Source organism: Paenibacillus sp. GCM10012306 (assembly GCF_042649265.1).
Taxonomy (GTDB): Bacteria; Bacillota; Bacilli; order Paenibacillales; family Paenibacillaceae; genus Paenibacillus_AQ.
Genome location: NZ_JBHRYW010000016.1, coordinates 1 through 56,129, shown reverse-complemented (window position 1 = coordinate 56,129; position 56,129 = coordinate 1). Strand labels below are relative to the sequence as shown.

Annotated in this window: 61 protein-coding genes and 1 riboswitch (1 of these 62 running past the window's edge); of the genes, 49 read left to right on the top strand and 12 right to left on the bottom strand. The window is 50.2% G+C overall.

Annotated elements, in window-relative coordinates; genetic code table 11:
- Window positions 1-317, bottom strand: partial view of a hypothetical protein gene (locus ACFORK_RS25980; protein ID WP_379204597.1) — the beginning only. It extends 319 nt beyond the left edge of the window; the window shows 317 of its 636 coding nt (coding positions 1-317); it begins with the start codon at window positions 315-317; its stop codon lies off the left edge, out of view.
- A gap of 249 nt (window positions 318-566) precedes the next feature.
- Here ACFORK_RS25980 and ACFORK_RS25975 point away from each other — a divergent pair, with 249 nt between their 5' ends.
- Both ACFORK_RS25975 and ACFORK_RS25970 read left to right on the top strand, forming a co-directional pair.
- Complete coding sequence (locus ACFORK_RS25975; protein ID WP_379204595.1) at window positions 567-3,647, top strand: DEAD/DEAH box helicase; 3,081 nt, start codon at window positions 567-569, stop codon at window positions 3,645-3,647.
- A 27-nt stretch (window positions 3,648-3,674) separates the two neighbouring features.
- On the top strand, window positions 3,675-4,394 hold the full coding sequence (locus tag ACFORK_RS25970) for a hypothetical protein (RefSeq protein WP_379204593.1): 720 nt from the start codon (window positions 3,675-3,677) through the stop codon (window positions 4,392-4,394).
- Window positions 4,395-5,387: 993 nt separating this feature from the next.
- Here ACFORK_RS25970 and ACFORK_RS25965 read toward each other — a convergent pair.
- Both ACFORK_RS25965 and ACFORK_RS25960 read right to left on the bottom strand, forming a co-directional pair.
- A complete protein-coding gene (locus ACFORK_RS25965; RefSeq protein WP_379204674.1) occupies window positions 5,388-6,083 on the bottom strand; it encodes a GTP pyrophosphokinase in 696 nt (231 codons plus the stop codon).
- A gap of 236 nt (window positions 6,084-6,319) precedes the next feature.
- Window positions 6,320-6,688, bottom strand: a complete 369-nt coding sequence (locus tag ACFORK_RS25960; protein WP_379204591.1) for a hypothetical protein — start codon at window positions 6,686-6,688, stop codon at window positions 6,320-6,322.
- A gap of 137 nt (window positions 6,689-6,825) precedes the next feature.
- Here ACFORK_RS25960 and ACFORK_RS25955 point away from each other — a divergent pair, with 137 nt between their 5' ends.
- The 4 genes from ACFORK_RS25955 to ACFORK_RS25940 are packed head-to-tail and all read left to right on the top strand — an operon-like array spanning window position 6,826 to window position 9,432.
- A complete protein-coding gene (locus ACFORK_RS25955) occupies window positions 6,826-7,608 on the top strand; it encodes a zinc ribbon domain-containing protein (RefSeq protein WP_379204589.1) in 783 nt (260 codons plus the stop codon).
- Between the two features lie 29 nt (window positions 7,609-7,637).
- Window positions 7,638-8,438 carry a TrmB family transcriptional regulator gene (locus ACFORK_RS25950; protein WP_379204587.1) on the top strand — a complete coding sequence of 267 codons (801 nt, stop codon included), beginning with the start codon at window positions 7,638-7,640 and terminating at the stop codon, window positions 8,436-8,438.
- Between the two features lie 40 nt (window positions 8,439-8,478).
- Entirely contained in the window at window positions 8,479-8,790 is a 312-nt protein-coding gene (locus tag ACFORK_RS25945; protein WP_379204585.1) for a hypothetical protein, read from the top strand.
- 48 nt (window positions 8,791-8,838) lie between these two features.
- On the top strand, window positions 8,839-9,432 hold the full coding sequence (locus tag ACFORK_RS25940) for a xanthine phosphoribosyltransferase (RefSeq protein ID WP_379204583.1): 594 nt from the start codon (window positions 8,839-8,841) through the stop codon (window positions 9,430-9,432).
- Window positions 9,433-9,602: 170 nt separating this feature from the next.
- Here the strand turns inward: ACFORK_RS25940 and ACFORK_RS25935 are convergent, their stop codons facing one another.
- Genes ACFORK_RS25935 through ACFORK_RS25925 form a run of 3 tightly spaced genes read right to left on the bottom strand, consistent with a single transcriptional unit; the run spans window position 9,603 to window position 12,053 of the window.
- A complete protein-coding gene (locus ACFORK_RS25935; RefSeq protein WP_379204581.1) occupies window positions 9,603-10,586 on the bottom strand; it encodes a diacylglycerol/lipid kinase family protein in 984 nt (327 codons plus the stop codon).
- 52 nt (window positions 10,587-10,638) lie between these two features.
- Window positions 10,639-10,977: a DUF4870 domain-containing protein gene (locus tag ACFORK_RS25930; RefSeq protein ID WP_379204579.1), complete on the bottom strand. Its 339-nt coding sequence runs from the start codon at window positions 10,975-10,977 to the stop codon at window positions 10,639-10,641.
- 59 nt (window positions 10,978-11,036) lie between these two features.
- Window positions 11,037-12,053 carry a serine hydrolase domain-containing protein gene (locus tag ACFORK_RS25925; protein WP_379204577.1) on the bottom strand — a complete coding sequence of 339 codons (1,017 nt, stop codon included), beginning with the start codon at window positions 12,051-12,053 and terminating at the stop codon, window positions 11,037-11,039.
- 463 nt (window positions 12,054-12,516) lie between these two features.
- Between ACFORK_RS25925 and ACFORK_RS25920 the strand changes: the two genes are divergently transcribed.
- The 7 genes from ACFORK_RS25920 to ACFORK_RS25890 all read left to right on the top strand — a co-directional run bounded on the left by ACFORK_RS25920 (window position 12,517) and on the right by ACFORK_RS25890 (window position 18,661).
- A complete protein-coding gene (locus ACFORK_RS25920; protein WP_042123803.1) occupies window positions 12,517-12,705 on the top strand; it encodes a hypothetical protein in 189 nt (62 codons plus the stop codon).
- Window positions 12,706-13,164: 459 nt separating this feature from the next.
- Complete coding sequence (coxB, locus tag ACFORK_RS25915) at window positions 13,165-14,214, top strand: cytochrome c oxidase subunit II (protein WP_379204574.1); 1,050 nt, start codon at window positions 13,165-13,167, stop codon at window positions 14,212-14,214.
- A 128-nt stretch (window positions 14,215-14,342) separates the two neighbouring features.
- Window positions 14,343-16,181 (top strand): cytochrome c oxidase subunit I, encoded by a 1,839-nt coding sequence (gene ctaD, locus ACFORK_RS25910; RefSeq protein ID WP_379204672.1) that lies wholly within the window; start codon window positions 14,343-14,345, stop codon window positions 16,179-16,181.
- A gap of 7 nt (window positions 16,182-16,188) precedes the next feature.
- The gene (locus ACFORK_RS25905; RefSeq protein ID WP_379204572.1) at window positions 16,189-16,815 is read left to right on the top strand and encodes a cytochrome c oxidase subunit 3; all 627 of its coding nucleotides are present in this window, start codon (window positions 16,189-16,191) and stop codon (window positions 16,813-16,815) included.
- 3 nt (window positions 16,816-16,818) lie between these two features.
- Window positions 16,819-17,142 (top strand): cytochrome C oxidase subunit IV family protein, encoded by a 324-nt coding sequence (locus ACFORK_RS25900; protein WP_379204570.1) that lies wholly within the window; start codon window positions 16,819-16,821, stop codon window positions 17,140-17,142.
- Between the two features lie 110 nt (window positions 17,143-17,252).
- On the top strand, window positions 17,253-18,161 hold the full coding sequence (ctaG, locus tag ACFORK_RS25895; RefSeq protein WP_379204568.1) for a cytochrome c oxidase assembly factor CtaG: 909 nt from the start codon (window positions 17,253-17,255) through the stop codon (window positions 18,159-18,161).
- A gap of 35 nt (window positions 18,162-18,196) precedes the next feature.
- The gene (locus ACFORK_RS25890) at window positions 18,197-18,661 is read left to right on the top strand and encodes a DUF420 domain-containing protein (RefSeq protein ID WP_379204566.1); all 465 of its coding nucleotides are present in this window, start codon (window positions 18,197-18,199) and stop codon (window positions 18,659-18,661) included.
- 130 nt (window positions 18,662-18,791) lie between these two features.
- On the opposite strand, the gene ACFORK_RS25885 is transcribed toward ACFORK_RS25890, so the two are convergent.
- Window positions 18,792-19,403 carry an HD-GYP domain-containing protein gene (locus ACFORK_RS25885; protein WP_379204564.1) on the bottom strand — a complete coding sequence of 204 codons (612 nt, stop codon included), beginning with the start codon at window positions 19,401-19,403 and terminating at the stop codon, window positions 18,792-18,794.
- Window positions 19,404-19,901: 498 nt separating this feature from the next.
- Between ACFORK_RS25885 and ACFORK_RS25880 the strand changes: the two genes are divergently transcribed.
- The 17 genes from ACFORK_RS25880 (at window position 19,902) to ACFORK_RS25800 (ending at window position 37,114) form a co-directional block, all read left to right on the top strand.
- Window positions 19,902-20,630 (top strand): ABC-2 transporter permease, encoded by a 729-nt coding sequence (locus ACFORK_RS25880; RefSeq protein ID WP_379204562.1) that lies wholly within the window; start codon window positions 19,902-19,904, stop codon window positions 20,628-20,630.
- Between the two features lie 60 nt (window positions 20,631-20,690).
- Window positions 20,691-21,086, top strand: coding sequence for a GntR family transcriptional regulator (locus tag ACFORK_RS25875; RefSeq protein ID WP_379204560.1), 396 nt, complete (start codon window positions 20,691-20,693; stop codon window positions 21,084-21,086).
- A 17-nt stretch (window positions 21,087-21,103) separates the two neighbouring features.
- Window positions 21,104-22,033: an ATP-binding cassette domain-containing protein gene (locus ACFORK_RS25870; protein WP_379204558.1), complete on the top strand. Its 930-nt coding sequence runs from the start codon at window positions 21,104-21,106 to the stop codon at window positions 22,031-22,033.
- Between the two features lie 2 nt (window positions 22,034-22,035).
- Window positions 22,036-22,938: an ABC transporter ATP-binding protein gene (locus ACFORK_RS25865; RefSeq protein WP_379204556.1), complete on the top strand. Its 903-nt coding sequence runs from the start codon at window positions 22,036-22,038 to the stop codon at window positions 22,936-22,938.
- The gene (locus ACFORK_RS25860; protein WP_379204554.1) at window positions 22,931-24,220 is read left to right on the top strand and encodes an ABC transporter permease; all 1,290 of its coding nucleotides are present in this window, start codon (window positions 22,931-22,933) and stop codon (window positions 24,218-24,220) included. Before ACFORK_RS25865 ends, ACFORK_RS25860 begins: the two co-directional genes overlap by 8 nt.
- Window positions 24,221-24,257: 37 nt before the next feature.
- Entirely contained in the window at window positions 24,258-24,476 is a 219-nt protein-coding gene (locus ACFORK_RS25855) for a hypothetical protein (protein ID WP_379204552.1), read from the top strand.
- A gap of 175 nt (window positions 24,477-24,651) precedes the next feature.
- Window positions 24,652-26,154, top strand: a complete 1,503-nt coding sequence (locus ACFORK_RS25850; RefSeq protein WP_379204550.1) for a spore germination protein — start codon at window positions 24,652-24,654, stop codon at window positions 26,152-26,154.
- 23 nt (window positions 26,155-26,177) lie between these two features.
- Window positions 26,178-27,377, top strand: a complete 1,200-nt coding sequence (locus ACFORK_RS25845) for a Ger(x)C family spore germination protein (RefSeq protein WP_379204547.1) — start codon at window positions 26,178-26,180, stop codon at window positions 27,375-27,377.
- A gap of 2 nt (window positions 27,378-27,379) precedes the next feature.
- Window positions 27,380-27,628, top strand: coding sequence for a hypothetical protein (locus ACFORK_RS25840; RefSeq protein WP_379204545.1), 249 nt, complete (start codon window positions 27,380-27,382; stop codon window positions 27,626-27,628).
- A gap of 3 nt (window positions 27,629-27,631) precedes the next feature.
- Complete coding sequence (locus ACFORK_RS25835; RefSeq protein WP_379204543.1) at window positions 27,632-28,726, top strand: GerAB/ArcD/ProY family transporter; 1,095 nt, start codon at window positions 27,632-27,634, stop codon at window positions 28,724-28,726.
- 210 nt (window positions 28,727-28,936) lie between these two features.
- Window positions 28,937-29,236, top strand: a complete 300-nt coding sequence (locus ACFORK_RS25830) for a hypothetical protein (protein ID WP_379204540.1) — start codon at window positions 28,937-28,939, stop codon at window positions 29,234-29,236.
- Window positions 29,233-29,421: riboswitch (cyclic di-AMP (ydaO/yuaA leader) on the top strand. Its footprint overlaps the gene before it by 4 nt.
- A 205-nt stretch (window positions 29,422-29,626) precedes the next feature.
- A complete protein-coding gene (locus tag ACFORK_RS25825; RefSeq protein WP_379204538.1) occupies window positions 29,627-30,046 on the top strand; it encodes a hypothetical protein in 420 nt (139 codons plus the stop codon).
- Window positions 30,047-30,171: 125 nt separating this feature from the next.
- Complete coding sequence (kdpF, locus tag ACFORK_RS25820) at window positions 30,172-30,249, top strand: K(+)-transporting ATPase subunit F (protein ID WP_379204670.1); 78 nt, start codon at window positions 30,172-30,174, stop codon at window positions 30,247-30,249.
- Window positions 30,250-30,307: 58 nt separating this feature from the next.
- Window positions 30,308-31,984, top strand: a complete 1,677-nt coding sequence (gene kdpA, locus ACFORK_RS25815; protein ID WP_379204536.1) for a potassium-transporting ATPase subunit KdpA — start codon at window positions 30,308-30,310, stop codon at window positions 31,982-31,984.
- Between the two features lie 59 nt (window positions 31,985-32,043).
- Entirely contained in the window at window positions 32,044-34,077 is a 2,034-nt protein-coding gene (kdpB, locus tag ACFORK_RS25810) for a potassium-transporting ATPase subunit KdpB (protein ID WP_379204534.1), read from the top strand.
- 34 nt (window positions 34,078-34,111) lie between these two features.
- Entirely contained in the window at window positions 34,112-34,696 is a 585-nt protein-coding gene (gene kdpC / locus ACFORK_RS25805; protein WP_379204531.1) for a potassium-transporting ATPase subunit KdpC, read from the top strand.
- 78 nt (window positions 34,697-34,774) lie between these two features.
- Window positions 34,775-37,114 (top strand): universal stress protein, encoded by a 2,340-nt coding sequence (locus tag ACFORK_RS25800; protein WP_379204529.1) that lies wholly within the window; start codon window positions 34,775-34,777, stop codon window positions 37,112-37,114.
- A gap of 77 nt (window positions 37,115-37,191) precedes the next feature.
- Here the strand turns inward: ACFORK_RS25800 and ACFORK_RS25795 are convergent, their stop codons facing one another.
- Both ACFORK_RS25795 and ytxJ read right to left on the bottom strand, forming a co-directional pair.
- Entirely contained in the window at window positions 37,192-37,434 is a 243-nt protein-coding gene (locus ACFORK_RS25795) for a glutaredoxin family protein (protein WP_379204527.1), read from the bottom strand.
- Window positions 37,431-37,757, bottom strand: a complete 327-nt coding sequence (gene ytxJ / locus ACFORK_RS25790) for a bacillithiol system redox-active protein YtxJ (protein WP_379204524.1) — start codon at window positions 37,755-37,757, stop codon at window positions 37,431-37,433. Before ytxJ ends, ACFORK_RS25795 begins: the two co-directional genes overlap by 4 nt.
- Window positions 37,758-37,988: 231 nt before the next feature.
- Between ytxJ and ACFORK_RS25785 the strand changes: the two genes are divergently transcribed.
- The 7 genes from ACFORK_RS25785 to ACFORK_RS25755 all read left to right on the top strand — a co-directional run bounded on the left by ACFORK_RS25785 (window position 37,989) and on the right by ACFORK_RS25755 (window position 44,465).
- Window positions 37,989-38,711: an SDR family NAD(P)-dependent oxidoreductase gene (locus ACFORK_RS25785; RefSeq protein WP_379204522.1), complete on the top strand. Its 723-nt coding sequence runs from the start codon at window positions 37,989-37,991 to the stop codon at window positions 38,709-38,711.
- 44 nt (window positions 38,712-38,755) lie between these two features.
- Window positions 38,756-39,391, top strand: coding sequence for a ThuA domain-containing protein (locus ACFORK_RS25780; RefSeq protein WP_379204520.1), 636 nt, complete (start codon window positions 38,756-38,758; stop codon window positions 39,389-39,391).
- Between the two features lie 146 nt (window positions 39,392-39,537).
- Window positions 39,538-41,310 (top strand): spore germination protein, encoded by a 1,773-nt coding sequence (locus tag ACFORK_RS25775; protein ID WP_379204518.1) that lies wholly within the window; start codon window positions 39,538-39,540, stop codon window positions 41,308-41,310.
- A gap of 39 nt (window positions 41,311-41,349) precedes the next feature.
- Window positions 41,350-42,432: a GerAB/ArcD/ProY family transporter gene (locus ACFORK_RS25770; protein ID WP_379204516.1), complete on the top strand. Its 1,083-nt coding sequence runs from the start codon at window positions 41,350-41,352 to the stop codon at window positions 42,430-42,432.
- Window positions 42,432-43,637: a Ger(x)C family spore germination protein gene (locus ACFORK_RS25765; RefSeq protein ID WP_379204514.1), complete on the top strand. Its 1,206-nt coding sequence runs from the start codon at window positions 42,432-42,434 to the stop codon at window positions 43,635-43,637. The genes ACFORK_RS25770 and ACFORK_RS25765 overlap by 1 nt, the downstream gene beginning before the upstream one ends.
- A 94-nt stretch (window positions 43,638-43,731) precedes the next feature.
- Entirely contained in the window at window positions 43,732-44,124 is a 393-nt protein-coding gene (locus ACFORK_RS25760; protein WP_379204512.1) for a MerR family transcriptional regulator, read from the top strand.
- Window positions 44,125-44,126: 2 nt separating this feature from the next.
- Window positions 44,127-44,465: a thioredoxin family protein gene (locus ACFORK_RS25755; protein WP_379204510.1), complete on the top strand. Its 339-nt coding sequence runs from the start codon at window positions 44,127-44,129 to the stop codon at window positions 44,463-44,465.
- Between the two features lie 75 nt (window positions 44,466-44,540).
- Here the strand turns inward: ACFORK_RS25755 and ACFORK_RS25750 are convergent, their stop codons facing one another.
- Window positions 44,541-45,425, bottom strand: a complete 885-nt coding sequence (locus ACFORK_RS25750) for a CHAD domain-containing protein (RefSeq protein ID WP_379204508.1) — start codon at window positions 45,423-45,425, stop codon at window positions 44,541-44,543.
- Between the two features lie 180 nt (window positions 45,426-45,605).
- Between ACFORK_RS25750 and ACFORK_RS25745 the strand changes: the two genes are divergently transcribed.
- The gene (locus ACFORK_RS25745; RefSeq protein WP_379204506.1) at window positions 45,606-46,526 is read left to right on the top strand and encodes a lipoate--protein ligase family protein; all 921 of its coding nucleotides are present in this window, start codon (window positions 45,606-45,608) and stop codon (window positions 46,524-46,526) included.
- A 103-nt stretch (window positions 46,527-46,629) separates the two neighbouring features.
- Here the strand turns inward: ACFORK_RS25745 and ACFORK_RS25740 are convergent, their stop codons facing one another.
- Window positions 46,630-47,418 (bottom strand): carbon-nitrogen family hydrolase, encoded by a 789-nt coding sequence (locus tag ACFORK_RS25740; RefSeq protein WP_379204667.1) that lies wholly within the window; start codon window positions 47,416-47,418, stop codon window positions 46,630-46,632.
- A gap of 142 nt (window positions 47,419-47,560) precedes the next feature.
- On the opposite strand from ACFORK_RS25740, the gene ACFORK_RS25735 reads away from it, so the two are divergent.
- The 7 genes from ACFORK_RS25735 (at window position 47,561) to ACFORK_RS25705 (ending at window position 52,674) form a co-directional block, all read left to right on the top strand.
- Window positions 47,561-48,004 (top strand): MarR family winged helix-turn-helix transcriptional regulator, encoded by a 444-nt coding sequence (locus tag ACFORK_RS25735; RefSeq protein WP_379204504.1) that lies wholly within the window; start codon window positions 47,561-47,563, stop codon window positions 48,002-48,004.
- Between the two features lie 36 nt (window positions 48,005-48,040).
- Entirely contained in the window at window positions 48,041-48,679 is a 639-nt protein-coding gene (locus tag ACFORK_RS25730; RefSeq protein WP_379204502.1) for a nitroreductase family protein, read from the top strand.
- A gap of 20 nt (window positions 48,680-48,699) precedes the next feature.
- Window positions 48,700-48,993, top strand: a complete 294-nt coding sequence (locus ACFORK_RS25725; RefSeq protein WP_379204500.1) for a putative quinol monooxygenase — start codon at window positions 48,700-48,702, stop codon at window positions 48,991-48,993.
- Between the two features lie 131 nt (window positions 48,994-49,124).
- Complete coding sequence (locus tag ACFORK_RS25720; protein WP_379204498.1) at window positions 49,125-49,502, top strand: hypothetical protein; 378 nt, start codon at window positions 49,125-49,127, stop codon at window positions 49,500-49,502.
- A gap of 114 nt (window positions 49,503-49,616) precedes the next feature.
- Window positions 49,617-49,943: an ArsR/SmtB family transcription factor gene (locus ACFORK_RS25715; protein WP_175372188.1), complete on the top strand. Its 327-nt coding sequence runs from the start codon at window positions 49,617-49,619 to the stop codon at window positions 49,941-49,943.
- A gap of 112 nt (window positions 49,944-50,055) precedes the next feature.
- The gene (locus ACFORK_RS25710; RefSeq protein WP_379204495.1) at window positions 50,056-51,819 is read left to right on the top strand and encodes a SulP family inorganic anion transporter; all 1,764 of its coding nucleotides are present in this window, start codon (window positions 50,056-50,058) and stop codon (window positions 51,817-51,819) included.
- Window positions 51,820-51,975: 156 nt separating this feature from the next.
- Window positions 51,976-52,674, top strand: coding sequence for a DUF1361 domain-containing protein (locus ACFORK_RS25705; RefSeq protein WP_379204493.1), 699 nt, complete (start codon window positions 51,976-51,978; stop codon window positions 52,672-52,674).
- Here the strand turns inward: ACFORK_RS25705 and ACFORK_RS25700 are convergent.
- Window positions 52,671-52,991 carry an MGMT family protein gene (locus ACFORK_RS25700; protein WP_379204491.1) on the bottom strand — a complete coding sequence of 107 codons (321 nt, stop codon included), beginning with the start codon at window positions 52,989-52,991 and terminating at the stop codon, window positions 52,671-52,673. The two genes, ACFORK_RS25705 and ACFORK_RS25700, sit on opposite strands and share 4 nt — an antisense overlap.
- A 230-nt stretch (window positions 52,992-53,221) precedes the next feature.
- On the opposite strand from ACFORK_RS25700, the gene ACFORK_RS25695 reads away from it, so the two are divergent.
- Genes ACFORK_RS25695 through ACFORK_RS25680 form a run of 4 tightly spaced genes read left to right on the top strand, consistent with a single transcriptional unit; the run spans window position 53,222 to window position 55,852 of the window.
- A complete protein-coding gene (locus ACFORK_RS25695) occupies window positions 53,222-53,767 on the top strand; it encodes a DJ-1/PfpI family protein (protein WP_379204489.1) in 546 nt (181 codons plus the stop codon).
- A gap of 31 nt (window positions 53,768-53,798) precedes the next feature.
- A complete protein-coding gene (locus ACFORK_RS25690; RefSeq protein ID WP_379204487.1) occupies window positions 53,799-54,425 on the top strand; it encodes a hypothetical protein in 627 nt (208 codons plus the stop codon).
- A 43-nt stretch (window positions 54,426-54,468) separates the two neighbouring features.
- Window positions 54,469-55,281 (top strand): phosphotransferase family protein, encoded by an 813-nt coding sequence (locus tag ACFORK_RS25685; protein WP_379204484.1) that lies wholly within the window; start codon window positions 54,469-54,471, stop codon window positions 55,279-55,281.
- A 28-nt stretch (window positions 55,282-55,309) separates the two neighbouring features.
- Window positions 55,310-55,852 carry a DUF1697 domain-containing protein gene (locus ACFORK_RS25680; RefSeq protein ID WP_379204482.1) on the top strand — a complete coding sequence of 181 codons (543 nt, stop codon included), beginning with the start codon at window positions 55,310-55,312 and terminating at the stop codon, window positions 55,850-55,852.
- The last annotated feature ends 277 nt before the right edge of the window (window positions 55,853-56,129 follow it).

Here is a 56,129-nt window from a genome sequence, read left to right as displayed (position 1 = left end):
AGTTCGAGTGCGTACACACCTGAAGCGAACAAGCGCTGGTAGCTGCTGACCAGCCCGTCTGGCACTTTCGTTAGTAATATCATGAAGACTATGAAGAGAAGTAGCCGATGACGTGACAGAGACATGTTGAAAAAGGCAATTGAGGCTAGAAGCAAAATTAGTGATACTATACCGGAATAGTGCAGGCCGGTCCGGGTTGCTGGTGAGCTGTATAGCGGAATCCCGAAGGTATTCAGCAGGATATCCATCCAGGAATCTGTTCCGGGATAACGGATGCTAAGCACACTAAGTGCAATGAATAAAATCAGACCCGTCATGAATTGTCGTCGATTTAGGATTAAAGGGACTCGCGAATTGATCCATACCACCTCCTGTTAAATAATCTCAATTATAGCATACGGGCGGAATTGTCTACGGTTGCAGGGGAGGTTCCTTGGAAATCTGCAGAAAAAAAGCAGAAAGGTTTTTAAATCGACGCTTTTTCGTATATGATGAAGAGATGAAGTTCTTTACTTCAAGGATATCTGATCCTTTATATATTTGAATTATTTATTAGGAGATCATCAATGAATAAGCATCTGTATGCAATATGGTTAGGAGACGTTTTATTTTGCTTCTCCGGCGAGACATCTGAGCCGAAGGTAGATGCGTGGACCCGGGTGGTCAAGCGTCTGGAGCTGCAGGGAGGACTGCGTCCTTTTGCGAGTGCAGCGCTGCGCTTGGCGGAAGTGAAATATCCAGTCTTGCCTGTGGAAGGGAAGCCGGTTCGCCGTGCGCTGCCGGGTCGTACCTTTGAGGGGCTGGCCTTGGCGCCCAAAGATGCTTTTGAATTGCTGCTCGCGTGGGACGCGGAGCAGTGTCTGAGCCAGGGCGTAGAGTCTGGAGGCGAGCTGCGCTACTGGGCAGCCGCGGCCCGGTTCGCCCTGGAGCTAATGGGCACGGGCGGGTTCGTTCCCGGTGCTCAGCCGCTGCGCCCGGTTGGCTCACGCCGCCGGGGCGGCGAACAGGCAGCTGCGGCCTGCTGGTCGCCTGCTTTTCGCAAACCGGAGGATAGAGAGTATTTTCTTCAGCTCGCAGCTTCAATGCCGGTATTGGCACTCGGAACGCACACAGCTGAAGCGAGTGAGATAACGTCCCGCGAGGATGCCGGGGCGTACGTGCTGTATTCTTTTTTGCAGGCGATCATGACAACCGAGATCAAGCGGATTATCGCCGGGATGGAGGGGGAATTGTCTCCCTTCAAAGCTAATTATCGGCGCGGCACCTCTCCACTGACGGAACTGTGGTGGAACAGTCTACTGACTGGCAGCCGTGACATTCCGGTGCAGGGGACCCAGGCTGAGGTTGATGAGTTGCTGGTCGGTGTGAATGAAACTGCGGGAAGCGGAGTCCCACATACCAAGGCAGAAGAGGAGCAGAGCGGGCAGATTGGCCTGGGTCTGCGTCTGGAGCCGCCCGGTGAAGACGCGGAAGTTTGGCGATTGTCTTTTTGGGCAGAGAATCGGGAAGAAGGGGAGTTCTGGCTTCCTGCTGGGGTCATCTGGGGTAGCAATGAACAGGAATTTACGCTGTGGGGCAGGCGCTACCGCAACATCCAGCAGCAGTTTCTGGCGGCGTTAGGAAGTGCGGGTAAGGTATCGCCAGATATTCAGGCTGGACTTAATCATCCAGCTCCTGAAGGCGTAGATTTGGAGCCGCATCGTCTGCATTTCTTCCTGAAGGAGACGGTGCAGCAACTGACGGCCCGGGGAATAACGGTGCAGATGCCTTCGCGCTGGAGCCGTGAGGGGCGTCGGCGTGTCGGCATGAAGATGAAGATGCAGCCGCCGGGAGGATTAGATGGTCCACCAGCCGTTGCGCTTGGCATGGAGGAGCTGATCTCCTTCCGCATTGAGGCATCGCTAGGCGAGACCTCGATCACAGAAGAGGAATTGCAGGCACTTGTAGAGGCAGGGGTTCCTTTTGTCCGTTTCCGGGGTGAGTGGGTCGAGGTGGACCCGAAGGAAATTCGCCAAGTCCTCAGATATATGAAGCGTCATGAGAGCGGTGAAATGACTGCTGCGGACTGGATGAGGCTGGAGGCAGAGGATGGCGAAGAGCGGCTCTGGAAAGGGATGTCCGTTACGGGCATGGAAACTTCCGGTCTGCTGGCTTCGATCATGCACGGTGATGTGCTGCGGGGTGAGAACCATCCTGTCCCGCACGACCTTCACGGCACGCTGCGGCCTTATCAAGAGCGGGGCTATCAATGGCTGGCTGCACTGGGCAATCTCGGTTTTGGAGTCTGTCTGGCCGACGATATGGGTCTTGGAAAGACGGTGCAGGTGATTACCTGCCTACTGGACCGCGCACTCACAATTCCTCAGGGAGAAAAGAAGGGGCCGGTACTGATTCTGTGCCCGACCTCGCTTCTGGGCAACTGGCAGCGTGAACTGCAGCGGTTTGCACCTTCTCTGTCGCTACACATCCATCATGGCAGTCGGCGGGTCCGCGGCGAGGGCTTTTTGGAGCTGGCGGTCAGCCACGATATTGTGCTGACAACATATCACCTGGCGGGCCGTGACAGTGAGGATCTTGCAGGCGTGCAGTGGTCAACGGTTGTACTTGATGAAGCGCAGTATATCAAGAACCACCGCACCAAACAGGCGCAGAGTGTCATGAAGCTCTCGGCACCGCATCGGATTGCGATGACGGGGACACCAGTCGAGAATAGGCTTGGTGAGCTATGGTCTATTTTCCACTTTTTAAATCCTGGTTATCTCGGCACCTATCACGCCTTCCGTCAGCGGTATGTATCTGGCGAAGGCGGAGAGCGACTGCGTGAACTGCATCGTCTGGTGTCGCCTTTCCTGCTTAGAAGGCTTAAGAGCGACCCGGATATTTCTAAAGATCTTCCGGAGAAGCTGGAACTCAAATCGTATTGTCCGCTTACGGACACGCAGGCAGCGCTCTATCAAGGGGTCGTGGATGAAATGCTTGGGGTTATCGGAGATCATTCTGGTATGGCCCGGCGTGGTCTCGTACTGTCCTCCCTTACGAAGTTGAAGCAGATCTGCAATCATCCGCAGTTGTTCCGACGGGATGAAGGTAGGGGCCTACGGAGTGAGCCATCCGGTAAAATGGAGGTCATGTTCGAGGTGCTGGACAGTATTGCCGAGCTTGGCGAGTCTGCGCTGATCTTTACTCAGTATGTCGCGATGGGTGAACTGCTTGTCAGCAGGCTGTCACGTCGTTACGGAAAGGCGCCGCTGTTCCTGCATGGTGGGATTTCGAAGCGGGAGCGTGACGAGATGGTACATGATTTTCAGAATGGAGACGAGCCGACATTCTTCGTGCTTTCTTTAAAGGCCGGCGGGGTTGGACTCAATCTGACGCGGGCGAACCATGTGGTGCATTATGATCGTTGGTGGAACCCGGCTGTGGAAAATCAGGCAACAGACCGTGCCTTCCGCATCGGCCAGCACAAAAATGTACAGGTTCACAAGTTAATCTGCCAGGGAACGCTGGAAGAACGAATAGATGAATTGATTGAACGCAAAAAAAGCCTCTCGGAGCAGGTAGTTGGCTCTGGTGAAACGTGGTTGACTGAAATGTCCAACCATGAATTGAAGGAGCTTATTGAGCTGCAGGGGCAGGACTGGATGTAGAGTGGGTAGGGGAACAGGAGGGATCACATGAGGGAGTTATCAGAGCCAAAGCTGAAGCTGGAAGTCTCCCCTGGCAAAATAAATGCGGTATGGGACGCTGATCACCGGGTCAGTCTGGAGGTTCCACTATGGAAGGCGGATGCCAAGAGAGGCATTATACGCATGCTGGCGGATCAAGCCAGTGAAGTGTATGGGCTGCTTCAGGGGCGGATAGCTGATGCGATTCTTGAGACATATCTTTTGCCGTCTGCGGCTGAATTGGAGAAGGGGGATTTTACCCGTCTCCATGAAAGCGAGAAGACCGAACTGCTGAAGCAGTTGAGAGACCAGTTGGCTCATGATCCATGGCTAGCTTTTGGACTACGGGGGATGAGCCAGACGGAGCTGTTGAACGGAGCATTCGCAATTTGGGCAGAGGCGAAGCAGTTGAACGCTGCGGAGGAAGACTCGGCAAAGCCGGACGATCTGGCATCCTTATTGTCCCGGCTTGAGCGGAAAGGACCACCGGTCACCTCCGGGGAGTGGCTGGCCGAGGCGGCGGCCGAAGGTTCCCTGCATCAGCCCGGTACGCTATTCCATGAAATCCCTGACCGTGCTCTCCCCTCCGCACCGGTGACTATGGAAACGGAGGAAGAGTGGGAGCGTCTGTTGCCCCAGACTCCCAAAGCCCGCGAGGGACTGCATCTAGTCATGCGACGGGTGTCCGAAGCTGCTGTTAAGCGGGCGCAGAATATACGCAAGGCATGATATTGCGTTCTGAAAAGGTGTTAGGACTTGTTCTATCGGGGAAAACAGTACATTAGTGTGTGGTAAAGTGCGTTATGTAGTGAATTGCAGTGCGTTGTAGTGAATTGCAGTGCGTTGTAGTGAATTGTAGTGCGTTGTAGTGAATTGCAGTGCGTTGCAGTGAATTATAATGCGCTGCAGTGAATTGTAGTGCGTTGTAGTGAATCGTAGTGCATTACAGTGTATAACACTGCATCGCAGTCTATTGCAGTAATGAACGGCCGCCGCCTTTCAAGCTAAGGCATGTTTTACTGTATTAGATACATTTTTGCCTGCGGAGTAGGTGAGGCGGGGGTTAACAGGAATTTCTCACGTTATTTTGCAGAGTTTGCGAGTTATCCGCTAATTAACAGGAAAATCTCCTGTTAATCATGTAGTTTGGCCGGATGATGGGGAATATTGGGCAAATTAACTGGAGAATTTCTAGTTATATGAATGGAAATAGAGTTTCAATTCTGAATAACGGGAGAAAATCCCGTTATTTTTGGTGTAGGGATAACGAGTGATGAGTAAGGTGCAGACCAGAAGCAAAAAGTAGAAAGTAAGCAGTTAGTTAGAAGTAATAAGCAGTTAGTTAGCGGCAATAAGCAGTAGTTAGCAGTAAAAAGCAGTGGTTAGCGGTAAAAAGCAGTGGTTAGTGGTAATGAGTAGTAGTTAGCGGTAATCAGCAGCGGTTAGCAGTAATAAGTAATGATTAGCGGTAGCAGGCAATCGTTAGCAGTAGCAATGAGAAGCAAGAAGTAGAAATAAGCTGTTAGCAGTCGCAGTCAATATAAAAGAACCTTCGACGCCACTAAGCAAGCTTGGGCATGAAGGTTCTTTTTAGATAACGAAGAGGTTGTTCAATCAACAATTATATAGGAGGCAGCCTATCGAGTCATAGACTCATTACCAAGGCTTAAGATTCTGTTCAATGACTAGGAATGGTGTCAGTCTGCTCAAACAGAACAGGCCTTAAGTCTTACGCAAACTGCTACCGTTGCTGTCGCCTTCGGTGAGTTCCAGGATCTCTCTACGCAGGCGGAGCATTTTTTGATCGAGCTCATCTGCGGCGCGGGCGGCTTCTTTGAGTTCGTCCGCAACATGTGCCGGAAGCTGTTTATCGAATTTATAATACAGAATGTGTTCCATGCTGGCCCAAAAATCCATAGCAAGGGTGCGGAGCTGTATCTCTACTTTTACCCAGCGTGTCCCTTCGAGGAGGATCAGCGGGATAGCGATGATAACATGTAGACTTTGATAGCCGTTCGGCTTGGGATGGGCGATATAGTCCTTGATCTCCAGAACGCGCATATCTTCGCGTACAGTTAAATGATCTACTAAACGGTAGATATCTTTGACAAATGCACAAACTATTCGCATACCGGCGATATCATGAATATAGTTCTCCATGTTCTCAAGGCAAAGATCGTACCCCTTGCGCTCCATTTTTTGAATGATGCTCTTGGGTTCCTTAATTCGGGATTTGACATGCTCGATCGGACTAAATCCGTCCCGAACCTGCCATTCTGTCTTGATGATATCAATTTTATTCTGAAGCTCATTAAGAGCATGACGGTAAAGGGCCGGTAATGCCCTGAATTCCTCAATCTGTCTGGCAAAATCCTCATTGGACTTCCATTGCTGAAGATCCTTTACGTGTACCTGCAACTGACTCAGCGTAAGCTGGCGGCTTTCTTGTTCGTCTTCCACTGCTTCTCTCCCGATTTCGTTATATGTGACTGACTCCATTTTAACCGATCTATATCCCCGGAAGCAAAAAAACGAACACCCAAGGATTCCCTCGGGTGTCCGGGCAGGCGGCTGTTCAAGGATTCTTCACAAACGTTCTGGGCTAAATTACGTATTACTGCACATACAGGCGTTGCCTCCTGCGTATCTATTGTTCAGGGGTGCGCTTTGCCATAACCTTCATCTTGATAAGCGGTGTTCTCCAGCTTGGTTAACACATTAAGGGACTTGATCATTTGTTGGGTGTCGTTGCTGCCATGCTCGTACAAATATCGGTATAAGGCAATGGTCTGGTCATCAAACTCCTGGGCGGCGTCATCGTGATCGGCAGATTTAAACGGAACAAAGGCGCGGAGGAATGTATAGTCATCGTCACTCTCCAGACCCGTTAACAGGTCCTTCAGGATCGTAAGCTCCTCATTATTCAGGTAGACTTCAAATTCATTGGACTCGTTGCGGATATTCTGGATTACGCCATGGGCTGCAGAGACAAAATAACGTTTTTTTGGGTCATTGGCCGGCATTGTGAATCCCTCCATTTTCCGTTATGTTGCCCTGAGTTTCATTTTTTACTATTATACACAGAACGGTAAATAATGAATCTGTGCGGCACATTTGGTATGATAGAAGCACGTTTCACTGTGGAGAAGGAGGAGCATCGATGAACTTATTGCAGCGTATCAAGGACGGTGCCAGCCGGGTTACCGAAAAAGCTCAAGGTTCTGTGGAGATCGGTAAGCTAAATAACCAGATTTCAGATATCGAGCGTGAGATGGAAGTTGAATTTATGAAAATGGGTCGGCTTTTCTACGAAGGATATCGTTTGAGAGATATGTCGGAGGCCGAAGGGAAAATGGTCGAGCTGTCTCGCGTCTGCACAAGACATCAAGAGAGAATCGACGTATTGCGCTCCCGCATAGCCCAGCTGAAGAATGAGCGGCTATGCGCCTGTGGTCAGGTTGTGGCCCTGGACGCCAATTTTTGCCCGCATTGCGGGCGCAAGCAGGAAGAACCGGCTTTTACGTATAAAGCGTCTACCCCGGCAGAGCCGGTGTACACCGTGAACGAGGAAGAGGATGATCATCAATACTATGGTGCTGAAGACTTGACCGATGAGGAGCGGGAGATCGCGCTGAAGATGAGTCCGGCTGTTGTGTATTCTGAAGCAGGACCTGCTGAGGATGAGCTGCCGCTGGATGAGTATGATGAGAGCAGCTCGGACGTTGACCAGGAGCGTCGTCATGCCGATGAGTTGGAGCGTGAGCGAATGCGGCAGCTTGAGCTGGATCGGCGCATCCGTGATTGGAAATCGGGAGAACAGCAAGATCCGGCAGCAACCAGCGAGGAACACGGCGGTCGGGACATGGTGAAATGCCAGATCTGCCGCACGGACCTTCCAAAAGGCTCCATGTGGTGCCCGCGCTGCGGTTCGGAGCAAATTTAGTTTTACAGTCAGCTTAGGGGGACATAAGAATGGAACAGTTGCTGCTGCATCTGCGCAATCTGGGCTTCACAGAGATGGAGTCCAAAATTATGGTGGAGCTGGCGACCAAAGGTCAAGCTTCGGGCTATGAAGTAGCCAAACAGCTCGGAGTATCGAGGTCTAACGTATATGCTGCGCTGCAGCGCCTGACACAACAGGGATATGTGCGATGCGGAGAAGGAGAGCCTGCGCGGTACAGTGTGCTGAATCCGGAGGAACTGTCGACGATGATCTCCGGGCGGATCCAGACCTCTCTCGCTTATATGGAGAATGAAATGCCACGCGGCGGACCGGTAACTCCGTCATTCTATAATGTTGAGGGTGACCGCAACGTGCTTGGTGCACTGATGCATCAGCTGAATCTGGCTGAGCAGGAGATTGTGGTCGATGTTTGGCGGGAGGAAGCAACGCTGCTGCGCAGCGAGCTGGAACAAGCCGAGCTGCGGGGAGTTAGGCTGCTGTGGGCGTTCGACGGCGACAATGCTGCCGGTGCTCCGCCAGCCTGGACGCCGCTTGGCGGGAAGCCGCCGCGCAGTGACGGCCGCAAATTCTCGTTCGTGATCGACCGGAGCTGGTGCATGCTGGGCATGCGTTACAGTGACGGTACGGCACAGGCCGTGGTCACCGAGCATCCGGTGATGGTGGAGCTATTGCTGAATCATTTTACACAAGAAATGGTACTGTTCGAGCTGGAGCAGGATATGGGCGCCGAGTTGGAACAGCGGTACGGTGATCGCTACAGCCACATCTATAGCAAATATGTAATGCATAGCGAGGATGGGCAAGAATAAGGCTGAGCTAAAACGAAATCATGTCAGGGAGGTGAAATGTATGGAATGTATCGTTCATTTTGAAGTTGTGCATCCGGAAGGTCCGAAGCCACTACGCGGGCTGTTGTTTTTGGATGAAGGCGCCATTCCTGGCGAGGCTGAGCTGATTGGCATGTTCAAGGACATGAAATTTGAGGTGCGGCTGGAGGACAGGGAGAAGCTGATTTTTAAACCGGTTAATGCAGGAGCTAACTATTCGGAGATCCGGATTACCGGGTATGACACAGGTAGCGCCAAGGATGAACATAAGGAAGACCATGATTTGAAATCCATTGTGGGCAACCTTATGCCTCAGAAGCCATCCGGGCTGTAGTCTGAGAGGAAGAATGGGTCCACTGCTGTGGGAGAAGGAGGGGTACATATGGAGCTGTTGAGGCGAAAAGTAATCGACGAAGGCATCGTTCTCGGCCAAGGTGTGCTCAAGGTAGATTCTTTCTTGAATCACCAGATGGATCCGGTTCTGATGCGGGAGATCGGGCGCGAGTTTACCCGCCGATTTGCAGGGGAAGAGATCACGAAGGTGCTGACCATTGAGTCTTCCGGCATTGCGCCGGGTATCATGACGGCTTTGGAGCTGGATGTGCCGCTGATTTTTGCCCGCAAGCAGAAGTCATTGACGCTGACGGAGGATATTTATGTGGAGAAGGTGTACTCTTTTACGAAAAAAGAGAGCAATGAAATTACCGTCTCCAAGAAATTCATCGCTCCGGGCGAGCGTGTGCTGATCGTCGATGATTTCCTGGCGAACGGTGAAGCCGCCTTCGGGCTTGCAAGGATTGTGGAGCAGGCCGGTGGCAGCGTGGCCGGGATCGGTATTGTGATCGAAAAATCCTTCCAGCCGGGTTACCGGCTGCTGCAGGAAGCGGGCTACCGCGTGGAATCGCTCGTGCGAATTGCTGCATTGTCGGACGGGCAAATTGCATTTGTAGAAGACGACGAGTTGCTGCCGGGTTAGACGGCAGCAACTCGTCGTAACAAGCCGGAAACCCGGGCAGCTGCCCATGGTTTCCGGCTTGTTCTGCTGCGGCTATTCTGCGCAGCAGCAGAAAGGCCAGCACGCGCTCTATCGCGCGTGCTGGCCTTCTTGTCGTGCCGTCCTATCCGGCACGACGGTGAATCTCCTGCCTAGCCGCTGGCTTGGCAGGATCTCTGCGCCGCGGCTGTGCCCTGCGGCGACAGCACGCGCAGCGCGCCAGGCTCGCAGCGCACGGCGAGCGGCGCGAGGCCGAGGCTCTCGCCGTCGCCAATGGCCTGCCGCGGCTGCTCGAAGGTCACAGCTACGCTGCGTCCGCGCAGCATGGTGACGAAGGGCAGGGTCACATGCCTGCCCTTCAGCACCGTAGGGAACAGCCGCAGGAGCTGCCCGCGACTGCACCCGTGCACGACGCAGACGTCGAGCTGGCCGTCCCCGGCCTCCGCCTGCGGACAGATCTGTAGCCCGCCGCCATAGCCCGGCAGGTTGCAGATCGAGACTAGCCAGGCTGTCTCGAAGGAATGCTTCTTGCCATCGCAGGCTACGCTGACTCGGCAAGGCTTGAAGGTCAGCAGCGTATGCAGGATGCCGATAATATACGCCAATTGCCCGGCTCCGATGGTGTTGCAGAAGCGCTTATAGCGGCTGCTATTCACATTGACCGCCACCTGAGCGTCAAAGCCGCTGGCGACAGCCGTCAAGGTGAACCCATCCTTGCTGGAGAGCAGGTCACTCTCCAGCCAGCGTCCACCAGTGGCGGTCGCTAGCGCCGTCTCCGGGTCCAGCGGAATGCCGAACCCGCGGGCCGTATCATTACCAGAACCGGCCGGAATTATGGCAAGCTGGGTTCTGCTCTGATGAAGAGCACCGAGCACGCTATGAATCGTGCCATCTCCCCCGACAACGACAGCAGCCTCCCAATGCTCCCGCCGGGCTAAGGCCGCAAGCACGGCATGTTCTGCGCTTGCAGCATCCTTGGTGAACAGGGCCTCGTAAGAGATGAGCCGCTGCTTCAGCAGCTTCTCTACGATTCGCCATGTTCGCTGCCCTGTGCCTCCCCCGGAACGCGGATTTATGATAAATAAGTACATTTCTTTTCCCCCAGCTTCAAAGATCCAGTGTAGTCTATTCTCCATTGTAAGGAGTGGAAGAGTGAAAGGGAATCTTTTTTACGCAAGAGGATGGAGATTAAATGTGGCGAAGCTGTTGTTCCGCGAAGGCTCCCGCCCAAGGCAGCCGATACCACCTGCCGCCCAGCGCGTGGTAAACCATCAGGAGCCAAATCACCAGGCCACAGAGGGAGAGAATGGCGGCAATGAACGGGCCGATGAGCGGCAGCAGGCTGCTAAGTACATGCCCAACCATCAACGTGCCGAAGGCGATCAACGATTGCAAGGCATGGAAAAGTACGAAGCGGCTCTTTTTCTCCAGGGCCAGAAAGACGATACCACCTGCAAAAGGGAAGAAATAGCATAGCGCACCCGCGATATTGTCGGGCAGGCCTGTAGATGATCTGAAAGGGGACAAAGGGATCACACTCCTTCTCCCCATCATTCTATGAGAGTGGTGGACAAAGTATGTGATCCTCAGCTCATGGCAGGGATAAGATATTGCTCCATCAGTCTGCGAGGATTCTTCCACTGTCTGACTTTGGTTTCTGCGGTGAAAATCACAGCGGCATCCAGACGTGGCAGCAACAAAATCTGCTGTCCGCCATGGCCATGGGCAAGCTGGAAGGGCTGTCCACTCATCGTCCCGCTCCAGAACTGGTATCCATATGCACCGAAGGCGGGATAGCCGGATGTCTGGGGTTTCAATGCTTCCTGCAGCCATGCCTGCGGGACGATCTCTTCACCGGCCCAGAAGCCGCCGTTCAGCAGGCAAAGGGCTGTCTTGGCCATATCTCTGGCGGTAAGGTATAGGCCGATATGGCCCATGCTATGTCCTTCGGGACTTGAGCTCCAGGCAACATGGGTAATTCCCAAGGGAGTGAAGAAATGCTGGCGGGCATAGCTGAAAGTATCTACACCTGTAGACTCTGAAAGCATCAAGGAGATTAGATGGGAGTCGGTACTCCGATACTGGAAGGTCCCGATACTGTCAGGAAGAATTGGCAGACTCAGAGCAAAGTTCCCCCAGCGGCGGCTGTTGTGAAACTTGCGGATCAGTGGCTCGCCCAGCTTCTTGCCTGTGATCCAGCTGAAGCCAGCGGTCATAGTAAGCAAATGGCGGAGAGTGAGGAATTTGAGCTGGGGAGAAGGCTGGGAGGGAAGATGACGATGCAGCACCTCGCAGAATGGGGTTTCAACACAGGGCATGTCTCCACGCTTGATTGCAATTCCGGTCATTAGGGAGATGAAGCTTTTGGTGACTGAACGCAGATCATTTAGTGACCCGGCCTGATAATGGCCATAATAACGCTCAAAGATGAGCTTTCCTTGACGTACCAATAACAAACTGTGCATTTTGGGATAACTCCGCAGGATGGTCTGATGTGCTTGCTCCAACAGGACACTGTTGGTGTCTCTTTCCTCAGGGAGTGCGGTTTCGATGAAAGGGATTGGGTGTTGGGGTGCATGCAGTATAGGCTGTGGCTGATCCATGGCGGCCCTCTTTTCTTAATCCAGACAGGCTGGCTTACCGAGTAGAAAGATGAATGTATTTTACCCGGAAACAGGCAGGATCACCCTAGCAGAATGACATAAAATAAAAATATTTCCCATAAGCACATTTTACAAGGAAAGGTGGAAGTTACGCTGGAATATGATACAATATAACGATAAGGCCCGAAAGGAGTGATTCAGTAAGTGGCTCTTCGGGTAATTAAAGTGTCGAGGTGCTTTCATTACAGGCATCTCAAGCTCTCAGCCCAAATCACGACGAACCTGCTTCTCCTGCAAGATGATGCATCCAAGGGTAGTAAGTAATGGAGTAGCGTCAAGCGGATAGTGCGAGCTACGTATGTGTAACGGATACTGACTTGCATTTCGGAGTTACGGCGGACTTTTCATCATGCATTCTCTACAACGGAGCATTCATTTTCAATGTTTTGGGAGGGAACTGATCATGGCAAGTAAAGGTCATAACGAAGTTAAGGAAAGTCTACGGGAAATGACACGTATTTTCCGGCCCAAAGATCCCAAGAAATTCGTAAAGGAGTACGTCCGAAAGTATCGGATCACGGGAGGCTATGAAGAAGAGCTGACCATGGTCGTGGAGCATGAACTGGTAAAGATGAATTCATCCGTCTCCTAAATTCAAGAGATTGATCATCACCAGACGTTCTTACGACAACATTCTGAGTAACTACATCCATGAGGATTCTCATAAACCGTGTCCGGCGGCGTGCCGCTTCAGGAAGCGGTTTTTTTTGCGTCCAAACGCTGGTGAAAAGTGGAAGAAAAACCGTTGAAAGCAAGCCCAGCAATGAATACGCGAATTTTCTATTAAACAATTAGACGTATAAATAGTCAAATGAATTAATAGACACAATTTTAATTGTAATCGCTTACACTATAAAATAATGTTTGTATCCGTTTTCATAAAACGTCAATAAATTCAGTAATGACAAGCTTTTCAGGCCTCTGAAAAGACTTTGTGAACTAGCTGTGAACGATTGACAAAACACACCCTTAAACTTATATTAATAGTGATTGTTATAATTGACAGGGAAAATACGGAAAATTATGAAATCGGGAAAAGCGGGGTAGATCAATGATGAAAACGTGGCAGGCTGTAAGGCGACTCCTTCCCATGATCGCAGTTTTTGGACTTATTCTTCTTACCGGTTGCGGACGCGCGGACTTGTCGGCACTCAGGCCGCAGGGACCAGCGGCGGACACCTCGTTTGGACTCATGAAACTGTCGATTACCATTATGATCATCGTGCTGCTGATCGTCTTCTCTATTGCGGCGTTTGTGATGATCCGGTTTCATAGAAAGCCAGGGCAGAACGAGATCCCTGAACAGGTAGAGGGTAGTATCAAGCTGGAAATTCTCTGGACCGTAATTCCGCTGATTCTCGTAGTTGTTCTGGCGGTTCCAACGGTAAAAGCGGTGTTTGCAGCCGGTAATGATCATTGGAATGACAAAAATGCAATTAAGGTAAAGGTAACAGGACACCAATACTGGTGGGAGTTTGAGTACCCTGATTATGGTGTAACTACGGCGCAGGATCTGGTGATTCCCAAGGGAAAGGATATCGCCTTTGAACTGAAGACTGCCGATGTACTGCACTCCTTCTGGGTGCCATCATTATCCGGTAAACTTGATACGAACCCGGCGGGAACGGTTAACCGCTTCAGCTTCAGTGCGCCAAATGAAGGCGTTTACCGAGGCAAGTGCGCGGAGCTCTGCGGACCTTCCCACGGCCTGATGGAATTTAAGGTCAAGTCCGTTAGCGAAGAGGCTTTTCAGAAGTGGATTGATGGCATGAAGAAGCCGGCAGCGGTACTTCCTGAAGATCCAGCGCTGGCCAAGACCTTCAAGGACCAATGTCTGAAATGCCATGCGGTAGGCGATCAGGGGCTTTCAGTTGGACCGAACCTGACCGGTATCGGCTCACGGGAAGCTATAGCAGGGATCTTGATCAATGATGATTCAGGGGTTGAAGGTGCTTCTGTCGAAGAGAATCTGAAGACCTGGCTGCATGATCCAAAGAGCGTGAAGCCGAATAATCTGATGCCAAACCCCAAGGACTTGGGACTGACCGATGAAGAGATTGACGGCATTGCCCATTACCTGGCTAATTACAAACTGAACTAGTCCTTTCACTCATTAAACCAAGCAGCAATTTTGAAAAGGGGGTACGAATCTTGGCTCAAGCAGCTCCTGTCCTGAACCATTCCAAGCCGTTGAAGCATGGTCACACCGTCAAGCGGCACACCGGACTGATGGATTGGATCACCACCGTCGATCACAAGAAAATTGCAATTCTGTATTTATGGGCCGGAGGTTTGTTTTTTGGCATCGGTGGCTTGGAAGCAATCCTGATCCGAATTCAGCTCATCAAGCCGATGAACACCTTTCTGAACGCCCAGCTCTTCAATGAGCTGATTACGATGCACGGAACTACAATGATCTTCCTTGGCGTTATGCCGATTATCTTCGCCCTGATGAATGCGGTTATTCCGCTCCAGATTGGGGCACGCGACGTTGCTTTTCCTTTTCTGAATGCGCTTGGCTTCTGGACTTTCTTGTTCGGGGGCTTGCTGCTCAATCTAAGTTGGGTCATGGGCGGTGCGCCTGATGCTGGCTGGACGGCTTATGCACCATTGTCTACCAGCACGTATAGTACGACACACGGGGTAGACTTTTACACCATTGGCTTGCAAATCGCGGGTCTGGGCACCTTAATTGGGGGCATTAACTTCCTAGCGACGATTATCACAATGCGTGCGCCAGGGATGTCCTACATGCGGATGCCGATGTTCGCTTGGACTACATTTATTACTTCCGCTATTATACTCTTCGCTTTTCCGGCCATTACGGTGGGCCTGGTACTGCTGACCTTTGACCGAATTCTTGGAGCCAACTTCTTCGAGGTGGGTGCAGGCGGTAACCCGGTGCTCTGGCAGCATATCTTCTGGATTTTTGGACACCCCGAAGTGTACATCCTGATCCTGCCTGCGTTCGGGATTATCTCCGAGATCATACCGACCTTCTCGCGCAAGCGTCTGTTCGGTTACAGCTCGATGGTCTTCGCTACGATTCTGATCGCCTTCCTCGGCTTCATGGTTTGGGCGCATCATATGTTCACTACAGGTCTTGGACCGGTCGCGAACGCACTGTTCTCGGTCTCAACGATGCTTATTGCCGTACCTACCGGAATCAAAATCTTCAACTGGCTCTTCACGATGTGGGGTGGTCAGGTGCGTTTTACCACGCCTAATCTATTCGCAGCCGGCTTCATTCCAACCTTTACAATGGGCGGTGTCACCGGGGTCATGTTGGCCTCTGCACCCGCTGATTTTCAGTTCCATGACACATATTTTGTCGTCGCCCACTTTCACTATGTTATCGTAGGCGGTCTGGTGCTCGGCCTGTTCGGTGGGCTGCATTACTGGTGGCCGAAGATGTTCGGACGCATGCTAAGCGAGAGACTCGGCAAGTGGACGTTCTGGACCTTCATCCTTGGGTTCCACATGACGTTCTTTGTGCAGCATTTCCTTGGACTAATGGGCATGCAGCGTCGGGTCTTTACATACCTGCCGAACCAGCAGTTCGATCTTCTGAACCTGATCAGTACGATCGGTGCGGGTCTGATGGGTGTGGGAACGATTATCTTCCTGACCAATGTATTCCTGACTTCCAGAAAGCCTGTGGGTGCTCCAGATGATCCGTGGGAAGACGGTCGTACGTTGGAGTGGAGCATTCCTTCTCCGCCACCAGAGTATAACTTCAAACAAACGCCACTAGTACGCGGTATTGATGCCCTGTGGAAAGAAAAAACAGCCGGACATAAAGGGATGACGCCTGCGGAGCCGGTCGGTTCCATTCACATGCCTTCCGCAACGGTATTGCCGTTCGTCATGTCCGTGGGAATCTTCATTGCGGGACTTGGGTTTATGTTCAGCAAGGATGATTTCGGCAACGCGTTTATGAGCTTTATTTTCAATAATTATATTGTAACGGCAATCGGGCTTCTCATTACATTCGGGTCGATGGTGCTGCGTTCCGTGTTCGATGATCACGGCTGGCATATTGAACCTGAAGAGCTGGAAGAGGGGTGAGGATGGTATGACAACGGCACACGCAGAGGCGGCTAACGGCACGCTTCCGCACGAACCGGAAAAAGCGACCCTGGAGGGACGCAATAAAGTGCTCGCCTTCTGGTTATTCCTGGGCGGGGAAGCGGTACTCTTCGGTACCTTGTTCGCCACCTTCCTGGCCCTGCGCAATCAGACCAATGAAGGCCCGACGGCGAATGAGCTGTTTCATCTGCCACTGGTTGCAGCGGCCACGTTCATCCTGCTAGTGAGCAGTCTGACGAGTGTATTCGCCATTCAGGCGATGCACCGGAATCGTCCGGCTGTGCTGCGGAACTGGCTACTGCTGACCGTCTTGCTGGGACTCGGTTTTTTGGGGTTGGAAATTTATGAGTTCAGCGAATACGTTAGACATGAAAAGTTCGGAATGACCACGAGCGCATTCAGTTCTGCCTTCTATACCTTGGTTGGGTTCCACGGTGCACACGTTGCCTTTGGGATTGTCTGGATCGGAATTTTGATTGCTCAACTGGCTCGCAAGGGACTGAATGTGATCACTGCGCCGAAGATTTATGTATCCGCCATGTACTGGCACTTTATCGACGTGGTCTGGGTATTCATCTTCACAGTGGTATATCTGCTCGGAAAGGTGGGCTAGCTCATGACGACAGATCAACATACACCGCAAGGCGGAGTCAAGCACCGCTACCGGCATGAAGGGCCACAAAAGCATATTGTGGTATTCATCTTCTCGATTGTACTGACCTTGATTGCTTTCGCAGCAGTGGCTGCAGGAGGGGTCAATCCGGCGTTTGCGGTGATTCTCCTGTTGATAATGGCAGTGCTGCAAGTGTTTGTGCAGATGGGGTACTGGATGCACTTGAAGGACAAAGGGCATATGCTGCCCATCCTGTTCATGATCGGTGGTTTTTTTGTAGCGGGTACTTGTATTATCATGTCACTCTACTGGGTATGGTGGGACTAAAGGGAAGTTGCGGAAGAGGCGGGCAGTTCATGCCCCCTCTTTTTGGCATTATGGACACGCGAACGATTACCTTATACCCGCTTTCCCTGCCAAGGAGGCATAAATAAGAGATGCTAGGATTACAGTATTTTAGCTTTGCTGATTTATGGAGCCCGTTGTTTTTGGCGGGGATGCTGCTGGTTACAGCAGCCTATTTTGTGTTGATTGGACCGCTGTCGTCACGGTTTCCGGGTGCTGCGCCGGTATCCTTCTTCCGTAGAACACTGTTTGTATGCGGGATGGTGGCGCTGTACTTGGCTCAGGGAGGACCGGTTAGCTTACTGGGGCATATCATGTTTTCTTTTCATATGTTAAGTATGGCTTTGTCTTATCTGGTTGCAGTTCCCCTGATCATGCTAGGGATTCCCGTCTGGATTTGGCGGGCTGCCCTGAAGGTCAACCCTTTGCGGGGGCTGTCGTTTCTGGCGCATCCGGTGGTGGCGGCGCTGCTGTTCAACGGATTATTCTCGCTGTACCACGTGCCGGTGATTCACGACTATGTGATGCTGCATTTTACGGTTCACCGTCTCTATTATATAATTCTCTTTCTGACAGCTGCCTTGATGTGGTGGACCTTGATTAACCCATTACCGGAACACAAGATGGCCTCGGGACTCGGAAAAATCGGCTTTATCTTTCTTAATATGGTGCTCTTGACGCCGGCTTGTGGACTGATTATTTTTGCGGACCAGCCGCTCTATGCCACGTACAGTGATCCTGATGCTTGGGCCAAGGCTATGGGCTACTGTGTATCCGGTGATTCTGCTACGCTCTTGAAGGCATTTGGGGGTCCAACGTTCTTCGGATGGCTGTCGCCTAAGGTGGATCAGCAGGTAGGCGGCATTGCCATGAAGTTCATTCAGGAATTTATTTTTGCCTCTATGCTTGCTTATGTGTTCTATCATTGGTATAAAAAAGAGAACGGGAAAGACGATGGGGAAACATCCGAGACCTCCTCCAAGCTGGAAGGGGCCGTTTGAACCGTGCATAGCTGGCATTGCCAAGGAGGATAATCATGGATATTTTTACGTTGTTTCCAACGATCAGTACATCGTTCATCGTAATTAGTGCGGTGCTGGTGGCGATTGGCTGGGGACTCATCATTAAGGGCAAACGCGAGGCGCACAAGAACACAATGATTGCTGCCGCTGTCGCTGCTCTGCTGTTCTTTATCGTGTATGTATCAAGAACGCTGTTTGTGGGAAACACCTCATGGGGTGGACCGGACGAACTGAAGACCATTTATCAAGTGTTTCTGATCTTCCATATTGTGCTCGCCACTGTGGCTGCCGTATTCGGGTTAACTACGCTTACGCTGGGGTTCAAGGCGAAGTATGCCAAGCATCGCAAATGGGGAAGAGTAACATCAGTAATCTGGTTCATTACCGCCATTACGGGCGTAACGGTGTATGTACTGCTGTACATGCTGTATCCGGGCGGTCATACGAAGCCGGTATGGGAAGTCATTATGGGCGCATAGACGCCAGCGGAACAGGCCTAGCGGATTTGTATGTTTCCTGCCCGGAAGCATGCAGCCCCAGGCCTGTTTTTTATCAGGCAGAGATTATGTACACTCTTTATGAGACCGCTCTCCTACTGAATGGTCCTAGCTATACAGTCAATTGCAGATCTGTGAGTAGCAGGAACTGATCTACGATCTGACTGTCAAACTGTGTTCCGGCGTGAGCGCGGAGTTCATCCTTAGCCTGTTGGATGGAGGTTCGTTCCCGATAAGGGCGAAAGGATTGCATGGCGTCATAGGCATCAATAACCGAACAGACCCGAGCAAGAAAGGGGATGTCCTCACCTTTCAGTCCGTAGGGGTAACCCTTGCCATCCCATCGTTCATGGTGATACCGAATTACGTCGGTCACACTGCTGTCTATACCGGGGAAATCCTTGGCAAGCTCGGCTCCGAGCAACGGGTGCAGCTTCAAGACATTCCACTGTTCCTCCGTTAAGGGTTCTTGCTGGTCAAGAATCTCCACGGGAATAAGAGACTTGCCGATGTCATGCAGAAAGCATCCTCTTATCAGAATGTTTTTCTCTTTCTCTATTAGTTGCATGGAGCCCGCTAGTTCCTCTGCCATCATGGCTACTCTAATGGAATGCCTGTGCGTTTCCGGATGTTTGTCCCGCAAAGAATTCATCCAAATGCTCACATGGGCCTCTTCTGTTAGAGCAATTTGCACCTTTTTGACTAGTGCGGCTAATTCCCCCAACTTATTCTCCCTCCTCAACCTCTTGGCAACCCCTCACCTGATCAGTAGTAAGTGTGCCAACTGTACGAAAACAAAACAAATACAGCAGAAAAAAAGTCGTACAATATGGCTTATGCGACATTTTTAGTGCCAAATATAGGTCTGTTTCGCATTTATGCATACAAATGATACTATGTAAGTATTATAGGTCATTTGTATATTACTGTATAGTAATTATAAGAGAATTATTCGATTTTTTGTCTAAATTTGTCACATCATATAACAACCGTAGACTTTAACAATTCAGATTTATCAAATAATAAAGGTGCGAACCGGACATGGGAGTGTCCGGTTTTTTATATGGTCAGGAGGATGGGCTGTAAATTATTTAGAAATAAAGGTTGACGATGGAAAATAAAGGACATATACTGTGTATATAGATATATACAGTAAGCACAGGCAACACAGTGCATAACTCATTGCTCTTCAAATTGAGATGCTAAAGCGAGGTAACTGTTTATGAGGACATTTAAGCAGTCTTGGTTCATTATCCGGGGCGATTTTCGTGGGGCTAAGTTAAAGATCTTGTTCCCGGTAGCATTTTCGCTTCTTTTTATGGGATATCTGGGCGGTTTGGCAACACTGGTTCTGAATGACTCGCTGGGTGGGAGGGATCGGAATGTCATATCAGATTTCATACTGCTGACTTTAGTTCCGATACTAGGATTCACATATTCCCGCAGATCCATGAAATATTGGAGCGAGGATTCCTACACCAAGATGCTCATGTATCTGAAGAGTCTCCCTATCCCGCTGGAGGTTATTGTGAACAAAAGAAAGATCCAGTCCTTCCTGTCCTTCGGCATGAATGGCATCCTGTTCTTCGGACTTATCTACGCCTTTGGTGAACATGTTCAAGCGAACTTGAACTGGATTCAATATCTTTCCTTCGCCTTTACCTGGATTGGTTATGGTTTGATGATTGCAAGCGTGTATATCTACATTGAGTTCTTGTTCAGTGGAAAAGCCTACAGCTGGCTAACCATGCTCATCATGGGCCTCTCGCTGGCGACAGCGGTGATCATCAGGATATCGGGTGGCAATTTATTCATCTTTACCATAGAAAGCTCGAAGGAATGGGGCTTGTTATCTCCGGTGATGTGGGTGATGCTGCTGGTGGGGTTGGTCGCCCTACAGGTAATCTCTAAATGGACGCTACACCGGCTGAAAAGGCGGAACTTCATATGAAAAGGCTAAAATTGCAAGGAAGCATTTCGGCTTGCCGGAATGAAAAGCGGGGTGTAAATCGTGTGGATACCGGTGCAAATTGATGAGAACAGCGCAGAGCCGCTGTATCACCAGATAGAGACACAGCTAAGGTCGCTGATTATTAGCGGGGTGATCGCAGAGGGAACATTGCTTCCCTCGATACGTGAATTTGCCGGAGATTTGAAATGTAGTGTCATTACTGTTCGCAGGGTCTATCAGGACTTGGAAAATGAAGGGCTGCTGCGGACGCGGCAGGGTACAGGTACCTTCGTCTCTAATGTCGGGGAAGGTGCGAGAGAGAATTATAAGCGGGATGCTGTGACAAAAGCGCTGGAGACCGCGGTGGATGTTGCGCATTCGGTCCAATGCACGAGGGAAGAGCTTGTCGAGCTGTTTAAGGAAATCGTGGAGCGTAAATATAAAAGTCAGGAATGAAAGGTGGAAGGACTGAAATGGCACAATTGGCAATTGAGCTGCGAAATGTAAGCAAAAAAAGGCGCAATAAAACGATTGGACCGCTTAATCTGGGCCTGCCGCAGGGACATATCATCGCGCTTGTCGGTCAAAATGGCTCCGGTAAAAGCACTTTGCTGCAAATGCTCCTCCAACTGACGCATCCCGAGGAGGGTGAAATTCTCTGGTTCGACAAAACCCATAGCGAAGGTATACCGCTGGAGGTGCGCCAGACTATAGCTTATGTGCCAGAGAACTCACTAACCGAAGAGAATCACTGGAGTGCCGAGGAGGCCGCAGCCTTCCGCAGTCACTGGTACCCACAGTGGGATCAGCTTTACTTTCAGGAACTGATGAATACCTTTGAGGTTCCACGGAATATCAAGCTGGGCAAAATGTCCAAGGGGGAGCGCCGTAAGTTCGAGATTGCTGCAGTTCTGGCTGCAAAGCCTCAGTTGCTATTGCTCGATGAGCCTTCTTCCGGACTGGACCCTTTTGCCTGGAAAGCTATGATAGAGGCCTTGCGCAAATATATGGATCAGCATAACGCGACGATCCTGATCTCCACTCACATTGTCGATGAGGTAAGAAGGCTGGCCGATTATATTGTGCTTATGCACAGAGGCCAACTGCTAGGCATGGCAGATAAAGATAGCCTGTTTGGGGCTTGGAGCGAGGTATGGGTGAACGTGGCGGATGCAGAGGAACTTGCGGAACTGTCTGCCGAGCTGCCAGGAACACTGAATCATGCAATGGATGCCAAAGGGGTGGCCTCGTTCATTACCGGACAATTTGAGCAAATCGAGGAACGCTTGCACCATATGGGCGTAAAGGTACTTAAGAACCGCGTGCTGGAGTTGGATGAGATTTTGGGCTTATGGACACAGGGATATCGTCCAATTCTGGTTGATGACAAGAAAGGGGACTGAAAATGGAAGCTTTGAAGCTGGAGCAAGTAGTGAAGCAGTATGGAGAGAAAACCGCTGTAAATCAAATTAGCCTGAAGGTAAGTGAAGGGGAAATTTATGGATTGCTTGGCGCCAATGGTGCGGGCAAGACAACAACCATGCGTATGGTGCTGGGCCTGATTTATCCCGATGAAGGCAAGATTCTCTACAATGGAAAATCATTTAACAGTGAGCTTCAGCGCATCATGGGCTATCTGCCGGAGGAGCGTGGATTGTATCCAAAGGTGAAGGTTAGTGACCAGATTACTTATCTCGCCCAGCTTCGTGGTATGTCAAGGAGTGAGGCCGACAAGAGCCTACGCTACTGGCTGGACCGCTTCGAAGTCCCTGAATATTACAACAAGAAGATTGAAGAGCTTTCCAAAGGAAATCAGCAAAAGATGGGCTTTATCGCTGCGGTTGTCCATAAACCTCAAATCCTCATTCTCGATGAGGCTTTCAGTGGCCTGGACCCTGTAAATGTCGAACTGCTCAAAGATACCGTTAAGGAATTACGTGATCAAGGTACGAGTATCCTGTTCTCCACACACCGAATGGAGCATGTTGAAGAGCTTTGTCGCAATATCACCATTCTCGATCGCTCCAATACCGTGGTGCAAGGTGAGATCCGTGAGATCAAGAAGGGTTATCCACGCGAGCAAGTGCTGCTTCGCACCCCTGGTGAAGTTTCCGGTCTGGAGTCTATTGCAGGCGTAACGGCTGTGAAACGGCAGGAACGGGGTTATCTGCTAACGATCAGCGAGATTGACGCCGCACAGCGTATTTTGCAGCAGGCCATCGGGCAGGGCGAAGTAGAGCATTTTGAAATCAAGGAACCGACATTAAACCAAATCTTTATCCGGGCGGTGGGTGAATCCAATGAATAAGATGGGGACAATTATCGGCTTTACCTTTAGGAATAAAGTAAGAACGAAATCATTCATGATTACTACGTTGATTATCGTATTGCTGCTCAGTATCGGGATGAATATCCCGTACATGATTAAATTGTTCAAGGGTGATGATAGCGCTAGTGGTACGGCAGGAAGCGCCGCAGTGATTGGACTCGTAGCCGAGGGCGGAAATCCGGCAGCAGAACTGCTTAAGGCTTATAATCCTCCGGCAGGGATTCCGAAAATTACACTGAATTCTTATGCTGCTAGTGATGATCCGGAGCTAAAAAAAGCGCTGGACGATGAGAAGGTGCAGGGTTACCTCTCTCTGGGAACAGCATCCGCTTCAGGTCTGCAAGAAGTAACTTACTTCAGCCGTGATGGCAAGCTGAAAGGGGAAGTGCAGTCCTATCTGCAAGGGGCATTGCAGCAGGTTAACGCACAGCTTATCGCCGGAGATAAACTGACGCCAGAGCAGATCAGCGCGATGAATACGCCGGTAGCGATTGGAACCAAGCAGATTAGCACTACAGGTGAGGTAGAAGCGGAACCATCCCATCCCGCTATCAATTACGTGATAGTATATGTGCTTTTAATCCTGTTCTTTATGTCTATCATGATGACAGGCAATATGATTGCCGCAGAAGTTACCTCGGAAAAAAGCTCTCGTATTATGGAGATTCTGATCACAAGCGCTTCACCATTGGCGCAGATGTTCGGAAAGGTTATCGGGATTTTCCTGGTTGGATTAACGCAAATTGTAATTATCGCCGCGGCAATTGCCGCCAATCTGAAACTGCCGCATAATGCGACAATTATGAGCGACTTTGATTTAAATTTCAGTCAGTTTAATGTTGGTTTACTGACATATGGCATCATCTTGTATATTCTAGGCTACTTCCTCTTCGCCTTAATGTACGCAGCTGTTGGTTCCATTGTCAGCCGTACTGAGGATCTTGGTCAGGCGGTTATGCCGATTATGATGCTGGGCTTTGCAGCTTTCTACATCCCGTTGTTCAGCATCGCTAGTCCTGATACCCTGCTAGTCAAGGTAGCGAGCTTTGTACCGTTCACCTCTCCATTGACGCTGTTGCTGCGAATTGGTGTGGGGAGTATAGCATTGTGGGAAATTATCGTCTCGCTGGCAATTCTCCTGGTCACGACGTTCTTCTTTGGCTGGCTGGCCGCGAAGATCTACCGCACCGGTGTCCTGATGTACGGTAAGCGTCCTAGCATTAAGGAAATCAGAAAAGCAATGAAAGCTTACAAAATTTGATTTGGTTTCACCCATATCCGAAAGGGGATTGATGATAATGAATGCAAAAAACGTTCAGAAGACCAATGAAGAGAAATACCAGATCGGTACGTTCCTGTTCTTTTCCTCCATGCTCTGTTTTTTAAGTGTTCAGATGGACCCCGGAGATTCCGGGCTGCGGCTGGGATTCAAGATCGGAATGGGAATTTTGGGTGCAGTGGGCGCGGTATATGGGCTGTATCAGTACGGAAAGTTGCGTCAGAAAGAGAAACAATAATGATATTTGCTGAATGGATATGAATAGTACGATCCGGAGCCTACTATAATGTGGCTCCGTTTTTTTTACCCTAAAAGCCTCTACTATCGGATCATCCCATGCATTGACGTATACTCCCTTGCCACGCGGGTCACAATAAGGGCAACCTAATTTTGCTAAATGAGAGGTGGCTTCCATGCAACTGGTATCGGATTCCGGGAAATTGCTGGACGCTGATCTGCACAACAATATTCGCTCGATACGGGAAGCATTGGGGGACAGTCCGGATCTAATTGTTCGAGAGATGGTGTTGGCTGACCATTGGGGAGTGGCCTTGCTATACATGAACGGTCTGGCTGATCGCACGATGATCCAGACAGCTGTGCTGAAATCGCTGACGAATCTGGGGGCGTTAAAACCGGAGCAGGAGTCATCCTTCAGGGACGCCCCGCTGATCTATTTGAAGGAAAAAGCCCTTACCGTGGGTGACATTAGCTATCTCAATGGGATAGACACGCTGTTCACACATCTCTTGTCAGGAGATGCCATTCTTTTGCTCGACGGATATGCGGAAGGGCTCCGCATCGGGGTGACCGGACGCGAAGACCGGACCGTGGGCGAACCGACCTCCCAGCCGAGCATTCGTGGACCGATGGATGCTTTTACCGAGAATATTCAAACTAATATCTCACTGATCCGCCGGAGGATCAAGGACCCGCAGTTATGGCTTGAAATCCATCCGATTGGCACAATAACCAAGACCAGTGTCGCTATTATGTATCAGAAAAATATTGTGAGCGGGCAAATTCTTCAGGAAGTACGTAACCGACTGGATGCTATCGATATCGACGGTATTCTGGAGAGCGGCTATATCGAGGAATTTATTCAGGACAAGACCGCCACTCCATTCCCTACGGTATACAACAGTGAGCGCCCCGATACGATCGTGGCGGGAATACTGGAGGGGAAAGTAGCGATAATCATAGATGGTACGCCGTTTGTCCTGCTCGTTCCAGCACTCTTTGTTCATTTCTTGCAGACACCGGAAGACTACTATCAGCGCTCCGACATTAGCACCCTGATTCGGATGATTCGCTTTATGTCGTTTCTGATTGTCTTGCTCGCCCCGTCATTCTACATCGCTATTACAACCTTTCATCAGGAGATGTTGCCCACGAATCTACTGCTGAATCTGGCCGCGCAGCGGGAAGGTGTCCCCTTTCCGGCTTTTATTGAGGCGCTAATGATGGAGATCGTCTATGAAATTCTGCGGGAAGCCGGTATACGGATGCCAAGAACGGTGGGTCAGGCCGTATCCATTGTCGGCACACTCGTCATTGGGCAATCTGCGGTAGAAGCGGGTATTATCTCCGCGGCGATGGTCATTATCGTGTCTATTACGGCGATTTCGAGTTATGTCATTCCGGCGAATACAATGTCCATTTCTGTGCGAATGATCCGGTTCGTATTAATGGGGCTGGCTGCTTCATTTGGGCTATTCGGGATTCTGGTGGGGGTTATTATCCTGGTGCTGCACCTGAATACGCTCCGTTCCTTTGGCGTTCCTTATCTGAGTCCGCTGGCTCCGTTTAATCTGGATGCTCAGAAAGACTCGCTGTTCCGGTTGCCTTGGCCAGCTATGCGCAAACGGCCGAAGATGTACAATCGCAAGAACCTGGTGCGGCAATCACGCAAATAAATAGCTATCGTTGAGGTGCATCCATGAAGCGTATTACAGGGGGGATTTTAGCGGCAGTAATGATCCTTGTGCTGTTGACAGGGTGCTGGAGCCGCCGGGAATTGAATGAACTAGGCATTGTGTCGGGCATCGCAATCGATAAATCTAATGATCAGTACCAATTGACCGTACAGGTGGTTATACCGGATCAGGTGAATGGCCGTACAGGTAAGCAAAATACTCCGGTGGCGGTTTATAAGACGGTGGCACCGACCCTCTTTGAGGCCTTCCGCAAGCTGACAGAAACGAGCCCCCGAAAGATCTATACTGCCCACATCAGGACACTGGTTCTAAGTGAGGAGGTGGCTCGGGACGGCATTGCCAAAGTGATAGATATTCTGGTGCGTAATCCGGAGACAAGACCGGATTATTATGTATTAATCGCTAGGGATGCCTCTGCGGAAAATATTCTGAAAGTCCTGACACCGCTGGAGAAAATCCCCGCGGAGGCGTTATTCTACTCACTGGATACTTCAAACAAGGTTTGGGCACCGGTAGCTGCGGTGACTGTTGACACGTTGATTGACCAACTCATGACTACGGGAATGAGTCCTGTGCTGCCAGGGATTTCCCTTTTGGAGAATGACAGTAGGGATACTAAATCTGAGGATATGAGACTTATCGATCATCCGGTAAAACTGGGGTATTCAGGCATGGCAGTCTTCCGCAATGACAAGCTGATTGGATGGATGACCAAAGATGAAGGTAAAGGCTATAACTATATTAGGAACACGGTTAGCAGCACAGCAGGGCATTTGAAATGTCCGGATGGCAAGTATATCAGTCTTGAAATTATCCGTTCACACACGGAAATGAAAAGCCGCCTGGAGGCGGGTAAACCTGTCATTGAGATCAGCGCCAAAGTGGAAAGCAACATCGGGGAATTGGAGTGCAGTCTGAACATCAATGATCCAATGGTGCTAGAACAGCTGCAAGTTGCTGGAGAACAGGATCTTGAGGATTTGATGAGGCAATCGGTTGAAGCAGTCCAGCGCCGTTATAAAGTCGATGTTTTCGGTTTTGGACAGGTGATTTATAATGCCTACCCCAAGCTGTGGAAGAAGTTAGAGTCACAGTGGGATGATGAATTCCCCCATCTAAAAGTGGTGTACAAGGTGGATGCTCATATTCGTAACACTGGCATGATTGCTAATTCGATTGAGCGCCGGATGAAGGAGAAATAGACATGACTCTTACGACCATTGTCGTCGGTTTTTGTTCCCTTGCCATCGCTGCTTTCGAGCTCCCTCCCTTGATTAAGAAAGGCTGGGCGCGTGAAACATTAATTTTCATAGTCATGCTGGTTGCCGGGGCAATCGTCAGTATTGTGGCTTTAAAAGGAATCCAGACACCTAGTCCGATGCGGGTTCCTGAGCTGATCTACAAACCTTTGTATCGATGGATGGAGTACATTCTACAGGTAAAGGATGATTGAGGCATGGAAAATGGGAGAATCAGCTCCAGACAACTTGCTGTGCTGGTCATCTACTTTATTATTGGCGATATGTTGTTGATTCTGCCCTCACTCACGATATCCGCGGCTAAACAAGATGGATGGATCTCCGGAGGAATAGGCCTCTTGATCGGATGGCCGATTGCCTGGTTTCTGTACCGGTTCAGCCGCCTGTTTCCCAAGCTGACGATTATTCAATACAACCGGCGCCTCTTGGGGAGATGGATTGGGGGGTTGATTTCTTTATTTTACCTGTACTACTATTTGGTCACTACCGCGATGCTGCTTCGGGAAGCCGGTGATTTTCTCACTACGCAGATTTTTACGGAGACGCCCATCAATGCGATTCACTTCATGATGATCATTACGTTGGTGTGGGGGACCAAGAGTGGACTGGAAGCTATTGCCCGGTCGGGAGAGACTTTTTTCCCACTGTATATCTTTTTGTTTCTGGCCCTGTTCTTTCTGCTGCTTCCCCAGGCCGAATTATCCAGACTCCAACCTATAATGGGTGAGGGACTTCGGGCCATTACACATGGTTCATTATACAGCAGTACCTTCACGTTCTGTGAACTGAATGCTGTGCTGATGTTTCTTCCCTATGTAGTTACCAGCAAGACTACGGAAAGAGATTATTTGATCGGGGTTTTCCTTGGAGGGATGGCTATCTGCTCTATTATTCTGCTGGCCCTGCTGGTGATTGGACCGAATCTGGCCTCCAGCTATCTCTATACTACCTATGCTGCCGCACAAAAAATCAACGTGGGGAATTTTCTACAGCGAGTGGAGGCCATACTGGCTATCAATTGGATTTTATCGACATTTTTCAAGACTATTCTGGACTTCTATGCTTTCCTGCTCGGGACCGCTCAGCTCTTCAAGTTGCGTGATTATCGTCCGTTGTCGATTCCTGGCGGCATGCTCGTCTTTGGTTTGGCGTTTGCGATCACGACCAATACCGTATATTTCGATTATATTGTCGACTATTATATCTTCTGGGATTTCACCTGTGCGCTAGTCCTTCCGCTGATGCTTTATATGGTGTACAAATTCAGAAGTAAGGAGATGTTCCAACAGTAAGCTGGGCTGTATTTCTATTCACGGTTTACAGAATGGAATAATAGGCGCTGGGCGTTCCAGTTCTGAACCTGTTGTCGTTCCCGGATACATGTGTAATCGTAATCCGAATCATACGCCGCACGACTTCCTTTTGTAAAAAGAGAAATTATTTCATAGTACCGTCTATCCACGGAATTCCGGCAACCAAGGGAAAGAAAGTGGACTAAAAGCATGTTTATTAGCCGTTATGAGGCATTTATCTTCCTCAAGCCCCTCTTTTCGTATTTGAGCGGAAGACGTGTCAAAATCTTGGAGTTCCGCGCTTTTGGGAAAAACAACCCCGAAATATATAAAAAATTCGATAATCGTGACAAAAACGTGAAAATAGGAGAAATAGAGAGATTGAACATTAAGAAAACGCTACCCAATATGAAAAGGGTTTTCTTTATGCATTATTTTGGCATCCTTGGCGTTTTACAAGAATTCCTGCATGAGAGTATGATTACATCTGTTTCAACCACAACCGAATAGTTGATCCGCTTAATTTCCGTCAAGGAAAGCGGGGGAACCAACAATCGGCAGCCGATGTGAGAGTCGGAAGCCGGTTATGGGGTGAATCCTGTATGGATGCAGCTAGTCATGCATCTGTATGGGTAGGGCGACTCTCACCGCCCGAATCCGTCAGCTAACCTCGTAAGCGTATGGAGAGAGGATGAGTGCAATGTGACCGTTAGCGAGCCACAGAGGAGATCCTTTGTGGTTTTTTGCTGTGCTTTTATAAGCAAAACGCTTGTAAGGCAGCGTCTGGTGACGTGACACAGCCACACACGGCTGTGCCCGAAAATGACGATAGGTCACGTTCCTTTCGGAGATTTTCGTTGCCTCCTTGTTGTTGTGCAAGAGCAGGAGGGGATAAGAGATATGGCGGATCAGATGGAATATGTGCTGGTATGCGCACCTACAAAGGCTGGCGAGCATTTTATCAAGATATTGAAATTCAGAGGCATTCAGGTAGCTGGACTAACGAACAATCAAGAGGAAAAGACCCGTTTAGAGGAATTGGGAGTTGAGAACACTGTTTTAGTAGATACTCGCCATCAGAAAACGTGGTTTCGTCCATCCTTTCCTGTAGGCAAGGTGTATTTGTTCGAGAGCAGTTTCCCGCTGTGTTGTCGTTACATCCAAATGTGCCGGGCCTGGACAACACAGCCCATCTTTGTAATTACCACTTCCTTGAACCCCAGATTGGTCTATACAAGACTGGGCGCAAGTTATGTCATCTATTCCCACAGCGGGGATGCCGTTTTTTTAGTGGACCAAACTTCCTGTGATCAGGGATAACAAAAGGGGCTGGAAACGATGCTGGATCTGTATATGATCGCCGCACTGGCCGTTACGTACGGCTTGTTCTATGGATTTGTACAATGGTGTTCAGGTGTAGTCGAGGATGCAGGGGGGAATGAGCGGTGATTGTGATTATTGCTGTGACCTTGCTGCTGTTCATCTATCTGGTCTATGCGCTGATTAACCCGGAGAAATTTTAGCTATATCTAACGCGAGAAATAAGAACAGAAATAGAAGCCTTGCTAAGGAGGGACATTCATGGGCATTCTGCAAATGGTCGTTGTGATCGTAATCCTGCTGCTTCTGGTGAAGCCAGTGGGCACCTATGTATATCATGTATTTTCAGGTGAGCCTAACCGTACGGATAAATGGTTTGGTCGTACAGAGAATGGCATCTATCGCCTCATTGGGCTGAAGAAGCGCGAAGGAATGTCCTGGAAGAAATATGCGCTCAGCTTTATTTTAACAAATATCGTGCTGGTAGCCTTCAGTTATATCATTTTGCGGGTGCAGCAGGGACTGCCGCTTAACCCGAATGGAATCGCAGATATGGAGCAGACGCTTACGTTCAATACGGTCATCAGCTTTATGACGAACACGAATCTGCAGCATTACAGCGGAGAGACCGGCCTGTCGTATTTCTCGCAAATGGCTGTGATTACGATGATGATGTTCACCTCTGCTGCCAGCGGCTTCTCTGTGGCGATCGCTTTTGTCAGAGGGATCACGGGGCGGGAGTTGGTGGGGAACTTTTTTGAAGACTTTGTAAAAGCACATGTGCGGATCTTTCTGCCTCTCGCATTGCTGGTATCGCTGATTCTGGTCGGCCTGCATGTGCCGCAGACGCTGAAGCCGACGCTTGAGGTCACTACACTTGAGGGCCAGGTGCAGCATATTGCGATAGGGCCTGTGGCTTCGCTGGAATCGATCAAACATCTTGGGACGAACGGTGGTGGCTTCTTCGGGGCCAACTCCTCTCATCCTTTCGAGAATCCAAGTCCGCTTACGAACGTGCTGGAAATTCTCTCGATGTGGATGCTGCCTGCGGCTCTGCCATATACGTATGGCTTGTTTGCCAAAAACAAACGTCAGGGCTGGGTGATTTTTACCGCGATGATGACGCTCTTCGTGCTGCTGCTGGGACTGAACTATTATGCTGAGACCCGTGGGAATCCGGCGATTAACGCCTTCGGTATCGATTCCTCGCAGGGCAGTATGGAAGGCAAGGAGGTTCGTTTTGGTATACCGCAATCCTCCCTGTTCACTACGGTGACAACCGCGGCGACCACAGGCAGTGTTAACAATATGCATGACACGCTGACACCGCTCGGCGGAATTACACCGCTGGCGCTCATGATGCTGAATAATGTGTTTGGCGGCAAGGGTGTCGGGCTGATTAATATGCTGATGTATGCGATTATGGGTGTTTTCCTGAGTGGACTTATGGTCGGCAGAACTCCGGAATTCCTCGGAAGGAAGATCGAAGCCAGGGAGATGAAGCTAATCGCTATCGCGATCCTGATTCACCCGCTCATAATCCTGGTACCGACCGCGGGGGCCTTCCTGACCGAGCTGGGCAAAGGCTCAATTACCAATCCGGGCTTTCATGGCCTGACCCAGGTGTTATATGAATATGTCTCTTCGGCCGCGAATAATGGATCTGGATTTGAGGGACTGGTGGACAATACCTCCTTCTGGAATATAACGACCGGGATCGTTATGCTGCTGGGCCGATACGTCTCTGTGATCGCTATGCTGGCGGTTGCCGGGTCCCTGCTGCGCAAGAACACTGTACCAGAGACGACCGGAACCTTCCGGACAGATAATGGCTTGTTCACCGGCATCCTGATTGGTACGGTTCTGATCATCGGTGCGTTGACCTTTTTACCAGTCATTGTGCTTGGCCCGATTGCTGAGTACTTGACCTTGCGGTAAGCAGTGGCTGTCCATAGCTAGCTTTGCTAGGCAAAGCTTTGAAAGAGAGGGAGAACAAGATGAGTACTGCCAAAAGAAAAAAGCTGCTGACCGGACCGATACTCCTCAGCGCTGTAAAAGATAGTTTTGTGAAATTGAACCCGGTGACGCTGATGAAGAATCCAGTCATGTTCGTCGTCGAGATCGGTACCATCATCGTTCTGTTTATGGTGCTGGTACCCGGATACTTTCATGCTGAGCAGTCGATGGGCTTCAACATTACGGTATTCTGCATTTTGCTGTTTACCGTTCTGTTCGCCAACTTCGCAGAAGCCCTCGCTGAAGGCCGCGGAAAGGCCCAGGCAGATTCACTGAAGAAGACCAAACAGGATATTACGGCCAATAAACTGGTGGGAACAGCGACCAAGACGGTTTCTTCCTCTGAGCTGCGCAAAGGCGATATCGTGGTCGTCAGCCAAGGGGAACTTATCCCGGGTGACGGTGAGGTCATTGAGGGACTGGCTTCAGTAGATGAATCGGCCATTACCGGTGAGTCAGCACCTGTCATCAAAGAAGCGGGCGGCGATTTTGGTTCTGTTACCGGCGGTACACGTGTCGTGAGCGATGAGATTAAGGTGCGGATTACAAGTGATCCGGGGGAATCGTTTCTGGACCGGATGATCTCCTTGGTGGAAGGGGCCAAACGTCAGAAGACGCCGAACGAAATTGCGCTGAACACACTCTTGATCAGTCTGACGATTATCTTTCTGATTGTCGTCGTTACCCTGCGGCCGATAGCGGGATACTTGAACATTGAGCTTGATATTCCGGTCATGATTGCCCTGCTGGTCTGCCTGATCCCGACAACAATCGGCGGACTGCTCTCGGCGATCGGCATAGCGGGTATGGACCGGGTCACCCAGTTCAACGTGCTCGCTATGTCCGGGAAAGCGGTGGAAGCTGCCGGAGACATCAATACGATGATCCTGGATAAGACCGGAACCATTACCTTCGGGAACCGGATGGCGAGTGAATTTGTGCCGGTGGGCCAAGAGACGGAAGTCGATCTAACGGCCTGGGCGGCGATAAGCTCTCTGAAGGACGAGACGCCTGAAGGGCGGTCCGTCATTGAACTTGCCAAGAAGCTGGAACGCAGCTATGACAGCAGTCTTGGAGACGGCGGCGAATTTGTGGAATTCAAGGCCGAGACCCGGATGAGTGGCATCGACCTTCGTGACGGACGCAGTGTGCGTAAGGGAGCCGTTGATTCCGTGAAAAAATGGGTATTGTCAAAGGGTGGACAGATTCCGGGTGACCTGGATAGCCGTTCTGATGACATTGCCCGGTTGGGAGGTACTCCGCTTGCAGTTGCCGTAGACAACCGCATCTATGGACTCATCTATCTGAAGGATACCGTCAAGCCCGGTATGAAGGAGCGGTTCGAAGAGCTGCGGCAGATGGGAATCAAGACGATTATGTGTACCGGTGATAATCCGCTGACTGCTGCTACCATTGCTCGCGAAGCGGGAGTCGATGATTTCATTGCCGAAAGCACCCCAGAGGATAAAATTGAAGTCATTCGCCGTGAACAGTCACAAGGTAAATTGGTGGCTATGACCGGTGACGGTACGAATGATGCACCCGCACTGGCTCAAGCAGATGTTGGGCTGGCGATGAATAGTGGTACTACAGCCGCCAAGGAAGCGGCCAATATGGTCGATCTGGACTCAGATCCTTCGAAGATTATTGAGGTGGTCGCAATCGGGAAGCAGTTGCTAATGACGCGCGGTGCGTTGACGACATTTAGTATCGCGAACGACATCGCCAAGTATTTTGCTATTATTCCGGCCATGTTCACCCTGGCGATTCCGGAGATGGGGGTTCTTAATGTCATGGGACTTGGCTCGCCAAGCTCGGCCATCATCTCTGCGCTGATTTTCAATGCGATCATCATTCCGCTGTTGATTCCTCTCGCTATGCGGGGCGTGTCCTACAAGCCGATGAGCTCGTCCAGACTACTCGGCCGCAACCTTTTTATCTATGGCTTTGGCGGCGTGGTTGTACCGTTCGTAGGCATTAAGCTGATTGATATGATTGTAAGTGTGTGGATCTAGCAGCTGATTATATCAGGAAGAGGATGAGGATGTTATGAAAAACGCTAATGTTTTTATCGTTGTGCGGCTTGCTCTGGTTTTCATTGTTCTGTGCGGTGTGGTCTATCCACTAGCTACGACAGCTATTGCCCAGGTGCTCATGCCTTCCCAAGCTAATGGCAGTCTACTTAAAAATGAAGCTGGTGACGTTGTTGGCTCGAAACTGATTGGTCAGAACTTTACAGATCCGCGTCTGTTCCACAGCCGGGTATCTAGCATCGAGTATAAAGCCGAGGCTTCTGGCTCTAACAACTATGGACCTTCCAATCCAGATATGCTAAAGCGTACGAAGGATTTTATCGCGCAGTGGCAGAAAGACAACCCCGATGTTGCCTTGAATAAGCTGCCCGTGGATCTAGTGACCAACTCGGGATCAGGGCTTGACCCCCATATCTCCCTGGCTGCGGCGGCTGTGCAGATTCCACGAATCAGCAAGCTGACGGGAATTCCGGCTGCAGAGCTGGAGCGGCTTGTAGCAGCGCATACCCAAGGGCGCGATTTGGGCTTGTTCGGCGAAGAGCGTGTGAATGTACTGGAACTGAATCTGGATGTGCAGAAAAGCGATGAAGCCATAGAATAAAGTCAGAGGTCAGCATCCCTGCACGGGGCGTCTGTGAACGGGCAGGGATGCATGAGCCATGCAAGGGAGAGGGTCTGCATGGGAACATACCGGCGAAAAACACCAGAGGAACTGCTGCTGTCCTTATATGAATTGCACCGCGGCCGTCTGAAGATTTACATCGGCCCGGCAAGCGGGTCGGGCAAGACGTACCAGATGCTGCGCGAGGGGCAGATGCTGAGAGCACAGGGGATTGATGTGGTGACCTGTGCGGTTTCCACCCACCAAAGCCCGGAAACGCTGGATCAGCTCCGTGATCTGGAGCGGATCCCCAGCATTCACTGGCACAAGAAGGGGATAGAGAAGAAGGATCTCGATATGGAAGCCATCTTGCAGCGCAATCCGGAGGTTGTGCTCACGGATGGCGCAGCACATCTGAACCGTGAGGGAGCCGAGCGGGTAGGTCGGCTTGAGGACATCCAGTATTTGCTGAGCCATGGCATCAGTGTCATTACCACAGTGAATGTCTACGAAGTGGAAGGAGCGGCGGAACTGGCCCGGCAATGGACGGGGATGAAGGTGGAGCATTCTGTTCCAGTAAATGTGCTTGCCTTGGCCGATGAGCTGGTCCTGGTGGATGTGACCCCAGAGAAGATTCTTCAGCGCTTGTCCGAGGGTCATGTCGGCGGAGAAGCCAACACTCATCTGTTCAATAAAGGTAACCTGGGCAAGCTGCGTGAGTTGGCGCTCCGCCTTGTAGCCGAAGATGTGAATGACTCCCTGGAGAAGCACCAGAAGGAGCAGGGACTTCAGGGCAGGGTCCGCATTGCTGAGAAAGTGCTGGTCTCCGCGCAGTATTACTGGAATGGCTCTATTCATATTCGCCGTGGACAGCAGATTGCCAAGCGACTGAACGCAGAGCTTGAAGTAGTGTCGTTCTGGAAGCAGGGACTTACGATGCCCTCTAATGCTGCTACCTTTAAGACCTCATTATGGAAGCTGGCAGAAAAAATCGGTGCCTCGATAAAGGAGATCCCCTTCCGGTCCAGGAGGGAAATCCCTCTTCTGCTGGTGCAGTACGCGACGGATCATAAGGTCACCCGAATCGTTATGGGTCACTCCAAACAGACAGCGTGGCAGGACTTTTGGAAAGGGTCGATCGCGGGCACGCTGTTGAAGCAGATTCGTAATGTGGATGTATTCTTCGTAGCAGATCGTGCGGAAGTAGAGGGAGAACGGGTGCTTCCAACCCGGCAGAGCCGCGATAGTGATCAGGAGACGAACGCTTACCATAGACTGAGCAATCAGGAAGTGATGGAGAAAATAGAGGATTTTCGGCGGGGCACCTTCAAGGTCTACATTGGCGCTGCTCCCGGGGTTGGGAAGACCTACAAGATGCTGCGCGAGGGCAATGACCTCCTGAAAAGAGGGATCGATGCCGTCATTGGGCTACTAGAAACCCATGGTCGTAAGGAAACGCTGGCACAGGTAGCCGATCTTGATACCGTTCCCCGCCTGCAAATGGATTACCGGGGAACGGTGTTGGAAGAAATGGATACGGAAGCGATCATTCGCCGCAACCCTGAGGTGGTACTGGTGGATGAACTTGCGCATACCAACGTACCGGGAAGCAAGCACAAAAAGCGGTATATGGACGTAATAGAATTGCTGGATGCAGGGATTTCGGTAATTTCGACCGTGAATGTGCAGCATCTAGAAAGCTTGAATGATGCGATTGAGCAGATCACCGGTGTCAGAGTAAGGGAGACCGTGCCGGACAGCATCTTGCAGCAGGCCAGTGAGGTTGAACTGATTGATGTAACACCCGAGGCACTGCAAGAGCGGATGAAGGAGGGCAAAATTTATGACATGGCCAAGGTGGATCAGGCGCTGGGGAATTTCTTCAAAATCGGCAACCTGATTGCACTCCGGGAGCTGGCCCTGCGGGAGATTGCTGACGATGTAGATGAGCGTCTGGAAGCCTGGGAGCGCGACGGATCACTGCGAGGGCCCTGGCGGCGCAAGGAAGCGATCTATGTCTGCATCACGCTCGGGCATCAGGCCGAGCGGCTCATCCGCCGCGGCTTCCGAATTGCTTACAGACTTAAGGCTTGCTGGTACGTTACGTATGTCCAGGAATTCAAGCAAGTGAGCGCAGCTCAGGAGGAGCGCATCCGTAAACTCAAGGAATTGACAGAAAGTCTCGGGGGTATTTTCAAAATTATACCTAGTACGGCTCCGGGCCGCGTGGCCGCGCTGCTGCTAGAGAGGTCGCAAGCCCTTCAGAGCACTCAGATCATTATCGGGCAGTCCCAACGTTCCTGGCTTCGCCGCTGGCTGCGGGGCGATGTGACCAAACAAATCCTGCGTTCCGCCCGGCATGTCGATGTGCTGGTTGCGGCCGATTACAGGCCCGAAGCTTCTCGTCCGGTAAAATAGAAAGGGGATCTCCACAGCCTGATGACGGCTTGCGAGATCCCCTTTTGTATAAAGAGCATACTGCTTAATGTATTGAATTATTTAGCAGATGATTCAATCAGGGACTTTAGTTCCTGGTGGTTGAACCCTTTGACTGCATGGTTACCGGATACGGTCACTGGAATGCCCATGAAGCCCAGTTTCTCAACTTCTTCTTGATAAGCAGTGTTGGTCATGATGTCTCTTACTTCAAAGGCAACACCTTGTTCAGTAAGGAATTGTTTGACCAGATTGCAGTCGCTGCAGCCTGTTGTGGAATAGACAATCACTTGTTCGCTCATTGGTTTACAGCCTCATTGATAGCGTCTTTAGTGATCTTCCAATGGGATGTATTCCAGCGGACTTCGCTGTCTTCAAGCAGGAAGAGCTGTGGAGACTCATGCTTAATGCCGAAATCTTCAGCAATTTGATTGGATACCGGGCGGTCTTCAATAACATGAACGATGGCTGCCGTAGTGTCCGAGTCCTTAAGGAAGGCTTGGAATTCTTCATGCGCTTTGGCGCTGATCGGGCAGGTTGTGCTGTGCTTGAAGAGCAGCTTCTTGCCTGGCTGCCCAACATATTGTTGTAGATCATCCAGTGTATGCAGTTGTTGAATAGACAAATGAATCACCTTCCTGTATGTTTTTTTGTTTAAATTTAAGGCATTATCAGGGTGATTAGCAACCTGTAATCATGATTGTAACATAGTTAAAAATTAAAGCAAAAAAATTATTATCCGTGCTGGTAATGGCCGCTTTACCGAATGGCCCTGCGGGTATTGAAAAAACCATGACTGCATGCTAAGGTGAGGGGGTTAATGAAATAATTACCACGAATGGGAGTGACCAAAGCAATGAATAAGGTTGCTTGTATTACCGGTGCGGACCGGGGACTTGGACTGTTTCTTACCCGCTGGCTGCTAGAGAATCAATATCTGGTATTTGCCGGTCAATACCTGGAAGATTCGGATTTTCTGAAAGCGCTTAAGGATCAATACCCGGATCAGCTGAGACTGGTCCCGCTTGATATTGGAGACAGCGACAGTGTTAAGAGAGCGGCAAGGATGATTGCCAGCAGCACAAGGCATGTTGATATCATCATTAATAATGCAGGTATTATTCAATCCTCTGATTATGCTTCGATGCTTGTGGATATGGACATTGAAGCGATGCAGAAAATCTATAATGTCAATACGCTAGGATCACTGAGAGTCAGCAATGCGCTGATGGGGCTGCTACTCCAGAGCGAACAGAAATTAATCGTTAACATTTCGTCGGAGGCTGGCAGCGTTGGTCGCAACAAGCGCACCAACATGTACGGATACTGCATGTCCAAGTCGGCGCTCAATATGCAGTCCTCTCTTCTGCATAATCATCTGAAGGAGCTGGGCGGACAGGTGATGATCTTCCATCCTGGCTGGCTTCAAACCTATATGGGTGGGAAGATCGATGAGTTTGCGACTACGACTCCAGAAGAGTCGGCCTACAAGATTATGGCGCTGGTACAGAATCATAAGCAGTATTTGGGCGAAGAGCCTGCATACCTGGATCTGGATGGAAATCACTGGCCTTGGTAGGCTCTAGTTAAGGAGTAAATATTCTAACTTAAGGATGTGTACACATGACTACTATAAAAGCGCTTGCCCTGGGCAGCTACTCTAACGTGAAATATCACCCGTTCAAGGATGTGGATCGTGAATTCGAGAATATTTTCAAAGATGAAGTAGAGGTACATTGCACGGAGGACCTGGATACATTGAATCCTGAAACGCTGGCTGGTTATGAACTCATTATTTCCTATACCGAATTTTCGGATGAGCCGCTTACTCCACAACAAACCGCAGCTCTGATTTCCTTTGTCGCCGGAGGAGGAGGACTCCTTGTCGTACATAACGGAATCTCCATGCAGCGCACGCAGGAGCTCGGCACGGTGCTGGGCGGGTATTTCACCCACCATCCGGAATATACGTCACTCCAAATCGAATTCCCGCAGCCAGAGCATCCGATTGTGCAGGGCATCGCAGCTTTCACGATTGATGACGAGCCGTATTATTTTGAAATGCAGCCGCATTTCAAGACGACGGTGCTGGCTCATTATCTCCATGAAGGCGCAATGAGAGAAGCGGCTTGGTGTCATGAATTCGGCCAAGGCCGTGTGGTCTACCTGATGCCTGGGCATCATCTGCCATCTTTCTCGGTTGAGCCGTTCCGTCAATTGATTCTGCGGAGTGGATTATGGGCGGCGGCCCGGCTATAGCTATCATATGGATATAAGATAGTACGACCTTGGAAAGAGTCCGGCTGCGGAACCCCCCGCAGACTGGGCTCTTTTTGCATGTGTGCATGAATAATCCTGCTTCGGTAAAAATATGGCTACAGCTGTTAAGTGGGAGGTCGTAATTCATGTGGAATATGATTGCGGGATGGCTCCCTGGTTGGAGCGTCCTGTTTCAGGGACTTATTCTTCTGATTGTCCCCATAGTCATCACACAGACAGTGAACTGGATCAGAACCTCCGAGGGGGATGTCAGCAAACGGGGCCAGAAAGCTAAAGCAGCCTTAAACAAGGATGGTGGAGTAACCCCCATAAAAGGCACAAAAGGTGCAGAAGGTACGAAGTCGAACAAAACTACATTCATTGCGGGAAAGGAAGACAGTGGTGAATCTGGCAACAATGATGGACAAGAGACGCCATACCACTCCTATACAGGCAATATAGATGAGGACCTTCAGTTGTTCAAGAAGATTAGTAGCGATATGGCGGATGTGAACATCAGGTTGCTGCGTATCGGAGCTCTGCAGATCAAGGCTGTGCTGCTTTTCGTGGATGGCTTGACGGATAAGGACAGCATGGACCGCAACATTTTGAGGCCATTGATGAATGCAGTTCTACCCTTTGAAGGGATGAACGAGGCGCCCGAAGCAGGGGAACTGAAGCGGATTATTGTTGAACGAATCCTTCTGGTCTCGGAGATTGAGTACACTACTGATCCGGCAAAATCACTAAAAAAGGTACTGTTCGGTTCTGCTGTGCTGATGGTGGACGGCATGAAGGAATTGTTCGTGCTGGGCACGCCCAAAGGCAGAACAAGAGGCGGGGAAGAGCCGGTATCCGAAGCGCTTTTGCGCGGTTCGCGCATTGGCTTTAATGAGACGCTCAGTGACAATACGGCCATGCTGAGAAGGCATGGACAGAACACCGAACTGGTGATGGTTTCTTTTACTGTGGGCAAAAGGGTGGAGAAGGAGCTTGTCCTTACCTATATCCGGGATATAGCGAATGAGGAACTGGTGGAGGAAATTAAACGCAGAATTCTAACGATAGATATTGATGATGTTCAGGAGTCGGGTTTTGTGGAACAACTGATCGAGGACGACTTTCTCAGTCCCTTTCAACAGATTCAGAATACCGAACGACCTGACCGTGTCATGGCTGCCATGCTGGAGGGGAGAGCTGCGATCCTGCTGGATGGGACCCCATTTGCCCTGATTATGCCGGTGACGTTTGGGATGCTGCTGCAATCGCCCGAAGATTATTTTGACCGCTGGATAGCAGGGTCTCTACTGCGGGCATTGCGCTTCTTCGCGGCAATGGTTTCACTCTTCGCTCCGGCTCTGTATATATCCTTTCTTTCTTTTCATCCAGGGCTAATTCCAACCAAGCTGGTGATATCCATTGTCAGTTCCCGTCAGGGCGTTCCTTTTCCCTCGTTGATTGAGGCGCTGATCATGGAAGTATCCATTGAAATCCTGCGGGAGGCTGGCTTACGGCTACCGAAGCCGATCGGCCCTGCAATGGGAATCGTCGGAGGTCTGATTATCGGCCAGGCCGCGGTAGAGGCGGGAATTGTCAGTCCTATTCTCGTTATCGTCGTTGCTGTTACAGCCATTTCTTCTTTCGCCATGCCGATGTACAGTGCGGGTATCACCTTACGACTGCTACGCTTCGTAGCGATGTTCTTCGCAGCGGTGTTCGGGATGTACGGTGTCATCTTGTTCTTCCTGCTACTGAGCAGCCATTTAATCAAGCTGAAGAGCTTTGGAGTACCTTATCTGGGCTTAGCAGTACCCTCTCATGTAAAGGACTGGAAGGATTTTATTATCCGGCTGCCCCTGCAGTTGCTTAAACGCCGCCCGGCGATATTGAAATCGAAAGGCCCGATCCGAAAAGGATAAGCAAAGCAAATCAAGGCAAGAGAGGTGAAAGGCTGAAATATGGAAACGAGGGATCGAATAACAACAACCGAGGTAATCATTATTGTGGTTAACTATGTTCTTGCAGCAGGTGTGTTCACCCTTCCTCGGACTACTGTTGAACAGGCAGGAACCCCTGATGTCTGGATTTCTGTGATCCTTGGCGGTCTCCTCTCCATGATTACAGGACTGATCATTGCCAAACTCAGCCAGCGCTTCCCTGGACAGACGATTTATCAATACAGTGGAAAAATAATCGGGCGGCCGTTGGCAATCCTGCTGGGCGTGGTGCTCATTGGTTATTTTGTGTGCATTGCCAGTTATGAGATACGTACCGTGCAGGAAGTGACCGTCTTTTTTCTACTGGAGGGAACACCCAACTGGGCGATTACTGGGATCTTTATGTGGGTCGCCCTTTATCTATGCAGGGGTGGGATCAATGCGATCTCTCGCATGTGCCGATTGCTGTTTCCCATTACCTGGACTGTGTTTTTTGGCGTGTGCCTGCTTAGTCTGCAGATCGTCGATATCAACAATTTGCGTCCTGTACTGGGTCAGGGCATGGGTCCAGTCTGGCGGTCTATCAAGCCAACAGCTTTGACCTTTACCTCCGGGGAAGCCCTGCTTTTTCTGGTTGCTTTTATGGATAAGCCGAAAAAGACGATGAAGGTGGTTGTTTCTGCAACACTAATCGCTATGGTTTTTTACATTGTGGCAGTTGTGCTTTGCATCGGGGCCTTTTCTGTAGATGGTGTGGTTACCCGGACGTGGCCTTTCATTGACCTCATTCGGAGTTTTGAAGTGAACTATCTGGTGTTCGAGCGTTTCGAATCCTTATGGCTGACCATTTGGATCATGCAGATTTTTTGCACCTTCTGTATTGCTTTCTATGGAGCCGCACTCGGGTTGTCACAATTGACAAAGATCCCTCTGAACCATTGTTTATTTGTGTTGCTGCCCGTTATATATATCGTGACAGAGAGTCCTCGTAATCTGAATGGTTTATTTGTCTTTGGCAGTGGAATTGGCAATTGGTCGATGATTTTATTCGGGGCACTGCCGCTGCCGCTGTTGATCATTGCCCGTTTGAGGGGGGCGCGCTAGTGAAGCAAATTTTGAAGCAAGGCTGTAGCCTGAGTCTGCTGCTGGCTGTTTGTCTGCTGCTCTCTTCCTGCTGGAGCAGTTCGCCGATCGAGGATGTCAACATGGAAGCGGGGGTCGCTCTAGATATCGCGGATGAGACGGAGACCGAGCAGGACTTTGCACAGAAAGGTGGAGAATATCCGAAGAGAAATAAAGTCTCCTGTACCTATCAATTTCTCATTCCCCAGGGTGCAATCGGTTCTAAGAAGGAGGGAGCCCAGTCCAAAAACTATTATAATGCCACGCAGACCGGCGATTCCATCTTTGAGGCAGTGCGTGAGCTCTCTCTGCGTTCCAACCGCCTTCCCATCGGCCATCATCTGAAGACTATCGTCATTGGAGAAGAGCTTGCACGGACAACGAAGCTCTCCGAACTCATCGAATTCTTCAGCAGAGATAATGATATCAGGCCAAGCGTGCTGCTGCTCATCAGTAAAGGTAAGGCGCGAGAGGTCTTTCGCGATTCGCTCCCGGGTCAGACCCCTGCTTTTGTACTTAATGGAACCTTCAATAACCGAAAGCGAATCACAAGGATATGGGAGCCTGTATCCATGGCGAAGGTGGTAGGTCCACTGCACGGTCATACCAGCTTTGTCCTGCAAAATGTGATTGTATCGGGCAAGGAAACCAAGTTCTCGGGAGTGGCCGTTATCAAGGGAACTACCGGAAAGCTCGGCGGTTTCCTGGACGAGGGGGAGCTGGATGGGTTGATCTGGATAACGGGAAAGGGGAAAGGTGGTGCGGTCAAAACCTACAATCCTGACAATAACAAGCTCGTCACGTATGAGATTACAGACATGGATAGCAAGATCAAACCTAGCGTAAAGGGGGACAAGATTTCTTTTCACGTCTCCATGGAATCGGAAGGTAGAATTGCGGAGGCTTACATTGCCGGTGGAGAGAGACTGCAGGACGGAACCTTAAAACAAGTAAGAAAGGCAATAGAGAAGAAGGTGCAGGATATAGCCGAGAGTACTGTACATAAACTACAGTATGAACTTCAGGCAGATGTAGCCGGATTCGGCAAGAGTCTACAGATTCAGTACCCATCCGTATGGAACAAAGTGAAAGGTGATTGGGATGAGGTCTTTAGCAATGTACCTGTTACTTATGAGGTGAAGCTGAATATTGAAGATTACGGGGCCTCAAGCACAACAGTGGAGTAGGCGATCTCTTTTCAAAAAAATAGGTTGACCCTCACACTAATGTGAGGGTTTATACTATGTGTAGACCATTTCTCATGAACCCGGGGAGAATGCCATGAAAATAGGTGAGCTTGCACGCCAGACGGGCGTTAGTGTCCGTTCATTGCGTTATTATGAAAGTCAGGGCTTAATTACACCGGTCCGTCAGGCCAACGGTTACCGGGAATATTCGCCGCTTGCTATAGAGACTGTGGAGAGCATTAAGTTGTATTTGAATCTTGGATTGTCCACGGAGGAGATCGCCGGTTTCCTGAATTGTGTACTGAAGAACAAAGAGTCCTTCTGTGCGGAAGTGATGCCGATATACCAAAGTAAACTGGAAGAGATTGAAAAGCAGATCCTGCAACTGAACCAGATCAAGCTGAATCTGGAGGAGCGGATATCTTCGATTTTAGAAGAACAGCATGATCAGGATATCCTTATAGATAAGGAACATAGGAGGGATTAAGTATGGCTATTCTCGAGGTAGAGCAAGCTGATAGTCTGCGGTCAAAATTGAGCGGTGAGGGCACAGTGCTGGTGGATTACGGAGCACCGTGGTGCCCGCCTTGCAAGGTTTTGCTGCCATTGCTGGAAGAACTGGACGGAGAGTATGGGGAAGAGGTAACCATCGCCAAGGTTAACTGTGATAATCTGCCGGAGCTGGCTTCCGAAGCAAGCGTGATGGGACTGCCGACGGTGATTGTCTATAAGGATGGTCAGCCGATGGAAAAGCTGGTCGGCCTTCAGCCGAAAGCTGTCTACCAAGGCGTTTTGAATAAATATTGCGGTGCGAAAGCAACGCATTAAGCTATGTTAGAGGCGTGAAGGGCAGGATTATAATCTGTCCTTCACGCCTTTTTTGAAATACTGTTGCTGAGTTTATTATCTATTATCCCCGATAGGAAGCACATGGTTATGCTGCAATGCCTCCAGTACTTCTACCCGCAGTTCAGCAGTGAAGGCCTCCCATGTTTTTTTACCGACATCAAGCTTTTTTCGGCCAATAGCATTCAGGGTCTGCAGCCAGATCCGTTTATCATTGATCTCCCCCAGCTGTGTCTGAACGTCTTTATAGATGGCCTCATCGGCCTGAAACTTCTGGTTTAGCGCAAAAGCAGCCGCCCCCGCAGTGTATCGCAGCTCCTTAGCAGCAATCCGCAGCTTGTGCAGTGTCTCGAAATCCTCCTCCGATGGCGAAGACAGGTCTTTGAAGAGGGCTTTACAGGCTTGTTTCTTCTGCTCAAAAGCTTCCTCCAGCTCACGCATCACCACATTGGCATCTCTTCTTGCGATCATGTCCTCTAATTGCGTGCTCAGGAAAAGTGACCATCTCTCATCCAGCGCGGAATTGGCCAGCTTCGGCAGATCCTGAGCGAGTTGCTCACGATACTTTTTCCGTATGCTTTTCTGATGCTTAATGACAGCTGTTAGCAGTCTGACTGTCTTGGGATTACCTTCGGCCTCGGCTTGCTGTCTTCTTTCCTTGAAGGACTGAATCAGCACGTCGGCATCCCTGACCTTACCTAGACGCTTTTGGGCTTTTTTGAATATAGGATATAGGCCGGAGGAATGTTCTGGATCAAGTATGGCTAGGAGAGTCAGCAGTTTGCGGCAGTTCACTCTGGCCTGATGGATATCCTCGTCGCCAAATTTGCGTACGGCTTCCTTACTGTAATCTCGAAAGTTGAGATACAGTAGATTCAGCGCATGCTCCCACTGCTCTTTTTTGCTTGCCGGTCTGCCCTTCGGAGCCTGTTCGGCGGTCATGCAGCACCACTCCTGAATGTTATTAGTTGTTTGTTATAGTATTACCCAAAAGCCTTCTTAATCAAATTCCTGCGGCTGAATAGCTATACGGATGTCCGGCTTCGCGGGAACAGGCAGATGGGTTACAATGAGATTATGATACGGCAGTATATAGAATATAACTGCGCTCGGGGGTTATTCATGAACATGACACCATTGTATGAGAATACGGAAGGGGAAGAAAGTTCACTGCCGTCAGTTATGGGGCTGTTTGAGCATTTACTCGAAGAAGAGAATAACGGAGAAGGCGGATTACCGGTCTCCGCGCAGAGTGGCGATTTGTTGATTCCGTTCGCCTTTGAAGAGACGTTGTGCCGGGATGTGGGCGCGGGTCTGGTCCTTCCCTCTTTGCATCTCTGGAGCCATCCCGGTGGGGTAGCTCTGGGGCTGCGGGACAGCAAGCTGCCTGGGGCTGCCCTGGCGATGGACAAGCTGGAGAGCCGTGGTATCCGCACGGTGGTCCGGCATTCCGGCGGTGCTGCTGTGCCACTAGACGCCGGAATTGTGAATGTGTCGCTGATCCTGCCCAAACGTCGCGGCAAGCTGGACTTTCATGACGACTTCCGGCTGCTGGCGGCTGTAATTAGAGATGCTGTAGCCGTCAGTCATCCTGCGGCCGCGGCGCAGATTGTGGCGAAGGAGGTCGTAGGCTCCTATTGTCCGGGAGATTTCGACCTCTCCATTGGAGGCCGCAAATTCTGCGGGATTGCTCAACGCAGACAGAGTCAGGCCTACTTTGTGCATGCCTTTGTCGTAGTCTCCGGCTCTGGACAGGCGCGCGGTGAACTGATTCGCAGCTTTTATGAAGAAGCTGCCGCAGGTGAACACGGCTTGTCTTATCCACAAGTGCGCCCGGAGACGATCGCTGGACTTGGCGAGCTGGGCGGACCAAGCACTACCGCGGCTTTCTGTAGCGGGATCAGGGAGGCCTTCACCCGCAGGGCGATAGAGCTAATCCCTTCCGGCAGGCTCCAACAGGAGACGGGATATCAGTTGGAATACAGCGACCCGCGTGTCAAAGCTGCCGCAGGGGTACTACGAGAACGTTATTCTCAGCTGTAAATGGCAATTACAGAGCACTTAAAAAGGGCGTTACGTAGGACTGGTTAGAATCCAGTATTCGTAACGCCCTTTCTGTATGTTGCCACATCGATCACTTCAAAATTTAGACGTATAGATCAGGTCGTCTGTCCGAGAACACCGGAATCTGTGCCCTTACCTCACGCACCTTCTGCCAATCGATCACGCCGCTGACAATCTCCTCGCCCTCCGAAGCTTCGCAGACGATCTCACCCCAAGGATCAATGATCATGGAATGTCCTGCAAAGGTATTGGCTGGATCACTTCCGGCCCGATTGCAGGCCACAACATAACACTGGTTCTCGATCGCGCGACTAATCAATAGCGTGCGCCAGTGGGACAAGCGCGGCAATGGCCATTCAGCGCTGATGAAGAGTACCTCGGCGCCTTGTACGGTGTGGGCGCGAATCCATTCGGGAAAGCGAATATCATAGCAGATCAGTCCGGCACAGGACGCGCCATCCAGCATGAACAACCCCTTGGCTTCCCCTGGCTGAAGATAGAGATGCTCATCCATCAGCCGGAACAGATGAAGCTTGCTGTATTCGCCGACAAGTTCCCCCTGGCGGTTGAATATGAACATACTATTGGTGACCCCGCCGCCGGGATGTCTGTTAGCTACGGAACCCGCCACAATGTTAATGCTGTATTGTTTCGCCAATGCGGATATGAAAGCCTTGGTAGTGCGTCCTTCCGGATCGGCAATTTCTCCAAGCCGGGTCAGGTCATATCCCGTCGTCCACAGCTCAGGGAGAATCAGGCAGTCAGGTCTGTCCGCTGCTGCTTCCCTGATTTTACGTTCCGCCGCAGCATAATTAGCCTCCGGATTGCCAAAAGCTATATCGAGCTGAATAAGGGCTATTTTCATTCGCAGATCCTCCTCCTTAGTTCAAGACTATAGGATTCTCTGTCCATAAAAGCAACCCTATTTTTAGGGTGTGATCATATTAGTTGACAGGTCAATTATTTATGAGTAAGATGATTACTGTCATATTGATTGTGCACAATTAAATGATATGAGGAGGTATATCTTGTCCCAACAATACTCCGAGGAAGAGCAGATTTTCGAACTGCTGCAAAGCCTCAGCAAAGCTATTAATCCAAAGTTTGAGCGATCGGTGAACATTAGTCCGACCCGGCTTCGCCTTCTTCATGAGCTGTATTATGGCGATGAGATTAGTCAGTCTTTCCTGCAAAAGGAAGTTGATATAGATGCAGCAGCCGTTACCCGCCACCTGAAAGGGCTGGAGGATTGTGGTATGATTACCCGCCGCAACAATCCTGAAGACAACAGGGTAACCCTGGTCTCCCTTACAGAAGAAGGACGGGGGCGAATTGCTTCGTTTTGTGAAGAAAAGAAGAATTTTATCAGCGACTTGCTCAGCAGCATCACACCCGGGGAGCGAACCGTGCTTATCGACATGCTGACCCGGATGCAGCAGAATATCAAACAGCTATAGATCACATCCTATACCAATCAAAGGAGAGTCATTCCCATGAACAATACACAACAACTTAAAGATTTCACATCCGTTATCACAGGACGCCGTTCCATCCGCAAGTATGATCCTACAGTTAAGATTAGCAAGGAAAAAATGACACAAATTTTGACGGAAGCTACGCTTGCCCCATCTTCGATCAATTTGCAGCCTTGGCGTTTTCTTGTAATTGAAAGCGAAGAAGCCAAAGCCACCCTGGCACCGCTGGCTAAATTCAATCAAACACAGGTGGAGACTTCAGCAGCTGTGATTGCCGTTTTCGGAGATTTGGACAACTTTGATTATGCTGAGGAGATTTTCAGTGCGGCAGTGGAACGCGGCTTTATGCCAGCGGAAGTAAAGGAAAGACAAATGAGTGTTCTGGCTCCCCGTTTTGCAACTCTGCCGCGTGAAGTCAAAAAGGATATCGTGCTTATTGATGCCGGGCTTGTATCCATGCAATTGATGCTGGTAGCTCATGCACACGGCTACGACACCAATCCTATCGGCGGTTATGAGAAAGAACAAATTGCTGAAGCTTTCGGACTTGATAAAGAACGTTATGTACCGGTTATGCTGATCTCCATCGGTAAAGCTGCGGATGAAGGTTATGCTTCGGTCCGTCTGCCGATTGAAAAAGTTGCCCAGTGGAAATAAGAAGGAGCTGACAGCAGACGATGATTATTATCCATGCTATTATCCAAGTGAAGCCGGAGCGCCGCGAGCAGTTCCTGACAGTGGTTAAGCCTTTGATTGCCTCATCACAGTCAGAAGAGGGCAACCTCTCCTACGAGCTGTACGAGCAGTCCGGACAAGACAATGTATTCATCATGGTGGAGAACTGGCGTGATGCCGAGGCGGTAACTGCCCACAATGCCAGCAGTCATTTCACAGGCTTTGCTGGTCAGGCTGGCGAATTCCTGGCTGCACCGCTGGACGTTAAGGTCTACAATGCGGAGCAGGTAAAATAAATAAAGCTGTACCTTAAGGGATGTCTCATGCTGCCAAGGCTGGGACATCCCTTTTCTGTGCCCGGAATCCCTTTCCCGCCAAGGCTCATGTATAATAAATGCTGAATACTTATACGGATGGAGATTATGAAATGAGAATAACAGTGACCCGGAATGGGCTCAGGAAGAATGAGATTTTCTTCACTTCGGCATACGGGGAAGGCCGGGGGATATGGCATGGCACTCATGTAACACCGCTGGAAGAGATCGACGTGGAGTTCGAGCTGACCCAGCTCTTTATGCGATGGGTGGATATCATTCCTGCCGACAACGGAGAGGCGGGGATTGCGATGGAAGGGGACAGGGTTATCTTTACCGGTGTTCTGGAGGATATTGACGAGGATGGAACGGGCTATCTGCGGCTTGGTGAAAGTGTGCTGATGTTCGAGAGCCTGGGTGAGCCGATGGCCTTGGGGATATTCGCCAGTATTTCAGTGAAAGAACCGGGCATTTATCCGATTGTCGTTTAGCTGAGAGAGGGAGATAGAATAATCTGCAATTCGGGCTGGAGTTTATGACCTGATGAGGCTATGCTATGATAGCATTAGATTTCAGAAGTAATGCTATTCGAGGAGAAAATGTCTATGAACTACGAAATTCAGCAATTTAAGACGGAGTTTTTCAAGGCGCTGGCCCATCCGATGCGTATCCGCATTCTGGAGCTTCTGAGTGAAGGCGAGAAGAATGTGAACGAATTGCAGGCCATTCTGGGTTCGGAGGGTTCTGCTGTATCCCAGCAGCTGGCCGTTCTGCGTGCGAAGAATGTAGTTGTCAGTGTGAAGGAAGGCACCTCCGTGATTTACTCTCTTCGTGACCCCCTGATAAAGGATCTTTTGGCTGTAGCCAGGCAAATTTTCGATAACCATCTGGTAAATGCGATCTCCCTTCTGGAAGGCATGCGCGGTGAATAGCAACAGAGTACACTGAACATTATTTTTGCGTTGACAAGAGCGTCGCGCAGGGGTAATGTTTCTTTATATTCAAATAATCAGATATTCAGATAAATGAAAAGAAGGTTGAATCATGATTGGATGGGGTAGATTCGAGGGCTACAGCCTTGCTTCTCTGCGTAAAGATGTCACTTCGGGAATCATTGTAGGTGTTATAGCCATTCCGCTCGGAATGGCTTTTGCTATTGCTTCGGGTGTCAAACCAGAATACGGAATCTATACTACGATTATAGCGGGTATTCTGATCTCTCTGCTGGGAGGCTCCAAGTTCCAGATTGGCGGTCCAACGGGGGCCTTTATCCCCATTTTATTCGCTATCGGGATGCAGTATGGCTACGAGAATCTGTTGATTGCCGGAATGATGGCAGGCGTTATTCTGGTCCTAATGGGAATTCTCCGGTTGGGTGTTCTGATCAAGTTCATTCCGAAGCCGGTAACAATCGGTTTTACGGCAGGTATTGCCGTCATTATCTTCAGCGGGCAGATTGGCAGCTTCTTGGGGTTGCAAGGTATGAGGCGGCATGAAGGCTTTGTAGACAATATGAGAGAGATCGGCCAGCATCTCTCGACGGCTAACATGTACAGTATTTTGACTGCAGTCGTATGTCTTGCAGCGGTTCTTCTGACTCTCCGTTTTGCTCCGAAGGTTCCGGGCTCTTTGATCGGCCTCCTGTGCGCAACGGTTATGGCTGTTCTTTTTTTCAGCGGCAAGGTGGCAACAATCGGCTCGGCGTACGGAGAGATCCCGGGTACATTACCGAGCTTCCACATCCCCCTTATAACCTGGGAGCGCATCAAGTCGCTGCTCCGTCCAGCGTTCGTTATCGCCATGCTTGGCGCCATCGAATCGCTGCTATCAGCGGTGGTAGCGGATGGGATGACGGGGGAACGCCATAATAGTAACCGAGAGTTGATTGGACAGGGGATTGCGAATATCGCAGCGCCGCTGTTCGGAGGCATCCCAGCAACCGGGGCCATTGCCAGAACGGCAACCAATATTAAGAATGGCGCCGTCTCTCCTGTGTCGGGTATTGTCCACGGTGTGGTCGTATTTCTGATTCTGCTGCTGCTGGCGCCATATGCTTCTACCATTCCGCTTGCGGCTATGGCTCCGATCCTGATGGTTGTGGCCTGGAACATGAGTGAGCGTAAAGAATTCCTGCATTTGCTGAAGACTAGAACGGGGGACTCACTCGTTCTGGTCACTACCTTTCTATTGACCGTGTTTGCCGACTTGACCCTCGCCGTAGAGGTGGGGCTGATGCTGGCTGTGGTTCTCTTCGTGAAGCGGATGGGTGAGGTTCATCGGGTCTCCAAGGTATTACCTGATCCGTCTTCGGTAAAGGTAGAAGCTCATATGGTATCGGAGCACCATGACTGTCCGCAGATCGGCATCTACAATGTGGAAGGGCCGTTGTTTTTTGGCGCAGCATACCGATTTGACGATACCCTGCCGGGCCCCGGTGCGGGACAGCCCGGAATTATTCTGCTGCGGATGGGCAAGGTTCCTTTGATGGACACGACGGGAGAATCGAACCTCGTAGCGCTAGTGAAACAGCTTCACGCTTCGGGAGGGACCCTAATGATTTCCGGCATCCAGTCCCAGCCTCTCGAGCTGCTGAAGCGAACCGGACTTTATGATCAGATCGGTGAGGAGCAGTTCTATGAACATACAGGAGAAGCCATCAATCAAGCACTTGGGGCGATCGATTATGGCAAATGCGCCGGCTGTCGGCATGCAGCTTTCAGGGAATGCAGCGCATTCTCTCTTCCGATAGAAATTCGGCAGCAGCGGGTAGTCGCCGGACCAATAAAGCCCGGTGCGCTTGAAGTCTGACAGGTAAGAGTGTCCCTAATAACATACAAAAAGGACTGTTACAGGCCGCTCTGGCTTAGCGAACAGTCCTTTTTGGCATAGACTACTTCGTTACAAATTTGTACAATGTAGGGTAATTGAACGTTTAGAACCCAGAAGATGAGGAGGCTGTGCCTTATGAAGGAACTGAACTATTCAAAAGTATTCTTGCTGCTGGCCGGTCTGTCAGTCGCTACGCTTGGGGTATACCGTGTTGTATCGCTTCAGACCGACTCGTTCTATGCTTTTCTGATCTGGAATCTATTTCTGGCCTGGATTCCCTTTCTGTTCTCAATGGCCGCCCATGAGCTGGATAAGCGGAGGATCGGGGGAATATGGATGCTTCCGCTGGGAGTGGCCTGGCTGCTGTTTTTCCCGAACGCGCCGTATCTGATGACTGATCTTGTACACTTGACGGCCCAGAAGGGGAGATATATTGTCCACGGAGTGATTCAGAACCGGTACTGGTACGATATGGTCATGCTGCTGCTGTTCACTTGGAGTGGCTGGCTGACAGGGTTTTTCTCGCTATATCAATTTCAGGCCGTGATCTACCGTAAAAGTAATTTGCTACTGTCATGGATATTCGTCCTGGCGGCCTGTGTGTTGGGTGGATACGGGGTTCTGCTTGGCAGGGTGTACCGGCTCAACAGTTGGGATGTGCTTACCGACAGGCACCAGCTTTATCAACTCGTGCTAGACAGCCTGAACCGACAATCGGTCTTTTTCAGTCTGTTCATAGCGCTGGTGCTGCTGGTGATTTATGCGACAATGTATTGTCTGCTGAATGTGCTGGGGCATGGAGCAGGACAACAGCGCTCCAGAGGCAGGGGTTAATCGTGATTTGCCACAGGCTGATATTGAAACTGCTCAAGGTTGATGGCACCCTTCAAGTCGAACAGGATACCTTCATCCTCCAGGTAGAGTCTCTGCATTGTGCCAGCTTCATCTTCGGTGAGGGCAATCATGCCCTTAGCATTGATCACCCGGTGCCAGGGAAGCTTATATTTGCGGCTCATGGAATGAAGGATGCGGACGACCTGTCTCGCGGCTCTGGGGCTGCCAGCGGCCCGGGCGACCCCTCCATAGGTCATGACCTTGCCCGCAGGGATAGACTGAATCACGTCGATTACTTTTTGGGTGAATGGTGTCATGGCAAATCTCCTTACTATAATCAAACGATTTCTACGTTTAGGCGGAAAATCCGGGAAGTGACTGATCCCAACGGAATTTTCCGTTTTTTTATTATACAACGAATCAGGCGTTTAGAATCCGCAGCCTCAGAGGGCTTTTTTGTCATTTCCAATGTTTATGTAAAATAGCTATACTTATAGACAAGTGTGATGTAAAAGATTTCTACAGAATGGAAGGGAGTCTTAACATATTGAATACATATATTCTTATCTATAACAGCTTCGTACAGTTTGAGGTGGTGCTGGCTGCCTATTTTATGAAAACGCAAGGCGAGGTATACACGTTAGGTCTTGGGTCTTCACCTGTGAATTCCAGCGAGAGCTTCTCCGTGAATCCGGCAAAGACGCTTTCGGAGGTAAATGTTCAGGAGATTGATCTTCTAATTATCCCTGGGGGCGAGACGGAGGAGATCATCAAGGATGAATCCCTGCTGAAGCTACTTCGTGAGCTGGATACAGCCGGGAAGGTTATCGGTGGCATTTGTGGTGGTGTATCCGTACTCAAGGCTGCAGGTATTTTGAACAACAGGAAATTTGTTGAGGTTGCTGCTGCGGAGGAGGGAGTCTCTGCGGCGACTTCGGGAGTCAATGTAATGGTCGATGGGAATATAGTGACAGCCCTGCCTAATGGATATGTGGATTTTGCCCTAGAATTGGGTACGCTCATGAACATCTACAAGGACAAGGCGGATTATCAGGAGACGATAGATTTCTTTAAGTATTTCAAAACAGTGTGAGCACATTGCCGACAGGAGGGGAGCTTCATCTATGAGTGTTAACAGCGTTGTACTGCCTTCACATTGGGGCAGGGAGGTACGGCACAAGCATATCACGCGAGGGTCTAAGGTGCTGGCAGTTATTTTTCCCGGCAAAAATTATTCGACAGAACGTCCGCTATTGGAATATGCGGCCAAGGTAGCTGCGGAGTATAACTGTGACATCCTTCAGCTCGAATATGGCTATCAGAGCGCGAGAGTTGAAATGAAGCGTGAAGACATTGGCATCATTGTGGAAGAGTGTACGAATGCCATTACCTCTGTGCCCAAGTACGAGAAAATCCTATTCATTAGCAAAAGCATTGGCACCGTTATTGCCGGGAAAGTCGCCGCAACGCTGAAGGCCAGCCAACAGATTGAGCACCTGTATCTAACCCCGATCCCGGACGCAATACCACTAATTGAACAAAGTCGGGGCAGTGTGATCTATGGCAGCGCCGATCCGCTGTTCAGTGAGCCACATTCCCGTGAGCTGGCCGGACTGCGTAATATCAAGGTGTACCGAATAGATGACGCTAATCACTCTCTGGAAGTGGGGAATGTCAAAGAGTCATTGGCAATATTAATTGTCATTATTAATATGTATCATGAATTTTTCCAACGTTGTTTAAAGCGGTAGTCCAAGGTCATGTGCTGAACCATTCGGAAATGGGGGAAACCAGATGAAGGGAAAGCTGATTGGAGAGGGCAGAACAGCGGAGATTTGGGAGTATGGCCATCGCAGGGTGCTGAAATTGTACCGGGAAGGGATTCCGGTAGATCAGGTAACGAGGGAATATAATATCAGCCTGTACGCGCATGCCCAAGGGATTCGTACTCCACAGCCATTTGAGCTGACAGAGGTCGAGGGGCGGAGTGGAATTGTGTTTCAACAGATTGAAGGTTCATCATTATTGACCTTGCTTGGCAAAAGCCCATGGAAGGTCGGCCAATATGCCAGCAGGCTAGCCAAGCTGCACTATGATCTACATACGCTAGATGCAGGTAACGATCTCGAAGTGCAGCAGGAGAGGCTGAAATGGGGCATACATGAAGCCCCTCTGTTGAATGAGTCGGAGAAACAGGCCATTCTCTCCTACCTGGATACACTTCCGGTCGGCGGCAAGCTGTGTCATGGTGATTTTCACCCGGATAATATACTTATGGATGAACAGGTATGGATCATCGACTGGATGACCGGTCTGGCCGGAGATCCGGCTGGCGATGCTGCAAGGTCTGTCGTCATGTTCAGCATGGGGGAAGTGCCTGAAGGGACAACTGGCATTGCCAAATGGGTGATCGGTTTTATTAGAAAGCGCCTGACAAAGGGGTATCTACGGGAATATCTGAGACTCTCGGGGCAAACTAGAGAAGAGATCGAGCGCTGGATTCTTCCAGTCGCCGCAGCCCGGCTAACAGAGTGGCTTCCAGAGGCTGAGAAAGAGCAGCTGGTACAGGAAATCCATAAACGTCTGGCAACGCTCAGCGCTGGTTAACTTCATATTCAGTAAGGAAGTGTAAGAGATGCCAACCTATGTTGCTTTGCTCCGCGGGATTAATGTCGGGGGCAACAAAATCATCAAGATGCAGGATTTGAAGGCGATGTTTCAATCCCTTGGCTATGAGAATGTCAGAACGTATATTCAGAGCGGCAACGTTGTTTTTGAGAGTAGCGAAACCTCATATAGTGCAGTGGGCAAAGACATCGAGCAGCAGATTGAGACCGTATTCGGCTTTGAGGTCTCCGTGATTATACGGACACAAGAGGAGCTGGAGCGGGTTATCGCAGATAATCCGTTTGACCTGAGCGAGCCGGAGGACTTCAAGCGGCTGTATGTTTCTTTTCTGGCAGCGGAGCCTTCGGCAGAGGCGCTGGAGAAGCTACTTCCTTATGGAGATGGCCCTGACAAAATCCGTTTTGTTGGCAGGGAAATGTACACATTATATGAGATCAGTGTGAGCAAGTCGGAGCTTTTTAAAGTTCCTGTGGATAAAATCCTTGGCATGCCTATCACGGCACGCAACTGGAATACAGTCAACAAGCTGGCTGCGCTATGCAGGGCCTGAACTGTTTTAATAGGGTTCCGGGAAGAACGGCTTCGATCTCTGAATGCGATTCAGTACTATCGATCATGGAAACTAAACTGAACAGTATAAATAAAAAGTATCGAAGTGTAATTAGCGGCATTTTTGTACCTTAAATCCTCTGCAGCTAAGGGTTTGAGGAGATTAAGTGCAATATTGTACTGCAATTAGAATAAATAGTGGACACCCGTTAACGGACAGACCGATAATGAAATCAGTGGAGGTGTGTTCACTTGGGAGAACAAAGACAACGATATAA

Excerpts from the sequence above, each read along its gene's own strand:
- ACFORK_RS25975 (WP_379204595.1), top strand. The coding sequence starts at position 567 with ATGAATAAGCATCTGTATGCAATATGGTTAGGAGACGTTTTATTTTGC.
- ACFORK_RS25970 (WP_379204593.1), top strand. The coding sequence starts at position 3,675 with ATGAGGGAGTTATCAGAGCCAAAGCTGAAGCTGGAAGTCTCCCCTGGC.
- ACFORK_RS25960 (WP_379204591.1), bottom strand. The coding sequence starts at position 6,688 with ATGCCGGCCAATGACCCAAAAAAACGTTATTTTGTCTCTGCAGCCCAT.
- ACFORK_RS25955 (WP_379204589.1), top strand. The coding sequence starts at position 6,826 with ATGAACTTATTGCAGCGTATCAAGGACGGTGCCAGCCGGGTTACCGAA.
- ACFORK_RS25950 (WP_379204587.1), top strand. The coding sequence starts at position 7,638 with ATGGAACAGTTGCTGCTGCATCTGCGCAATCTGGGCTTCACAGAGATG.
- ACFORK_RS25945 (WP_379204585.1), top strand. The coding sequence starts at position 8,479 with ATGGAATGTATCGTTCATTTTGAAGTTGTGCATCCGGAAGGTCCGAAG.
- ACFORK_RS25940 (WP_379204583.1), top strand. The coding sequence starts at position 8,839 with ATGGAGCTGTTGAGGCGAAAAGTAATCGACGAAGGCATCGTTCTCGGC.
- ACFORK_RS25935 (WP_379204581.1), bottom strand. The coding sequence starts at position 10,586 with ATGGAGAATAGACTACACTGGATCTTTGAAGCTGGGGGAAAAGAAATG.
- ACFORK_RS25925 (WP_379204577.1), bottom strand. The coding sequence starts at position 12,053 with ATGGATCAGCCACAGCCTATACTGCATGCACCCCAACACCCAATCCCT.
- ACFORK_RS25920 (WP_042123803.1), top strand. The coding sequence starts at position 12,517 with ATGGCAAGTAAAGGTCATAACGAAGTTAAGGAAAGTCTACGGGAAATG.
- coxB (WP_379204574.1), top strand. The coding sequence starts at position 13,165 with ATGATGAAAACGTGGCAGGCTGTAAGGCGACTCCTTCCCATGATCGCA.
- ctaD (WP_379204672.1), top strand. The coding sequence starts at position 14,343 with ATGGATTGGATCACCACCGTCGATCACAAGAAAATTGCAATTCTGTAT.
- ACFORK_RS25905 (WP_379204572.1), top strand. The coding sequence starts at position 16,189 with ATGACAACGGCACACGCAGAGGCGGCTAACGGCACGCTTCCGCACGAA.
- ACFORK_RS25900 (WP_379204570.1), top strand. The coding sequence starts at position 16,819 with ATGACGACAGATCAACATACACCGCAAGGCGGAGTCAAGCACCGCTAC.
- ctaG (WP_379204568.1), top strand. The coding sequence starts at position 17,253 with ATGCTAGGATTACAGTATTTTAGCTTTGCTGATTTATGGAGCCCGTTG.
- ACFORK_RS25890 (WP_379204566.1), top strand. The coding sequence starts at position 18,197 with ATGGATATTTTTACGTTGTTTCCAACGATCAGTACATCGTTCATCGTA.
- ACFORK_RS25880 (WP_379204562.1), top strand. The coding sequence starts at position 19,902 with ATGAGGACATTTAAGCAGTCTTGGTTCATTATCCGGGGCGATTTTCGT.
- ACFORK_RS25870 (WP_379204558.1), top strand. The coding sequence starts at position 21,104 with ATGGCACAATTGGCAATTGAGCTGCGAAATGTAAGCAAAAAAAGGCGC.
- ACFORK_RS25865 (WP_379204556.1), top strand. The coding sequence starts at position 22,036 with ATGGAAGCTTTGAAGCTGGAGCAAGTAGTGAAGCAGTATGGAGAGAAA.
- ACFORK_RS25860 (WP_379204554.1), top strand. The coding sequence starts at position 22,931 with ATGAATAAGATGGGGACAATTATCGGCTTTACCTTTAGGAATAAAGTA.
- ACFORK_RS25855 (WP_379204552.1), top strand. The coding sequence starts at position 24,258 with ATGAATGCAAAAAACGTTCAGAAGACCAATGAAGAGAAATACCAGATC.
- ACFORK_RS25850 (WP_379204550.1), top strand. The coding sequence starts at position 24,652 with ATGCAACTGGTATCGGATTCCGGGAAATTGCTGGACGCTGATCTGCAC.
- ACFORK_RS25845 (WP_379204547.1), top strand. The coding sequence starts at position 26,178 with ATGAAGCGTATTACAGGGGGGATTTTAGCGGCAGTAATGATCCTTGTG.
- ACFORK_RS25840 (WP_379204545.1), top strand. The coding sequence starts at position 27,380 with ATGACTCTTACGACCATTGTCGTCGGTTTTTGTTCCCTTGCCATCGCT.
- ACFORK_RS25835 (WP_379204543.1), top strand. The coding sequence starts at position 27,632 with ATGGAAAATGGGAGAATCAGCTCCAGACAACTTGCTGTGCTGGTCATC.
- ACFORK_RS25830 (WP_379204540.1), top strand. The coding sequence starts at position 28,937 with ATGTTTATTAGCCGTTATGAGGCATTTATCTTCCTCAAGCCCCTCTTT.
- ACFORK_RS25825 (WP_379204538.1), top strand. The coding sequence starts at position 29,627 with ATGGCGGATCAGATGGAATATGTGCTGGTATGCGCACCTACAAAGGCT.
- kdpA (WP_379204536.1), top strand. The coding sequence starts at position 30,308 with ATGGGCATTCTGCAAATGGTCGTTGTGATCGTAATCCTGCTGCTTCTG.
- kdpB (WP_379204534.1), top strand. The coding sequence starts at position 32,044 with ATGAGTACTGCCAAAAGAAAAAAGCTGCTGACCGGACCGATACTCCTC.
- kdpC (WP_379204531.1), top strand. The coding sequence starts at position 34,112 with ATGAAAAACGCTAATGTTTTTATCGTTGTGCGGCTTGCTCTGGTTTTC.
- ACFORK_RS25800 (WP_379204529.1), top strand. The coding sequence starts at position 34,775 with ATGGGAACATACCGGCGAAAAACACCAGAGGAACTGCTGCTGTCCTTA.
- ACFORK_RS25795 (WP_379204527.1), bottom strand. The coding sequence starts at position 37,434 with ATGAGCGAACAAGTGATTGTCTATTCCACAACAGGCTGCAGCGACTGC.
- ACFORK_RS25785 (WP_379204522.1), top strand. The coding sequence starts at position 37,989 with ATGAATAAGGTTGCTTGTATTACCGGTGCGGACCGGGGACTTGGACTG.
- ACFORK_RS25780 (WP_379204520.1), top strand. The coding sequence starts at position 38,756 with ATGACTACTATAAAAGCGCTTGCCCTGGGCAGCTACTCTAACGTGAAA.
- ACFORK_RS25775 (WP_379204518.1), top strand. The coding sequence starts at position 39,538 with ATGTGGAATATGATTGCGGGATGGCTCCCTGGTTGGAGCGTCCTGTTT.
- ACFORK_RS25770 (WP_379204516.1), top strand. The coding sequence starts at position 41,350 with ATGGAAACGAGGGATCGAATAACAACAACCGAGGTAATCATTATTGTG.
- ACFORK_RS25760 (WP_379204512.1), top strand. The coding sequence starts at position 43,732 with ATGAAAATAGGTGAGCTTGCACGCCAGACGGGCGTTAGTGTCCGTTCA.
- ACFORK_RS25755 (WP_379204510.1), top strand. The coding sequence starts at position 44,127 with ATGGCTATTCTCGAGGTAGAGCAAGCTGATAGTCTGCGGTCAAAATTG.
- ACFORK_RS25750 (WP_379204508.1), bottom strand. The coding sequence starts at position 45,425 with ATGACCGCCGAACAGGCTCCGAAGGGCAGACCGGCAAGCAAAAAAGAG.
- ACFORK_RS25745 (WP_379204506.1), top strand. The coding sequence starts at position 45,606 with ATGAACATGACACCATTGTATGAGAATACGGAAGGGGAAGAAAGTTCA.
- ACFORK_RS25735 (WP_379204504.1), top strand. The coding sequence starts at position 47,561 with ATGAGGAGGTATATCTTGTCCCAACAATACTCCGAGGAAGAGCAGATT.
- ACFORK_RS25730 (WP_379204502.1), top strand. The coding sequence starts at position 48,041 with ATGAACAATACACAACAACTTAAAGATTTCACATCCGTTATCACAGGA.
- ACFORK_RS25725 (WP_379204500.1), top strand. The coding sequence starts at position 48,700 with ATGATTATTATCCATGCTATTATCCAAGTGAAGCCGGAGCGCCGCGAG.
- ACFORK_RS25720 (WP_379204498.1), top strand. The coding sequence starts at position 49,125 with ATGAGAATAACAGTGACCCGGAATGGGCTCAGGAAGAATGAGATTTTC.
- ACFORK_RS25715 (WP_175372188.1), top strand. The coding sequence starts at position 49,617 with ATGAACTACGAAATTCAGCAATTTAAGACGGAGTTTTTCAAGGCGCTG.
- ACFORK_RS25710 (WP_379204495.1), top strand. The coding sequence starts at position 50,056 with ATGATTGGATGGGGTAGATTCGAGGGCTACAGCCTTGCTTCTCTGCGT.
- ACFORK_RS25705 (WP_379204493.1), top strand. The coding sequence starts at position 51,976 with ATGAAGGAACTGAACTATTCAAAAGTATTCTTGCTGCTGGCCGGTCTG.
- ACFORK_RS25700 (WP_379204491.1), bottom strand. The coding sequence starts at position 52,991 with ATGACACCATTCACCCAAAAAGTAATCGACGTGATTCAGTCTATCCCT.
- ACFORK_RS25690 (WP_379204487.1), top strand. The coding sequence starts at position 53,799 with ATGAGTGTTAACAGCGTTGTACTGCCTTCACATTGGGGCAGGGAGGTA.
- ACFORK_RS25685 (WP_379204484.1), top strand. The coding sequence starts at position 54,469 with ATGAAGGGAAAGCTGATTGGAGAGGGCAGAACAGCGGAGATTTGGGAG.
- ACFORK_RS25680 (WP_379204482.1), top strand. The coding sequence starts at position 55,310 with ATGCCAACCTATGTTGCTTTGCTCCGCGGGATTAATGTCGGGGGCAAC.